This is a genomic window from Pseudomonas guariconensis (assembly GCF_024127895.1).
In the GTDB taxonomy this organism is placed as follows: Bacteria; Pseudomonadota; Gammaproteobacteria; order Pseudomonadales; family Pseudomonadaceae; genus Aquipseudomonas; species Aquipseudomonas guariconensis_B.
This window is the reverse complement of sequence record NZ_JAMYBK010000020.1, coordinates 1-55,686: the sequence shown is the minus strand read 5'-3', so window position 1 is coordinate 55,686 and position 55,686 is coordinate 1. Positions and strand designations below refer to the sequence as shown.

59 protein-coding genes, 5 tRNA genes and 1 pseudogene (1 of these 65 only partly in view) are annotated in these 55,686 nt (G+C 61.0%); 4 read left to right on the top strand and 61 right to left on the bottom strand.

Annotated elements, in window-relative coordinates; all coding sequences use genetic code 11:
* Positions 1–443, bottom strand: the 5' portion of a protein-coding gene (locus tag NJF35_RS18835; protein WP_225788795.1) for a helix-turn-helix domain-containing protein. 370 nt of this gene lie to the left of the window's left edge; 443 of the gene's 813 nt are visible here — the first part of the coding sequence; its start codon is at positions 441–443; its stop codon lies beyond the left edge, outside the window.
* A gap of 179 nt (positions 444–622) precedes the next feature.
* Here NJF35_RS18835 and NJF35_RS18830 point away from each other — a divergent pair, with 179 nt between their 5' ends.
* Together NJF35_RS18830 and NJF35_RS18825 are read left to right on the top strand one after the other, a co-directional pair.
* Positions 623–2,065, top strand: a complete 1,443-nt coding sequence (locus NJF35_RS18830) for an alanine/glycine:cation symporter family protein (RefSeq protein WP_253091371.1) — start codon at positions 623–625, stop codon at positions 2,063–2,065.
* Between the two features lie 72 nt (positions 2,066–2,137).
* Positions 2,138–3,127 (top strand): asparaginase, encoded by a 990-nt coding sequence (locus tag NJF35_RS18825; protein WP_253091370.1) that lies wholly within the window; start codon positions 2,138–2,140, stop codon positions 3,125–3,127.
* 74 nt (positions 3,128–3,201) lie between these two features.
* Here the strand turns inward: NJF35_RS18825 and NJF35_RS18820 are convergent.
* The 7 genes from NJF35_RS18820 to fdnG all read right to left on the bottom strand — a co-directional run bounded on the left by NJF35_RS18820 (position 3,202) and on the right by fdnG (position 12,345).
* Positions 3,202–3,297 (bottom strand) — tRNA-Sec (locus tag NJF35_RS18820).
* A 6-nt stretch (positions 3,298–3,303) separates the two neighbouring features.
* Positions 3,304–5,226 (bottom strand): selenocysteine-specific translation elongation factor, encoded by a 1,923-nt coding sequence (gene selB / locus NJF35_RS18815; RefSeq protein WP_253091382.1) that lies wholly within the window; start codon positions 5,224–5,226, stop codon positions 3,304–3,306.
* The gene (gene selA / locus NJF35_RS18810) at positions 5,223–6,650 is read right to left on the bottom strand and encodes an L-seryl-tRNA(Sec) selenium transferase (RefSeq protein ID WP_225788798.1); all 1,428 of its coding nucleotides are present in this window, start codon (positions 6,648–6,650) and stop codon (positions 5,223–5,225) included. The genes selB and selA overlap by 4 nt, the downstream gene beginning before the upstream one ends.
* 92 nt (positions 6,651–6,742) lie before the next feature.
* Positions 6,743–7,669, bottom strand: a complete 927-nt coding sequence (gene fdhE, locus NJF35_RS18805) for a formate dehydrogenase accessory protein FdhE (protein WP_253079907.1) — start codon at positions 7,667–7,669, stop codon at positions 6,743–6,745.
* Positions 7,670–7,673: 4 nt separating this feature from the next.
* Positions 7,674–8,330 (bottom strand): formate dehydrogenase subunit gamma, encoded by a 657-nt coding sequence (locus tag NJF35_RS18800; protein ID WP_253079908.1) that lies wholly within the window; start codon positions 8,328–8,330, stop codon positions 7,674–7,676.
* Positions 8,327–9,277 (bottom strand): formate dehydrogenase subunit beta, encoded by a 951-nt coding sequence (gene fdxH / locus NJF35_RS18795; RefSeq protein WP_225788801.1) that lies wholly within the window; start codon positions 9,275–9,277, stop codon positions 8,327–8,329. The genes NJF35_RS18800 and fdxH overlap by 4 nt, the downstream gene beginning before the upstream one ends.
* Positions 9,277–12,345, bottom strand: coding sequence for a formate dehydrogenase-N subunit alpha (gene fdnG / locus NJF35_RS18790; protein ID WP_253091369.1), 3,069 nt, complete (start codon positions 12,343–12,345; stop codon positions 9,277–9,279). The genes fdxH and fdnG overlap by 1 nt, the downstream gene beginning before the upstream one ends.
* Before the next feature lie 245 nt (positions 12,346–12,590).
* Here fdnG and NJF35_RS18785 point away from each other — a divergent pair, with 245 nt between their 5' ends.
* Positions 12,591–13,094, top strand: a complete 504-nt coding sequence (locus tag NJF35_RS18785) for a GlcG/HbpS family heme-binding protein (RefSeq protein WP_253091368.1) — start codon at positions 12,591–12,593, stop codon at positions 13,092–13,094.
* 245 nt (positions 13,095–13,339) lie between these two features.
* Here NJF35_RS18785 and NJF35_RS18780 read toward each other — a convergent pair.
* The 3 genes and pseudogenes from NJF35_RS18780 to NJF35_RS18770 all read right to left on the bottom strand — a co-directional run.
* Positions 13,340–13,489, bottom strand: a pseudogene (locus tag NJF35_RS18780) (IS5/IS1182 family transposase); the annotation flags it as partial.
* A gap of 426 nt (positions 13,490–13,915) precedes the next feature.
* Positions 13,916–14,458, bottom strand: coding sequence for a single-stranded DNA-binding protein (locus NJF35_RS18775; protein ID WP_225788804.1), 543 nt, complete (start codon positions 14,456–14,458; stop codon positions 13,916–13,918).
* Between the two features lie 9 nt (positions 14,459–14,467).
* Positions 14,468–15,862: an MFS transporter gene (locus tag NJF35_RS18770; RefSeq protein ID WP_225788805.1), complete on the bottom strand. Its 1,395-nt coding sequence runs from the start codon at positions 15,860–15,862 to the stop codon at positions 14,468–14,470.
* Between the two features lie 129 nt (positions 15,863–15,991).
* On the opposite strand from NJF35_RS18770, the gene uvrA reads away from it, so the two are divergent.
* On the top strand, positions 15,992–18,826 hold the full coding sequence (uvrA, locus tag NJF35_RS18765) for an excinuclease ABC subunit UvrA (protein WP_225788806.1): 2,835 nt from the start codon (positions 15,992–15,994) through the stop codon (positions 18,824–18,826).
* Positions 18,827–18,955: 129 nt separating this feature from the next.
* Here the strand turns inward: uvrA and bfr are convergent, their stop codons facing one another.
* The 50 genes from bfr to birA form a co-directional block, all read right to left on the bottom strand.
* Positions 18,956–19,420, bottom strand: a complete 465-nt coding sequence (gene bfr, locus NJF35_RS18760) for a bacterioferritin (protein ID WP_225788807.1) — start codon at positions 19,418–19,420, stop codon at positions 18,956–18,958.
* A gap of 162 nt (positions 19,421–19,582) precedes the next feature.
* Complete coding sequence (locus NJF35_RS18755; RefSeq protein WP_225788808.1) at positions 19,583–21,022, bottom strand: catalase; 1,440 nt, start codon at positions 21,020–21,022, stop codon at positions 19,583–19,585.
* 171 nt (positions 21,023–21,193) lie between these two features.
* Positions 21,194–21,580: a 50S ribosomal protein L17 gene (rplQ, locus tag NJF35_RS18750; RefSeq protein ID WP_043210290.1), complete on the bottom strand. Its 387-nt coding sequence runs from the start codon at positions 21,578–21,580 to the stop codon at positions 21,194–21,196.
* Between the two features lie 42 nt (positions 21,581–21,622).
* Positions 21,623–22,624, bottom strand: a complete 1,002-nt coding sequence (locus NJF35_RS18745) for a DNA-directed RNA polymerase subunit alpha (protein WP_003255452.1) — start codon at positions 22,622–22,624, stop codon at positions 21,623–21,625.
* A gap of 22 nt (positions 22,625–22,646) precedes the next feature.
* Positions 22,647–23,267 (bottom strand): 30S ribosomal protein S4, encoded by a 621-nt coding sequence (gene rpsD, locus NJF35_RS18740; RefSeq protein WP_084857327.1) that lies wholly within the window; start codon positions 23,265–23,267, stop codon positions 22,647–22,649.
* Between the two features lie 15 nt (positions 23,268–23,282).
* Positions 23,283–23,672 (bottom strand): 30S ribosomal protein S11, encoded by a 390-nt coding sequence (gene rpsK, locus NJF35_RS18735; RefSeq protein ID WP_003255454.1) that lies wholly within the window; start codon positions 23,670–23,672, stop codon positions 23,283–23,285.
* A gap of 18 nt (positions 23,673–23,690) precedes the next feature.
* Positions 23,691–24,047: a 30S ribosomal protein S13 gene (gene rpsM / locus NJF35_RS18730; RefSeq protein ID WP_003255457.1), complete on the bottom strand. Its 357-nt coding sequence runs from the start codon at positions 24,045–24,047 to the stop codon at positions 23,691–23,693.
* Positions 24,048–24,178: 131 nt separating this feature from the next.
* On the bottom strand, positions 24,179–24,295 hold the full coding sequence (gene rpmJ / locus NJF35_RS18725) for a 50S ribosomal protein L36 (protein WP_011531897.1): 117 nt from the start codon (positions 24,293–24,295) through the stop codon (positions 24,179–24,181).
* Positions 24,296–24,323: 28 nt separating this feature from the next.
* Complete coding sequence (secY, locus tag NJF35_RS18720) at positions 24,324–25,655, bottom strand: preprotein translocase subunit SecY (RefSeq protein WP_225788809.1); 1,332 nt, start codon at positions 25,653–25,655, stop codon at positions 24,324–24,326.
* Positions 25,656–26,090: a 50S ribosomal protein L15 gene (gene rplO, locus NJF35_RS18715; RefSeq protein WP_003257107.1), complete on the bottom strand. Its 435-nt coding sequence runs from the start codon at positions 26,088–26,090 to the stop codon at positions 25,656–25,658.
* Between the two features lie 3 nt (positions 26,091–26,093).
* Entirely contained in the window at positions 26,094–26,270 is a 177-nt protein-coding gene (gene rpmD, locus NJF35_RS18710) for a 50S ribosomal protein L30 (protein ID WP_009397493.1), read from the bottom strand.
* A 2-nt stretch (positions 26,271–26,272) separates the two neighbouring features.
* Entirely contained in the window at positions 26,273–26,773 is a 501-nt protein-coding gene (gene rpsE, locus NJF35_RS18705) for a 30S ribosomal protein S5 (protein ID WP_023382626.1), read from the bottom strand.
* A 3-nt stretch (positions 26,774–26,776) separates the two neighbouring features.
* Entirely contained in the window at positions 26,777–27,127 is a 351-nt protein-coding gene (gene rplR, locus NJF35_RS18700) for a 50S ribosomal protein L18 (RefSeq protein ID WP_225788810.1), read from the bottom strand.
* A 10-nt stretch (positions 27,128–27,137) separates the two neighbouring features.
* A complete protein-coding gene (gene rplF, locus NJF35_RS18695) occupies positions 27,138–27,671 on the bottom strand; it encodes a 50S ribosomal protein L6 (protein WP_225788811.1) in 534 nt (177 codons plus the stop codon).
* 12 nt (positions 27,672–27,683) lie between these two features.
* Positions 27,684–28,076 (bottom strand): 30S ribosomal protein S8, encoded by a 393-nt coding sequence (rpsH, locus tag NJF35_RS18690; RefSeq protein ID WP_225788812.1) that lies wholly within the window; start codon positions 28,074–28,076, stop codon positions 27,684–27,686.
* Between the two features lie 209 nt (positions 28,077–28,285).
* Positions 28,286–28,591: a 30S ribosomal protein S14 gene (gene rpsN, locus NJF35_RS18685; RefSeq protein ID WP_225788813.1), complete on the bottom strand. Its 306-nt coding sequence runs from the start codon at positions 28,589–28,591 to the stop codon at positions 28,286–28,288.
* A gap of 13 nt (positions 28,592–28,604) precedes the next feature.
* Complete coding sequence (gene rplE / locus NJF35_RS18680; RefSeq protein WP_225788814.1) at positions 28,605–29,144, bottom strand: 50S ribosomal protein L5; 540 nt, start codon at positions 29,142–29,144, stop codon at positions 28,605–28,607.
* Between the two features lie 20 nt (positions 29,145–29,164).
* Positions 29,165–29,479 carry a 50S ribosomal protein L24 gene (gene rplX, locus NJF35_RS18675; protein ID WP_023382629.1) on the bottom strand — a complete coding sequence of 105 codons (315 nt, stop codon included), beginning with the start codon at positions 29,477–29,479 and terminating at the stop codon, positions 29,165–29,167.
* An 11-nt stretch (positions 29,480–29,490) separates the two neighbouring features.
* A complete protein-coding gene (rplN, locus tag NJF35_RS18670; protein WP_225788815.1) occupies positions 29,491–29,859 on the bottom strand; it encodes a 50S ribosomal protein L14 in 369 nt (122 codons plus the stop codon).
* Positions 29,860–29,882: 23 nt separating this feature from the next.
* The gene (gene rpsQ, locus NJF35_RS18665; RefSeq protein WP_031303185.1) at positions 29,883–30,149 is read right to left on the bottom strand and encodes a 30S ribosomal protein S17; all 267 of its coding nucleotides are present in this window, start codon (positions 30,147–30,149) and stop codon (positions 29,883–29,885) included.
* Positions 30,150–30,151: 2 nt separating this feature from the next.
* The gene (gene rpmC, locus NJF35_RS18660) at positions 30,152–30,343 is read right to left on the bottom strand and encodes a 50S ribosomal protein L29 (RefSeq protein WP_002555481.1); all 192 of its coding nucleotides are present in this window, start codon (positions 30,341–30,343) and stop codon (positions 30,152–30,154) included.
* Positions 30,343–30,756 (bottom strand): 50S ribosomal protein L16, encoded by a 414-nt coding sequence (gene rplP, locus NJF35_RS18655; protein ID WP_225788816.1) that lies wholly within the window; start codon positions 30,754–30,756, stop codon positions 30,343–30,345. Before rplP ends, rpmC begins: the two co-directional genes overlap by 1 nt.
* A 12-nt stretch (positions 30,757–30,768) precedes the next feature.
* Positions 30,769–31,455 carry a 30S ribosomal protein S3 gene (gene rpsC, locus NJF35_RS18650; protein ID WP_060392311.1) on the bottom strand — a complete coding sequence of 229 codons (687 nt, stop codon included), beginning with the start codon at positions 31,453–31,455 and terminating at the stop codon, positions 30,769–30,771.
* 13 nt (positions 31,456–31,468) lie between these two features.
* Complete coding sequence (gene rplV / locus NJF35_RS18645) at positions 31,469–31,801, bottom strand: 50S ribosomal protein L22 (RefSeq protein WP_003304070.1); 333 nt, start codon at positions 31,799–31,801, stop codon at positions 31,469–31,471.
* Positions 31,802–31,812: 11 nt separating this feature from the next.
* On the bottom strand, positions 31,813–32,088 hold the full coding sequence (rpsS, locus tag NJF35_RS18640) for a 30S ribosomal protein S19 (RefSeq protein ID WP_010486981.1): 276 nt from the start codon (positions 32,086–32,088) through the stop codon (positions 31,813–31,815).
* A 16-nt stretch (positions 32,089–32,104) separates the two neighbouring features.
* Entirely contained in the window at positions 32,105–32,929 is an 825-nt protein-coding gene (gene rplB / locus NJF35_RS18635) for a 50S ribosomal protein L2 (RefSeq protein ID WP_225788817.1), read from the bottom strand.
* Positions 32,930–32,943: 14 nt separating this feature from the next.
* The gene (rplW, locus tag NJF35_RS18630; RefSeq protein WP_225788818.1) at positions 32,944–33,243 is read right to left on the bottom strand and encodes a 50S ribosomal protein L23; all 300 of its coding nucleotides are present in this window, start codon (positions 33,241–33,243) and stop codon (positions 32,944–32,946) included.
* On the bottom strand, positions 33,240–33,842 hold the full coding sequence (gene rplD, locus NJF35_RS18625; RefSeq protein WP_225788819.1) for a 50S ribosomal protein L4: 603 nt from the start codon (positions 33,840–33,842) through the stop codon (positions 33,240–33,242). Before rplD ends, rplW begins: the two co-directional genes overlap by 4 nt.
* A gap of 12 nt (positions 33,843–33,854) precedes the next feature.
* Complete coding sequence (rplC, locus tag NJF35_RS18620; RefSeq protein WP_225788820.1) at positions 33,855–34,490, bottom strand: 50S ribosomal protein L3; 636 nt, start codon at positions 34,488–34,490, stop codon at positions 33,855–33,857.
* 80 nt (positions 34,491–34,570) lie between these two features.
* Positions 34,571–34,882 carry a 30S ribosomal protein S10 gene (gene rpsJ / locus NJF35_RS18615; protein WP_003186070.1) on the bottom strand — a complete coding sequence of 104 codons (312 nt, stop codon included), beginning with the start codon at positions 34,880–34,882 and terminating at the stop codon, positions 34,571–34,573.
* Between the two features lie 141 nt (positions 34,883–35,023).
* The gene (tuf, locus tag NJF35_RS18610; protein WP_253079911.1) at positions 35,024–36,217 is read right to left on the bottom strand and encodes an elongation factor Tu; all 1,194 of its coding nucleotides are present in this window, start codon (positions 36,215–36,217) and stop codon (positions 35,024–35,026) included.
* Positions 36,218–36,247: 30 nt separating this feature from the next.
* Positions 36,248–38,380, bottom strand: coding sequence for an elongation factor G (fusA, locus tag NJF35_RS18605; protein ID WP_225790921.1), 2,133 nt, complete (start codon positions 38,378–38,380; stop codon positions 36,248–36,250).
* 30 nt (positions 38,381–38,410) lie between these two features.
* A complete protein-coding gene (rpsG, locus tag NJF35_RS18600) occupies positions 38,411–38,881 on the bottom strand; it encodes a 30S ribosomal protein S7 (RefSeq protein WP_003246741.1) in 471 nt (156 codons plus the stop codon).
* Between the two features lie 103 nt (positions 38,882–38,984).
* Positions 38,985–39,356, bottom strand: a complete 372-nt coding sequence (gene rpsL / locus NJF35_RS18595; protein WP_058070022.1) for a 30S ribosomal protein S12 — start codon at positions 39,354–39,356, stop codon at positions 38,985–38,987.
* Positions 39,357–39,567: 211 nt separating this feature from the next.
* On the bottom strand, positions 39,568–43,767 hold the full coding sequence (gene rpoC / locus NJF35_RS18590) for a DNA-directed RNA polymerase subunit beta' (protein WP_225790920.1): 4,200 nt from the start codon (positions 43,765–43,767) through the stop codon (positions 39,568–39,570).
* Positions 43,768–43,831: 64 nt separating this feature from the next.
* Complete coding sequence (rpoB, locus tag NJF35_RS18585; protein ID WP_225790919.1) at positions 43,832–47,905, bottom strand: DNA-directed RNA polymerase subunit beta; 4,074 nt, start codon at positions 47,903–47,905, stop codon at positions 43,832–43,834.
* Positions 47,906–48,124: 219 nt separating this feature from the next.
* Positions 48,125–48,496 carry a 50S ribosomal protein L7/L12 gene (rplL, locus tag NJF35_RS18580; RefSeq protein WP_225790918.1) on the bottom strand — a complete coding sequence of 124 codons (372 nt, stop codon included), beginning with the start codon at positions 48,494–48,496 and terminating at the stop codon, positions 48,125–48,127.
* Between the two features lie 80 nt (positions 48,497–48,576).
* Positions 48,577–49,077, bottom strand: a complete 501-nt coding sequence (gene rplJ / locus NJF35_RS18575) for a 50S ribosomal protein L10 (protein WP_225790917.1) — start codon at positions 49,075–49,077, stop codon at positions 48,577–48,579.
* Between the two features lie 199 nt (positions 49,078–49,276).
* Positions 49,277–49,972 carry a 50S ribosomal protein L1 gene (gene rplA, locus NJF35_RS18570; RefSeq protein WP_225790916.1) on the bottom strand — a complete coding sequence of 232 codons (696 nt, stop codon included), beginning with the start codon at positions 49,970–49,972 and terminating at the stop codon, positions 49,277–49,279.
* Positions 49,972–50,403 carry a 50S ribosomal protein L11 gene (rplK, locus tag NJF35_RS18565; protein ID WP_070094635.1) on the bottom strand — a complete coding sequence of 144 codons (432 nt, stop codon included), beginning with the start codon at positions 50,401–50,403 and terminating at the stop codon, positions 49,972–49,974. Before rplK ends, rplA begins: the two co-directional genes overlap by 1 nt.
* A 119-nt stretch (positions 50,404–50,522) precedes the next feature.
* The gene (nusG, locus tag NJF35_RS18560; protein ID WP_011531880.1) at positions 50,523–51,056 is read right to left on the bottom strand and encodes a transcription termination/antitermination protein NusG; all 534 of its coding nucleotides are present in this window, start codon (positions 51,054–51,056) and stop codon (positions 50,523–50,525) included.
* A gap of 9 nt (positions 51,057–51,065) precedes the next feature.
* On the bottom strand, positions 51,066–51,434 hold the full coding sequence (gene secE / locus NJF35_RS18555) for a preprotein translocase subunit SecE (RefSeq protein ID WP_253091367.1): 369 nt from the start codon (positions 51,432–51,434) through the stop codon (positions 51,066–51,068).
* A gap of 44 nt (positions 51,435–51,478) precedes the next feature.
* A tRNA-Trp gene (locus NJF35_RS18550) sits at positions 51,479–51,554 on the bottom strand.
* Positions 51,555–51,609: 55 nt separating this feature from the next.
* Positions 51,610–52,803 (bottom strand): elongation factor Tu, encoded by a 1,194-nt coding sequence (tuf, locus tag NJF35_RS18545; protein ID WP_253079911.1) that lies wholly within the window; start codon positions 52,801–52,803, stop codon positions 51,610–51,612.
* A gap of 85 nt (positions 52,804–52,888) precedes the next feature.
* Positions 52,889–52,964 (bottom strand) — tRNA-Thr (locus NJF35_RS18540).
* A gap of 25 nt (positions 52,965–52,989) precedes the next feature.
* A tRNA-Gly gene (locus NJF35_RS18535) sits at positions 52,990–53,063 on the bottom strand.
* Positions 53,064–53,086: 23 nt separating this feature from the next.
* Positions 53,087–53,171 (bottom strand) — tRNA-Tyr (locus NJF35_RS18530).
* Between the two features lie 145 nt (positions 53,172–53,316).
* Entirely contained in the window at positions 53,317–53,742 is a 426-nt protein-coding gene (locus tag NJF35_RS18525) for a hypothetical protein (protein WP_225790950.1), read from the bottom strand.
* A gap of 7 nt (positions 53,743–53,749) precedes the next feature.
* Positions 53,750–54,499 carry a pantothenate kinase gene (locus NJF35_RS18520; protein WP_225790951.1) on the bottom strand — a complete coding sequence of 250 codons (750 nt, stop codon included), beginning with the start codon at positions 54,497–54,499 and terminating at the stop codon, positions 53,750–53,752.
* The gene (gene birA, locus NJF35_RS18515) at positions 54,489–55,448 is read right to left on the bottom strand and encodes a bifunctional biotin--[acetyl-CoA-carboxylase] ligase/biotin operon repressor BirA (RefSeq protein WP_225790952.1); all 960 of its coding nucleotides are present in this window, start codon (positions 55,446–55,448) and stop codon (positions 54,489–54,491) included. The genes NJF35_RS18520 and birA overlap by 11 nt, the downstream gene beginning before the upstream one ends.
* Positions 55,449–55,686: the final 238 nt, after the last annotated feature.

The window sequence follows — 55,686 nt, the reverse complement described above, 5'->3', positions numbered from 1 at the left end:
GTGCGCTCCTGCCGCTCCTGGCGCTCGAACAGGAAACGGCCGCGTTCCTCCCATAGATGCACCAGCGACACCAGGACCGAACCGGGTACCGACATGCAGTTGGAATACTCGAAGTAATAGCCGCAATAGCGCGACAGGTTGCCGGCGTGCTCGTGCAACGGCCTGAACAGCTCGCTGATCGGGTCATCGTGCTGCCCCGCCTGCGTGGACAGGTTGCGCACACCGATCAGGCGGGCGAACTGCTCCGGCGGCAGGCCCAGCTCGTAACCCTCGACGCCGAAAAAGTCGCCGATGCGCTTGAGGTTGTAGGCCGTCGGACGGCTCTGACCGCTCAGGTACTTGTTGAACTGCGCGCGGTTGATCGACAGTTGCCGGCAAACCTCCGAGATAGAGCGGTAATGGCTGCAGGCCAATTTGAGGTTGGTAGCGAAGTGATCGCCCATGAAACGATGTCCAGCTGATGCGAGTGACGCCATTCTAGCATCAAGTCGCATCAACTCAGAGCAACCCGCGAAATTGTAACCATTGGTGTCATGACCAACCATGCGCGCCAACGAAAGCGGCGCGTCCTTGCGCCCGCTGTTCTTTCCACGCGAAGAATAAGAATCGAGGTCATTTCCCAATGCTCGAAGCACTCAACGATTTCCTTTCGGGGAAACTCCTCATCGTGCTGATCGTCGGACTCGGCGGTTACTTCACCCTCCGTTCGCGGTTCGTCCAGTTCCGCCACTTCGGCCACATGTTCGGCGTCTTCAAGGAGTCGCTGCGTGGCCAGGCCGGCCAGTTGAGCTCGTTCCAGGCCCTGATGCTGAGCCTCGCCGGGCGCGTTGGCGCAGGCAATATCGCCGGTGTCGGCATCGCCGTGACCCTGGGCGGCCCGGGGGCGGTGTTCTGGATGTGGGTCACCGCGCTGGTGGGCATGTCCAGCAGCTTTTTCGAATGCACCCTGGCCCAGGTCTACAAGCGCACCGACGGCGATGGCCTGTACCGTGGCGGCCCGGCCTACTACATCCTGCACGGCCTGAAGCTCAAGAGCATGGCGGTGGTGTTCTCCATCCTGCTGCTGGTGACCTACGGCTTCGCCTTCAACGGCCTGCAGTCGTACACCGTCACCCACTCGCTGCAGAACGCCTTCGGCTTCGCCCCGAACCACACCGGTATCGCCCTGGCCGTGCTGCTGGCGATCGTCTTCCTCGGTGGCATCAAGCGCATCGCCGCGGTCTCGGACCTGCTGGTGCCGGTCAAGACCTTGGCCTACATCGGCGTGACCCTGTACGTGATCGGTAGCCAGATCGAGCACGTCCCGGCCATGCTGGAAACCATCTTCAAGAGCGCCTTCGGCCTCGACCCGGCCTTCGGCGGCCTGCTCGGCAGCGCCATCGTCATGGGCGTCAAGCGTGGTGTGTTCGCCAACGAAGCGGGTCTGGGCAGCGCCCCGAACGTTGCCGCCGTGGCGGCCGTGAAACACCCCGGTGCCCAGGGCGTGGTGCAGGCGTTCAGCGTGTTCCTCGATACCTTCGTGATCTGCACCTGCACCGCGCTGCTGATCCTGCTGTCGGGTTTCTATACCCCAGGCTTCGAAGGCGACGGTATCGTCCTGACCCAGAACTCCCTGGCGGCAGTGGTCGGTGACTGGGGCCGCCTGTTCGTCAGCGTCGCCCTGTCGCTGTTCGTCTTCACCTGCATCCTCTACAACTACTACCTGGGCGAGAACAGCCTGCTGTTCCTCAGCCGCAACCGCGCGGTGCTGATGGGCTACCGTGGCCTGGTGCTGGTGCTGGTCATCTGGGGTTCGGTGCAGGACCTGTCCACGGTGTTCGCCTTCGCCGACATCACCATGACCTGCCTGGCGTTCGTCAACCTGATCGCCCTGGCCCTGCTGTTCAAGATCGGCCTGCGGGTGATGCGCGACTACGACGCCCAGCGCCGTGCCGGTATCGCCCAGCCGGTATTCGACTCGGCCAAGTTCACCGACCTGGACCTGGACCGCAACGCCTGGCCTGCCAATCCACAGGCTGAAACAGCCGCTGACAACGCCGTCGGCCAAGTCCAGCCGCAGCGCTGATATCCTCCCCTGCCCAGCCGCCCCGTCCGCGGGCGGCTGCCCTTTCTCCGCTCACCGCTACGGAAGGTTCCCATGCGTGCAGTCAAGAATCTCCTCGTTCTCTATACCGGTGGCACCATCGGTATGCTGCAGTCACCCGAAGGCCTGGCACCGGCCGGCGGTTTCGAAGCGCGAATGCGCGAATACCTGGCGCAACAGGCCGATGCGCCGCGCCTTGCATGGGCCTTGCGCGAGCTCGACCCGCTGATCGATAGCGCCAACATGCAGCAGGCCAACTGGCTGGCCATGCGCGACGCCATCGTCGAGGCGGTGGAACGCCAGGGCCATGACGGCGTGCTGGTGCTGCACGGCACCGACACCCTGGCCTACAGCGCCGCGGCCCTGTCCTTCCTGCTGCTTGGCCTGCCGGTACCGGTGCTGCTGACCGGCTCCATGCTGCCGGCAGGCGCTCCGGGCAGCGACGCCTGGAGCAACCTGTGCGGAGCCTTGCGCCTGTTCGAGAGTGGCCTGGAGGATGGCGTGCAGCTGTATTTCCACGGTCAGCTGTTGCACGGCTGCCGCACGTCGAAACTGCGTAGCGAAGCCTTCGATGCCTTTGCCGCCCTGCCCCGCCAGCGCGACGGTGAACGCGCCCCGGCGATTCCACCGGCGCTGGACTATCGCCAGCCGCGCCAGCCGGTGAACCTTGCGGTGCTGCCGGTCGTCCCCGGTTTGCGGGCGGATCTGCTGCAGGCCGTGTTCGACAGCGGCGTGCAGGGCCTGGTGCTGGAGTGCTATGGCAGCGGCACCGGCCCATCCGACGACCAGGCCCTGCTCGATGCCCTGCACGACGCGCGCCAGGGCGGGGTGATGATCGTGGCGATCAGCCAGTGTCCGGAGGGCTCGGTGGTGTTCGATACCTATGCCGCTGGCAGCCGCCTGCGCGATGCCGGGCTGGTCAGTGGCGGCGGCATGACCCGGGAAGCGGCGCTGGGCAAGTTGTTCGCCCTGCTGGGGGCTGGGTTGGATGTGCAGGCGGCCGAGCATTGGTTTGCCCTGGACCTTTGCGGCGAGCGGGCATGACGGCGGCGTCCGTACGGACGCACTCGCGGGGGGCTGCCGTCAACCGAGTCGTCTTAATGGGGCTGCTGGGAAAGTGGCGGAAGGCAGCGGGAGTCGAACCTGCCCGGGAACGGCTGCCGTCCCCAACCGGGTTTGAAGCCCGGCCGCGCCACCGGGCGCGATTGCCTTCCTTGTATTCAGTGCCTGGCCTGCTGCTGGGCCAGGGCGCTGTCGGCGCGGATATGACGCTGGTCGGCGACCCTCCGGGTCAGGCCGATACGGTCGAAGTATTCGAGGATCTGCACGGTGCGCTTGCGACCGATGCCCAACATATCGCGAAACGCGGCGACCTGCACTATCGGCGTACTGGCCGAATGCTGCAAGAGCATATCGGCCATGCGCCGCAGGGTCGCCTCGGGATAGAACAGGTCGCGCACCACCTGGTGCACCAGGCCAAGCCGGGCCAGCTTGCGCAGCAGAAGGCGCACTTGGGCCTCCTCTACGTTCTGCGCCCCGGCCAGCGTCCTGACCCAGGGCGGCTCGAACCCACCGGCCAGTAGCTGCGACTGCACACGCTCCCAGAGCGCGGCGTCAGCCTCGCTCAACTGCACCTTGTGGCCTGGCAGGTGCAACCATGGGCCGCTGCTGTCGATGGCCCCCTCGGCCAGCAATTCGTCCAGCAGGCTGACGAAAGCCGGCCGCTCCAGGGGCAGCGCGACGAAACGGCGCAAGCGGTCGCGGTCCGGGCCCAACTGGTCCGGCTCCTGTTCATGGAACTGCGCCAGCTGCTCCAGCACCTGATGCTTCAGCGCTTGCCAATGGCCAGTGGCGAACAGCAACTGGCCCTGGCGCGTGGCGACCACCAGCACGTCCTGCGGCAGATGCCAGGTGCCGCGCAGCCGGTTGAACTGACGCTCCAGGCGCTGCGGGTCGAGCCCGGCAGGTGCGGCATCGAGCAAGGCGGGCAATGCCTGCTCCAGGTCCCGCGCAGTACGCAATACCTGCAACTGGCGCAGGCGCGCCTCGCTGCGGCGCTGCCGGCTCGGGGCGAAGGGGTCGAGCACCTGGCCGCCGCCAAGGGTTCGTTGTGCGCGCTGGTCGCGCAGCACCAGCCTGTCGCCGTGCACCGCCTGCAAAGGCGCGTTGAGCAACAACTGGGCGAACATGCGCTGGCCGGGCAGCAGTTTCTCACCTTCCAGCAGTGCCACCCGCGCCGTGACATCCTGGGTACCGAGGTGCACATGCACGGCGCCGAAATGCTCGAACGCCCGTGTCTCGCCGGGCAACAACGCCAACTCGATGTCGACGCGGGTACTGGGCGCATGCAGCCACTCGGCCACCAACCAGTCACCGCGGTGGATCTGCTCCACGGCCAGGCGCTCGGCGCTGATGTTCAAGGCCACCCGCTGCCCGGCCTCGGCCACCAGCGCCGCCTGGTTCTGCGCATGCAGGCCTCGGACCCGCACCGGTTTGCCGGCCTTGCCCAGCAATAGCGTATCGCCCGCAGTCACGCGGCCGGCCAACGCGGTACCGGTGACCACGATACCTGCGCCCGACACGGCGAAGGCCCGGTCGATGGCCAGGCGAAAACCGCCGGCCACGCTGCGCCGGGCCACGTCACCCTGGGCCTCGCGCAGGGCCTGGCGCAGCTCTTCGACACCTTCACCGGTGACGCTCGACAACGGGAACTGCGGCGCTCCAGCGTAAGGCCCCGGCGCCAGCAAGTCGGCCACCTGCGCCTGTACCTCGGCCAGGCGCGCCGGCTCCACCCGGTCGCACTTGCTGATCGCCACCAAGGCCCGGGGAATCCCCAGCAACTCGATGATCGCCAGGTGCTCACGGGTCTGCGGCATGACGCCATCGTCGGCGGCCACCACCAGCAACACCAGGTCGATGGCATGGGCGCCGGCAAGCATGTTGTGGATAAAGCGCTCGTGGCCCGGCACATCGATGAAGCCCGTCAGAGGCGCATCCTCGGCCAGGGCGGCGTAGCGGTAGCCCAGGTCGATGGTCATGCCTCGGGCACGTTCCTCCTGGCGCTGGTCGCCGGCCTGGCCGGTCAGGGCCTGGAGCAGCGCGGTCTTGCCATGGTCGATATGCCCGGCGGTACCGACGATCACTGCGCCGGCCCCACCTGCAGCGCAGGCAACTGCGCCAGCCATTGGGCTTCGTCATCCAGCTGGCGCAGGTCGAGCCAGAGGGCGTCGTCGTCGATACGCCCGAGCACCGGCACCGGCAGGCTGCGCAGGGCTCGCTCGAGCACATGCAGGCTGCGCCCACGCAGCTTCTTCGACACCTGCGGGCGCAGGCACAAGGCAGCACTGGGCAGACGTGCCACGGGTTGGCTGCCGCTGCCGATCATGCCCAGGGCCGGCTCGGCGCTCACAGTCCATTGCGGCCCCAGGCAGGCAGCCAGTGCCGGCACCAGGCGCTGGGCCTGGGCCATGATCTCGGCCTGGGGACGGGTCAGCAGGCGCAGGCTGGGCAAGCGCTCGGCCAGGCGGTCGGGATTGCGGTAGAGCGCCAGCACTGCCTCCAGGGCGGCCAGGGTGATCTTGTCGACGCGCAGGGCGCGCTTGAGCGGGTTCTTCTTGATCCTGGCGATCAGCGCCTTGTGCCCGACGATGATGCCGGCCTGCGGGCCACCGAGCAGCTTGTCGCCACTGAAGGTGACGATATCGGCACCGTCGAGCAGGGCCTGGCGCACCGTCGGCTCTGCAGGCAGACCCCAGCGGGTCAGGTCGAGCAGGCTGCCGCTGCCCAGGTCCTCGAGCAAGGGCAGGCCATGCTCATGGGCGATCCTTGCCAGTTCGGCGGTAGCCACCTGGGTGGTGAAGCCCTGGATGCTGTAGTTGCTGCAGTGCACGCGCATCAGCAGGCCGGTGCGCGGGTTGATCGCGCCCTCGTAGTCGCGGGCATGGGTACGGTTGGTGGTGCCGACCTCGTGCAGGCGCACACCGGCGCGGGCCATGATGTCGGGGATGCGGAAGGCGCCGCCGATCTCGATCAGCTCGCCACGGGAAATGATGCCCTCCTTGCGCGCGCCCAGGCTGTTGAGCGCCAGCAGCACGGCGGCGGCGTTGTTATTGACCACGGTGACCGCCTCGGCGCCGGTGAGCTCGCGGATCAGGCCTTCGATCAGGTCGTCGCGGTCCCCGCGCTTGCCGCTGGCCAGGTCGAACTCCAGGTTCAGCGGATAACGGGCGGCGGCCTGCATGGCCTCGACGGCTTCCTCGGGCAGCAGTGCGCGGCCGAGGTTGGTGTGCAGGACGGTGCCGGTAAGGTTGAAGACCCTGCGCACCTGGCTGCGTTGCTGGATGGCCAGGCGCTCGCCGGCGCGGCCGAGCAAGACTTGCGGGGCCAGCTCCAATGCATCGAGCTGGCCAAGCCGGGCCGGTTCGCGCAGGTCGTCGAGCAACTGGCGCAGCGCGGCCAGCACGGCGTCACGGCCGTGGCGCTCGATCAGCGGGTGGCCGTTCGGGTGTCGCAGCAGGGTATCGATGGAGGGGAGGCGCGGGGTGTCGCTGGCGAGGCTCGAGGGCATGCGGTACTACCTTGCTCAAACGGGTCCGTTGTCTGTTCTGGCCCATACGCGGTTTGGCGCGTATGGGCCGTTCGCTGTTCCAGTGTAGTGCCTCAGCCACCTCCCGGTGCGAGCATCAGGTTCGGCGCCAGCCGATGGAAGCCCTCCTCGTCCAGGCGCATGTCCAGGGCCAGGCTGGCGAGGTCGTCGGCCAGCGGCTCCGCCGCGCTGTCGTTTTCCAGGTAGCACTGCTTGAGATAGCTGTCGCAGCCGGGGCAACACTCGGCCCTCAGCGGCGCCTTGCCGGCGGCGTGGCGATCGTCCTGCAGGTTGGTGTAGCGCAGGTCCTTGCTCGACTCGCAGTACACGCACTTGACCCGCACCACATGCCATTCGCAGGCACACAGCGAGCAAGCCAGGTAGCGCAGGCCGTTGTGCCGGCCGCGGTTGCGCACCACCCCGGCCATCGCCGGAGCGCCACAGGCCGGGCACTGGGCCAGGCTGCCCGTGGGCTTGAGCTCAGGCCCGGGCAAGCTCAGCAGCCAATGGCTCCAGGCCGCCTGCAGGGCTGCGCCGATGAACGGCACCAGGGCTGCCGGCACGGCATCGTACTGGCCGCCGAGCAAGGCGATACCCCAGCCTTTGCGCTGGCTTTCGTCGCTCTGACGCAGTTGCTCCAGTGCCTGGCCAAGCGGCCCGGTGGGTGCGTCGTCGAAACGTTCGAGCAGCGCCTGCAACCATGCCAGCCACGGCCCCTCACGCACCAGGCTGTCGGCAGCCAGGGGCGGCAGGCCGTGGCTCAGGCACAGGCGTTGACGCTCCTCGGCCACCGGCAGCTCACTCGGTGGCTGCGCCAGCAACTGCTGCTGGATCCGGCACAACCGGGCGACCAACCGTAGGTAATCGCCCAGGACATGCCCTTCGGCCAGTTGTTCCAGGCGCGCGGCGCGCACGTCGAAAAGCGTGGCAGGTGGCAGGTGGAGGAACGGCGGCGCGCTCGCCGCCGCTTCGATCTGCCCGGGTTCGAGTAATGTGCTCAAGCGGTCATCCTTCTTTGCTACCCGGGCCGTGGGGCGTCTTGTCGCCGGTCACGTCCCGGTACCACAGTTCATGGTGCTTGCGCGCCCAGGCTCGACTGACCCAGCCATGCAGCATGGCGCCGACCGAGCCCTTGATCCAGATGCCGGCGTAGATGTGCACGATGATGCTGAGGATCAGCACGAAGGCCGCCAGCGCATGCAGCAAGGTGGCCAGGCGAATGGCGCCGATATCGAAGTAGTGGCTGAAATAGGCACGCCAGATCACCACGCCACTGACCAGCAGCACCAGCATGCACAACAGCAGGGTCCAGAACAGCAGCTTCTGCCCGGCGTTGTACTTGCCGATCGGCGGCACGCCCTCCTCCTGGTTGCGCATCACCCGGTCGATGCGGCGCAGCCACTGACGGTCGTTGGCGGTGATGAAGTTGGCACGCCAGAAGCGCAGCACCAGGCCGAGGAAGAACACGAACATCGCCACGCCCAGGAATGGGTGCAGGATACGCGTCCAGGGCCCGCCGCCGAACAGGTGGCTGAGCCAGAACAAGGCCGGGTGGAACAGCGCCAGCCCCGACAGCCCGGCCAGGACGAACAGGATCGCGACGATCCAGTGGTTGGTCCGTTCGTTGGCGTTGTAGCGCAGGATCGGTTTGTTGTCGTTCATGGCCGCTGCTCCCCTTGCCCGCCGGGCTTGGTCGGATCATAGACATGGACCGACGGGTCCACCTGGTGCACGCTGTCGTCGGCGGGCAGCGGGTGTTCGTCCTCCTCGACCCGCTGCGGCCCGACCCGCACATAGTGGAAGAACCCGGCCAGCACCGCCGCGCCCATGGCCAGCAGCGCCAGTGGCTTGCTGATGCCTTTCCACAGCCCGACCAGCGGGCTGATCACCGGCTGGTCCGGCAGGCCGGCATAGATCCTGGGCGTATCGGCGTGGTGCAACACGTACATCACATGGGTGCCGCCGACGCCGTCCGGGTCGTACAGCCCGGCATTGTCGTAGCCACGGGACTTGAGATCAGTGATGCGCTCGGCGGCATGATCCTTCATGTCCTGCTTGCTGCCGAAGACGATCGCCCCGGTCGGGCAGGTCTTCACGCAGGCCGGCTCCAGGCCCACGGCCACGCGGTCGGAACACAGGCTGCACTTGTAGGCCTTGTGGTCCTTCTGCGAGATCCGCGGGATGTTGAACGGGCAGCCGGTGATGCAGTAGCCGCAACCGATGCAGTGGTCCTGGTTGAAGTCGACGATGCCGTTGACGTGCTTGATGATCGCGCCCGGGCTCGGGCAGGCCTTCAGGCAGCCAGGGTCGGCGCAGTGCATGCAGCCGTCCTTGCGGATCAGCCACTCCAGGTTGCCATCGTCGCGCTCGTGCTCGGTGAAGCGCATCAGGGTCCAGGTTTCGGCGGTGAGGTCCTGGGGGTTGTCGTAGGTGCCATGGTTGTGGCCGACCTCGTCACGCAGTTCGTTCCACTCCGAGCACGCCACCTGGCAGGCCTTGCAACCGATGCACTTGGTGGTGTCGATCAGCTTGGCCACTTCCTGCTGCTGGCGTACCGAGGGCGGTACGGTCGTGGTGGCCGAGCGGGCGATGATATCTTGCTGGGCCATCAGATTTTCTCCACGTTGACGAGGAACGACTTGGACTCCGGCGTCTGGGTGTTGCCATCACCGAGGAACGGCACCAAGGTGTTGGTCAAGTAGCCATGCCGGGTCGTCCCGGTGAAGCCCCAGTGCAGCGGGATGCCGATCTGGTGCACGGTCTGGTTGTTGACCTGCAGCGGACGGATCCGCTTGGTCACCACCGCCACCGCCTCGATATGCCCACGCTTGCAGGTGACACGCACGCGGTCGCCGGCCTTGATGCCTTTCTCGTTGGCCAGCACCTCGCCGATCTCGACGAACTGCTCGGGTTGCAAGACGGCATTGATCGGGCAGTGCTTGGTCCAGAAGTGGAAGTGCTCGGTCAGCCGGTAGGTGGTCGCCGCGTAGGGGAATTCCTGGTGATTGCCCAGGGTGTCCCACACCGAGTCGAAGATGCGGCCGGCCGGGTTGCTGGTCGCCTTCTTGTTCTGCGGGTGCAGCGGGTTGATGCCGATCGGCGTCTCGAACGGCTCGTAGTGTTCGGGGAACGGCCCCTCGGCCATCTTGTCGATGGCGAAGAAACGCGCGACGCCCTCGGGGTTCATGATGAACGGGTTCATCCCCGCTTCAGGTGGCGAGTCGACCTTGTAGTCCGGCACGTCGGTACCGGTCCAGGCCTTGCCGTTCCACCACACCAGGCGCTTCTTCTCCGGGTCCCAAGGCTTGCCTTGGGGGTCGCTGGAAGCGCGGTTGTAGAGGATCCGCCGGTTAGCCGGCCAGGCCCAGGCCCAGTTCTGCACCTGGTGCATGCCGTACGGGTCGCTGTTGTCGCGCCGGGCCATCTGGTTGCCCTGCTCGGTCCAGCAGCCGGTGAAGATCCAGCAGCCCGCCGCGGTGCTGCCGTCGTCCTTGAGCTGGGCGAAACTGGCCAACTGCTGGCCGCCCTTGATCACGGCGCCGGTGGCGTCGGCCTGGTCGGTCACCGCCCAGCCGTTCATCTCCTTGGCCAACTCCTCAGGCGAAGGCTCCTCGGGGACCTTGTACGGCCAGCTGATGTTGAGCAGCGGGTCGGGATAGGCGCCGCCCTCGGCCGTGTAGCGCGCGCGCAGGCGCAGGAACAGCTCGCTCATGATGTGCACGTCGGTACGGGCCTCGCCCGGGCCGTCGGCGCCTTTCCAGTGCCACTGCAGCCAGCGGCTGCTGTTGACCAGCGAGCCGTCCTCCTCGGCGAAGCAGGTGGTGGGCAGGCGGATCACCTCGGTCTGGATGTTGGCCGTGTCGACATCGTTGTACGGGCCTGCGTTGCGCCAGAACTCCGAGGTCTCGGTAGCCAGCGGGTCCATGATGACCAGCCACTTGAGCTTGCCCAGCGCCGCAGTGACGCGGTTCTTGTCCGGCAGCGCGGCGATCGGGTTGAAGCCTTGGCACATGTAGCCGTTGACCTTGCCCTGGCCCATCATCTCGAACATGCGCAGCACGTCGTAGGCCGGTACGTCGAGCTTGGGCAGCCAGTCGTAGCCCCAGTTGTTCTCGGCAGTGGCGTTGTCGCCATACCAGGCCTTCATCAGGCTGACGTGGAACTTGCCGTAGTTCTGCCAGTACGACAGCTGGCCCGGGCGCAACGGCTTCGATGCACGTTTGTCGATGAACGCGGCGTAGTCCTGCTCGGCATCGCCGGCCAGGGTCAGGTAGCCCGGCAGCGAGTTGGACAGCAGCCCCAGGTCGGTCAGGCCCTGGATGTTGGAGTGACCACGTAGGGCGTTGACCCCGCCACCCGGCATGCCGACGTTGCCCAACAGCAGCTGGACCATGGCCGCGCTGCGGATGATCTGCGCACCGATCGAATGCTGCGTCCAGCCCAGGGCATAGAGGATCGTCATGGTCTTGCCCGGTTGCGAGCAGGTGGCGATCTCTTCCCAGATCTTCATCATCTGGTCTTGGGGCATGCCGCAGGTCATGCTCGCCAGTTCCGGCGTATAGCGGCTGTAGTGCTGCTTCATCAGCTGGTACACGCAACGCGGGTGCTGCAAGGTCGGATCGACCTTGGCGTAGCCATCCTCACCGAGCTCGTAGCCCCAGCCGGACTTGTCGGCATAGATGCGCTTGTCCGCGTCATAGCCGCTGAACAGCCCATCCTCGAAGCCATAGTTCTCTTTGACGATGAACGACACGTCGGTGTAGTTGCGCACGTACTCGTGCTGGATCTTGTCGTTGCTCAGCAGGTAGTTGATCAACCCGCCCATGAAGGCGATGTCGGTACCGGTACGGATCGGCGCGTAGTAGTCCGCTACCGAAGCGGTACGGGTAAACCGCGGGTCGACCACGATCAGCCGCGCCTTGTTGTGCGCCTTGGCCTCGGTCACCCACTTGAAGCCGCAAGGGTGCGCTTCTGCTGCGTTGCCACCCATCACCAGGACCAGATTCGCGTTGGCGATATCGGACCAGTGGTTGGTCATGGCACCACGGCCATACGTCGGGGCAAGACTTGCCACCGTCGGGCCGTGTCAGACACGCGCTTGGTTATCGAACCCCAGCATGCCCAGCGAACGGATGACCTTGTGGGTCAGATAGCCGGCTTCGCTGGAGGCGGCGGATGCGGCGAGAAAACCGGTGGAGAGCCAGCGGTTGACCGTTTGGCCCTGGTCGTTCTTCTCGATGAAATTGGCGTCGCGGTCCTGTTTCATCAGCTCGGCGACGCGGTCGAGCGCCTCGTCCCAGCTGACCCGGGTCCACTCCTTGCTGCCCGCCTTGCGTACCTGGGGGTACTGCAGGCGGTTGGGGCTGTGGATGAAGTCCAGCAGGCCGGCGCCCTTCGGGCACAGGGTGCCGCGGTTGACCGGGTGGTCCGCGTCGCCCTCGATGTGGATGATGTTCTGCTTGACGTTCTTGCCCGCGTCCCCCTGGCTGTACAGGATCAGGCCGCAGCCGACCGAGCAGTAGGGGCAGGTATTGCGGGTTTCTTTGGTGTGGGCCAGCTTGAAGTGACGCACCTGCTCGGCGAACGCGGGTGTCGGGGCCATGCCCAACGCCGCGAGGCTCGAGCCTCCAAGGCCGACGGCGGCGACCTTGAAGAACTGCCGACGGTTGAGGTCCATCGTGCACTCCTGATCAGGTTCTGGGCCCCGGGACGTTGCCGGTGCCTCTAGGACAATCACGGTGGCGGCAAACTGATGGCCGCCAATCGTTAAGATTAGTCAAGAATCAGGAAAGTGCGCTGACCTGGATCACGAATGCGCCTTGCCGCATTCACCGATAAGCCCTACATCCATCAAGGAAAGAGACTACATCCTTACGCATAAATCTCCTGAAAGGTTGTCCCAAACCTCCATGGACGATAAATATGAACAAAATATGCACACTGGCTGGGCTCATGATAGGCGCTTCACTGCTGGCGATGCCCGCCGTGGCCGATCCACAACCAGTCGATCGAACCAGCGCAGGACAACCTTCCCCCATTACCGCAGAACGCGCCCGCAGCATGGCCAAGGCCGCTGAGCGCGCTGCCCGCGCCGAAGGCTTCGCCATCGTCATCAGCATCGTCGACAACCATGGCAACCTCAAGCACTTCCACCGCATGGACGGTACCAGCAGTGGCAGCATCAAGGTCGCCCAGCTCAAGGCATCGACGTCTGCCCGCTTCCCTTTATCTTCCAGGTCACTCGCAGAACGCAGCGCCGCGCTGCCGGCGAGCCCATATGCATCACTGCCGGGATTCACCTTACTGGAGGGCGGGTTGCCGATCATGGACGCAAACGGCAAGCATGTTGGTGGCATCGGTATCAGCGGCGCAACACCAGAACTGGATACGCAGTTTGCCCAGGCCGCGCTCGATAGCGAGGGCTGAGACGGAGTATGGAGCCCTGTACCAGCAAGCCTTCCCTCATGAAGTCCATGCGGGGCAGCGCTGCTGGGAGGTTGTCATCATGGGAGCCGGCTTGCCGGTAATAGGGAAACTCCGAACAAGCCACTCAGCAACCGGCAATGACTGGCGTTATGGGCGCGTCAATGATCGCGGCATCGACAATCGTGCCCTAGCGCAACGACAGGTCCTTGTCTCGCTGGTAGTCGTTGATGGTCTCCAGAATTCCCGCCGCCACCTGCCTTTGGGTAATACGGCTCGATCAACGCAACCAATCTGCTCCACCGCACGACTTGCTCCATCTCGGCCAGGAAACGCTTGCGGCGGTTTTGCTTGCGCTTACCGGCGTACTCGAAATCGGAAAAGCTCATCTGACTCATGGAATGGAGGGCTTGCTGGAGGCAGTTGAACGGAGGGCTCTTTCAGTACAGGCCGGACAGTCTGTACTGACTTGATCGAAAAATCCCTAAAGACGGGGTATCGGTAACTCTTATACCGATATCGATGTTTCAGCAATGAAGTACAGCCCTCTTCATTCGCAATGAGTTGAGAACTAACACCAGGATAACGTTCGAGAAGCTCGGAAACCAGTTGATGACATGAGCGGGGTACCACGATGCGAATAAGCCCTTGCGGGCTTTCAAGAAAGCGTTCTTTGAGTCGAAATACATTTGCCGAAGACTCAAGCAACTCTTTGCAATGCGAATAGATCTGAGCACGTTATTTTTTACATACCCAAAACGAAGAAAACCCCGCAAGTGCGGGGCTCTCCAAGGAAAACTTTACAGTTTTCGCTAAGGTGCTCTCTAGAACGGAATATCGTCATCGAAGCTGTCGAAGTCAGCGGCAGGCTGCGGAGCCGGCTGCTGCGGCGCAGGACGTTGTGGCGCCTGCTGCGGGCGCGGGGCCTGCTGGCGTGGCGCTTGGTTGTACTGCTGCTGGCCGCCCTGATTGTAGTTGCCACCACCCTGGTTGTACGGATCGCCACCCTGCTGCTGGTTCTGCGGGCGGCCGCCGAGCAGCTGCATGGTGCCCTGCATGTCGACGATGATCTCGGTGGTGTAACGCTTGATGCCGTCCTTTTCCCACTCGCGGGTCTGCAGCTTGCCCTCGATGTACACCTGCGAGCCTTTGCGCAGGTACTCACCGGCAATTTCCGCGACCTTGCCAAACATGGCCACGCGGTGCCACTCGGTGCGCTCGACCTTCTGGCCGGTCTGCTTGTCGGTCCACTGCTCGCTGGTGGCCAGGCTCAGGTTGGTCACGGCGTTACCGTTGGGCAGGTAGCGGACTTCGGGATCCTGGCCACAGGTGCCGACCAGAATGACTTTGTTAACCCCACGGGCCATAACGTTCTCCTAGGCTTCGCACGCCGAAGAGGCCGGATTCACCAGACGCTCCAGGGTCGCACGGTCCAAAATTTTCGTATCCAGTTTGATGTAGATGGCGGCTTCTTCCGCCACCACCACGGCGTCGGTCACACCCGGCACGGCCATCAGGCGTTCGGTCAGCCCGGCTTCCCGGACCGCCTCTGGCGTCAGCGACATGCGCAGGCTGGTCACGTAGGGCGGCTCGTTCATGCGCAACGCAGTGACCAGCCACACGGCACACAGGCCTGCACAACCGAGGAACACCATGCCCAGGCCACCGTGCTGGAACAACCAGCCACCGATGATTCCTCCCAGGGCAGCACCAAGGAACTGGCTGGTGGAATAGACCCCCATGGCCGTCCCCTTGCCGCCGGCGGGCGACACCTTGCTGACCAGCGAAGGCAAGGATGCCTCCAGCAGGTTGAAGGCAGTAAAGAATACCACGGTGCCAATCACCAGTCCGCGCAAGTTGTCAGCCCATTGCCAGAAGAACAGCTCGACCACCAGCAATACACTGACCGCGCCAAGCAACACGCGTTTCATCTTGCGCTTTTTTTCGCCGTAGATAATGAACGGGACCATTGCAAAAAATGAGACGAGCAAAGCGGTCAGGTAGACCCACCAGTGCTGCTCCTTGGGCAGGCCTCCGCGCTCGACGAACGCCAGGGGCAGCGCGACAAAGCTGGCCATGAGGATGGCATGGAGGACAAAAATGCCCACGTTCAGGCGCAACAGGTCCGGATGACGCAGTGTCGGGCCCAGTGCCTGGCGCGCTACCCCCGACTCCCGGTGCTGCAAGGCACCATGGGCATGGGGTACGACGAAGGCGATCAGGCCGATGCCGACCAGAGCGAGCCCGGCGGTGACGAGGAACAATCCTGACAGGCCGAAGGCACGTGTCAGCAATGGGCCGGCGACCATGGCCACGGCGAACGACAGGCCGATGCTCATGCCGATCATGGCCATGGCCTTGGTCCGGTGCTGCTCGCGGGTGAGGTCGGAAAGCAGTGCCATCACCGCCGCGGAAATGGCCCCGGCACCTTGCATAATACGCCCGGCGATCACACCCCAGATCGAGTCGGCCTGGGCTGCCAGCACACTGCCCAGGGCGAAGATCACCAGCCCCAGGTAGATCACCGGGCGGCGCCCGATGCGGTCGGAAATCACCCCGAACGGTATCTGCAGCACGGCCTGGGTCAGCCCGTAGGCACCGATGGCCAGGCCGATCAGCGCGGGCGTCGCGCCAGCCAGGTCCATGCCGTAGGTCGCCAGCACCGGCAAGACCATGAACATGCCCAGCATACGAAAGGCAAAGACCAGGGCCAGGCCGCCTGCGGCGCGGGTTTCGCTGCCACTCATGCGTTCGTTGTGAGTGTCGTGCATGGATTAACCTCGTGTGAACCGGCGGCGATTCTATCAGTCCGACGGCTTGACGGCATCTGCGCGACGCTTTGCCGCGTACTGGCCGCGCGCCTTATACTTCCTTGTTTATGCCCGCCGAGCGAGGCCTTAGTGGACAAGATCCTGATCCGTGGGGCACGTACCCACAACCTGAAGAACATCGACCTGACCCTGCCGCGTGACAAGCTGATCGTGATCACCGGCCTGTCCGGATCCGGCAAGTCGTCCCTGGCCTTCGACACCCTGTACGCCGAAGGCCAGCGCCGTTACGTCGAGTCGCTGTCGGCCTACGCCCGGCAGTTCCTGTCGATGATGGAAAAGCCCGATGTCGACACCATCGAAGGATTGTCGCCGGCCATCTCCATCGAGCAGAAGTCGACTTCGCACAACCCGCGCTCGACGGTCGGCACCATCACCGAGATCTACGACTACCTGCGCCTGCTCTATGCACGGGTCGGCACGCCGCGCTGCCCGGACCACGACATTCCGTTGGAGGCGCAAACGATCAGCCAGATGGTCGACCTGGTGCTGGAAAAGCCCGAGGGCAGCAAGTTGATGCTGCTGGCACCGGTGGTGCGCGAGCGCAAGGGCGAGCACCTGGCGGTGTTCGACGAGCTGCGTGCGCAGGGGTTCGTCCGCGCCCGGGTCAATGGCAAGCTCTACGAGCTCGACGAGTTGCCCAAGCTGGACAAGCAGAAAAAGCACAGCATCGATGTGGTGGTGGACCGTTTCAAGGTCCGCGAAGACTTGCAGCAGCGCCTGGCCGAGTCGTTCGAGACGGCGCTCAAGCTGGCGGACGGCATCGCCTTGGTAGCGCCGATGGACGACGAAGCAGGCGAAGAGATGATCTTCTCCGCGCGCTTCGCCTGCCCCGTGTGCGGCCATGCGATCAGCGAACTGGAGCCGAAGCTGTTCTCCTTCAATAACCCGGCCGGCGCCTGCCCGACCTGCGACGGCCTGGGGGTCAAGCAGTTCTTCGACACCAAGCGCCTGGTCAACAATGAACTGACCCTGGCCGAGGGTGCCATCCGCGGATGGGACCGGCGCAACGTCTATTACTTCCAGATGCTCGGCTCCTTGGCCGCGCACTATGGCTTCAGCCTCGAAGAGCCCTTCGGCGAGCTGTCGGCCGAGCACCAGAAGGTCATCCTGCACGGCAGCGGCAAGCAGAGCGTCGACTTCAAGTACCTCAACGACCGTGGCGACATCGTCAAGCGCTCGCACCCGTTCGAAGGCATCGTGCCGAACCTGGAGCGACGCTATCGGGAAACCGAGTCGGCCACCGTGCGCGAGGAGCTGGCCAAGTACCTCGGCACACAGCCCTGCCCGGACTGCCGCGGCACCCGCCTGCGTCGTGAAGCGCGTCATGTGTGGGTGGGCGAGAAGACCCTGCCGGCGGTCACCAACCTGCCGATCGGCGAGGCCAGCGACTATTTCGACAGCTTGAGCCTGACCGGCCGGCGCGGCGAGATCGCGGCGAAGATCCTCAAGGAAATCTGCGAGCGCCTGCAGTTCCTGGTCAACGTCGGCCTCGACTACCTGACCCTGGACCGCAGCGCCGAGACCCTGTCCGGCGGCGAGGCCCAGCGCATCCGCCTGGCCAGCCAGATCGGCGCGGGCCTGGTGGGCGTGATGTACATCCTCGACGAACCGTCCATCGGCCTGCACCAGCGCGACAACGACCGCTTGCTGGCAACCCTCAACCACCTGCGCGACCTGGGCAACACGGTGATCGTGGTGGAGCATGACGAGGACGCCATCCGCCTGGCCGACTACGTGGTGGACATCGGCCCGGGCGCGGGTGTGCATGGTGGGCGGATCGTTGCCGAAGGCTCGCCCGAGGAAGTCATGGCGCACCCCGACTCCCTCACCGGCAAGTACCTGTCCGGGCGCAAGAAGATCATCGTCCCGGCCAAGCGCACACCACGCAACAAGAAGCTGTCGCTGAAACTCAAGGGCGCGCGTGGCAACAACCTGCAGAACGTCGACCTGGAAATCCCGATCGGCCTGCTGACCTGCGTCACCGGGGTTTCCGGCTCGGGCAAGTCGACGCTGATCAACAATACCCTGTTCCCCTTGGCAGCCACCGCGCTCAATGGCGCCACCAGCCTGGAGGCGGCACCGCACAACAGCCTGGACGGGCTGCAGCACCTCGACAAGGTGGTCGACATCGACCAGAGCCCGATCGGCCGCACGCCACGTTCCAACCCGGCGACCTACACCGGCATCTTCACCCCGATCCGCGAGCTGTTCGCCGGCGTGCCGGAGTCCCGTGCCCGCGGCTACGGCCCGGGGCGTTTCTCGTTCAACGTCAAGGGTGGCCGCTGCGAGGCCTGCCAGGGCGATGGCCTGATCAAGGTGGAGATGCACTTCCTGCCGGACATCTACGTACCGTGCGATGTGTGCAAGAGCAAGCGCTACAACCGCGAGACCCTGGAGATCAAGTACAAGGGCAAGAATATCCACGAGGTCCTGGAAATGACCATCGAGGACGCCCGCGCCTTCTTCGATGCGGTGCCGGCCCTGGCGCGCAAGCTGCAAACGCTGATGGACGTGGGGCTTTCCTACATCAAGCTGGGGCAGTCGGCCACGACGCTCTCAGGCGGCGAGGCGCAGCGGGTCAAGTTGTCGCGCGAGTTGTCCAAGCGTGACACGGGCAAGACTCTGTACATTCTCGACGAGCCGACCACCGGCCTGCACTTCGCCGATATCCAGCAGTTGCTGGACGTGCTGCACCGCCTGCGCGACCACGGCAACACCGTGGTAGTGATCGAACACAACCTGGACGTGATCAAGACCGCCGACTGGCTGGTGGACCTGGGGCCAGAAGGCGGTTCGAAAGGCGGCCAGATCATCGCCTGCGGTACGCCCGAAGAGCTGGCCAAGATGAAACAGTCCCATACAGGGCACTATCTGAAACCGCTGCTGGAGCGGGATCGGGCCTGATCCCTAGGGGCGCCTTCGCGCTCCTCTCGCGACAAGGCCGCTCCCACGAGTAACGCGCACCCCATCATGAGGGCGCGATACTCGTGGGAGCGGCCTTGGTCGGAAGGCTGCTCGGAATCCCAGCCGGGCTTACATCTGCGACTGCAGGTAGTTCTCCAGGCCGATGGACTTGATCAGGCCCTGCTGCTTTTCCAGCCAGTAGGTGTGGTCTTCCTCGGTATCGGCCAGTTGCGCGCGCAGGATGTCGCGGCTGATGTAGTCCTTGTGCAGCTCGCACAACTCGATGCCCTTGCACAGCGCAGCACGCACCTTGTACTCCAGGCGCAGGTCGGCAGCGATCATGTCCGGCACGGTGGTGCCCACGTCCAGGTCGTCCGGGCGCATGCGTGGCGTGCCCTCGAGCATCAGGATGCGGCGCATCAAGGCGTCGGCGTGTTGCGTCTCTTCTTCCATCTCGTGGTTGATGCGCTCATAGAGCTTGGTCAGGCCCCAGTCTTCGTACATCCGCGAGTGAATGAAATACTGGTCGCGTGCTGCCAGTTCGCCCGTCAGCAACGTGTTGAGGTAGTCGATTACGTCCGGGTGACCTTGCATCGCCCTGCTTCTCCTAGTGGAACCTTATTAGCACATAGTGTGAACCAGGATTGGCCGAAGGTCACTGAAAAGCGCGCAATAACATGCAAAAAAACCGGCAAACAGTAGTGATATTCATTGAAAAACCGCCCAAATGAGGGCGGTTCTTCTTATCACTTCGAGTTAGGCGAGATTCACGCCCAACGCTTTGGCGACACCCTCGCCGTAGGCCGGGTCGGCCTTGAAGAAATGCTGCAGTTGACGCTGCACCACATCCTCGCTGACGCCTGCCATCGCACCGGCGATGTTGTTGATGAGCAATGCCTTCTGTTCGGCATCCATCAGGCGGAACAACGCCCCGGCATGGCTGTAGTAGTCGTCGTCCTCGCGGTGATCGTAGCGGTCGGCCACACCTTGCAGGGCCAATGCAGGCTCCGCGTGACGAGGCGACTGCTTCGGCGCATCGCCATAGCTGTTAGGCTCGTAGTTCGGCGCGCTGCCGTAGCTGCCCAGGGCCATCGAACCGTCACGCTGGTAGCTGTGCACCGGGCAACGCGGGGCATTGACCGGCAGCTGCTGATGGTTGGTACCGATACGGTAGCGGTGGGCGTCGGCATAGGCGAACACCCGGCCTTGCAGCATGCGGTCCGGCGAGAGGCCGACCCCCGGCACCATGTTGCTTGGACCGAAGGCGGCCTGCTCGACCTCGGCGAAGTAGTTGAGCGGGTTACGATTCAGCTCCAGCACGCCAACCTCGATCAGCGGGTAGTCCTTCTGCGACCAGGTCTTGGTCACGTCGAAGGGGTTTTCCTGGCGATTGGCGGCTTCCTCTTCGCTCATTACCTGGATGCAGACGGTCCAGCGCGGGTAGTCACCACGCTCGATGGCCTCGAACAGGTCACGCTGGGCGTAGTCCGGGTCGCTGCCCGCCAGGCGCGCTGCCTCGGCCGGTGCCAGGTTCTTGATGCCCTGCTGGGTTTTGAAGTGCCACTTGACCCAGGTGCGCTCGCCGGTGGCGCTGATCAGGCTATAGGTGTGGCTACCGAAGCCGTGCATGTGGCGGTAGCCATCCGGGATGCCCCGGTCGGAGAAGAGGATGGTGACCTGGTGCAGCGCTTCGGGCGAATGCGACCAGAAGTCCCACATCATCTGGGCATTCTTCAGGTTGGTCTGCGGATGGCGCTTCTGCGTGTGGATGAAGTCCGGGAACTTCAGCGGGTCACGGATGAAGAACACTGGCGTATTGTTGCCGACGATGTCCCAGTTGCCTTCCTCGGTATAGAACTTGACCGCGAAACCGCGTGGATCCCGCTCGGTGTCGGCCGAGCCACGCTCGCCACCGACGGTAGAGAAACGCAGGAAGGTTTCGGTCTGCTTGCCGACCTGCTCGAACAGCTTGGCGCTGGTGTAGCGGGTGATGTCACGTGTGACGGTGAAGGTGCCGTAGGCGCCCGACCCTTTGGCGTGCACACGGCGCTCGGGGATGTTCTCACGGTTGAAGTGGGCGAGCTTCTCGATCAGATGAATGTCATCGAGCAGCAGCGGGCCGCGTCGGCCTGCCGAACGGGAATTCTGGTTGTCGGCTACAGGTGCACCGCTGGCGGTGGTGAGAATCTTGCTCATGGGCTCTCCTTATCGGTCTTGAACTGCCGGCTAATCGGCTTGGTGATAAGTATCCGCGAGCTGTATTACAAGAACTAATTCATTGATCCATTCGCTTCGATAGAAAATAACAATTCATACGCGCACAAAAAACCGGGCACGAGGCCCGGCTTCTTGCAGCAGACAGACGTCTTACTCGGCAGCTTCTACAGCACCACCGACCGGACGATCAACCAGCTCGACGTACGCCATAGGCGCGTTGTCGCCAGCGCGGAAACCGCACTTCAGGATGCGCAGGTAGCCGCCCTGACGAGTGGCGTAACGCTTGCCCAGGTCGTTGAACAGCTTGCCAACGGCAGCTTTCGAACGGGTACGGTCGAAAGCCAGACGACGGTTGGCGACGCTGTCTTCCTTGGCCAGGGTGATCAGCGGCTCGGCAACGCGGCGCAGTTCCTTGGCTTTCGGCAGGGTGGTTTTGATCAGCTCGTGCTCGATCAGCGACACTGCCATGTTCTGGAACATGGCCTTGCGGTGAGAGCTGGTACGGCTCAGGTGACGTCCACTTTTACGATGACGCATGATTCATTCCTTACCAAACACTACGTTCGGTGATTACGACGATCAGGCAGTCGCCTTGTCGTCTTTCTTAAGACTTGCAGGCGGCCAGTTGTCGAGGCGCATGCCGAGAGACAGACCACGAGAGGCCAGGACGTCCTTGATTTCGGTCAGGGACTTCTTGCCCAGGTTCGGAGTTTTCAACAGTTCTACTTCGGTACGCTGAATCAGGTCGCCGATGTAGTAGATGTTCTCCGCCTTCAGGCAGTTGGCCGAACGTACGGTCAGTTCCAGATCGTCAACCGGACGCAGCAGGATCGGATCGATCTCGTCTTCCTGCTCGACTACGACAGGCTCGCTGTCACCCTTGAGGTCGACGAACGCGGCCAGCTGCTGCTGCAGGATGGTCGCGGCGCGGCGGATAGCCTCTTCAGGGTCCAGGGTGCCGTTGGTTTCCAGATCGATGACCAGCTTGTCCAGGTTGGTACGCTGTTCAACACGGGCGTTCTCGACCACGTAGGCGATACGACGCACCGGGCTGAACGAGGCGTCCAGCTGCAAGCGGCCAATGCTGCGGCTTTCGTCTTCGTCGGTCTGACGCGAGTCGGCCGGCTCGTAACCACGACCACGAGCTACGGTGAGCTTCATGTTCAGGGCGCCGTTGGACGCCAGGTTCGCGATTACGTGATCGGGGTTGACGATCTCGACATCGTGATCCAGCTGAATATCGGCAGCGGTAACCACCCCCGAACCCTTTTTCGACAAGGTCAGCGTAACTTCGTCACGACCGTGCAGCTTGATAGCCAGGCCTTTGAGGTTCAACAGGATTTCAATGACGTCTTCCTGTACACCTTCGATCGCGGAGTACTCGTGGAGTACGCCGTCGATCTCGGCCTCGACTACTGCACAGCCAGGCATGGAGGACAACAGGATGCGGCGCAGCGCGTTGCCCAGGGTATGGCCGAAACCACGCTCGAGAGGCTCGAGCGTGATCTTGGCGCGGGTTGGACTGACGACCTGCACATCGATGTGGCGGGGCGTCAGGAACTCATTTACCGAAATCTGCATGGATGCACCTATTTTCTAGCCCTTACTTGGAGTAGAGCTCGACAATCAGGTTTTCGTTGATGTCGGCGGACAGGTCGCTGCGAGCAGGAACGTTCTTGAAAACGCCCGACTTCTTGGCAGCATCCACGTCAACCCACTCAACGCGGCCACGCTGGGCGCACAGTTCAAGGGCTTGAACAATGCGCAGCTGGTTCTGCGACTTCTCGCGAACCGCGACCACGTCACCCGGACGAACTTGGTAGGATGGAATGTTTACGGTCTTGCCGTTAACGCTGATTGCCTTGTGCGAAACCAGCTGACGGGATTCGGAACGAGTCGAACCGAAGCCCATGCGGTAAACGACGTTGTCCAGACGGCATTCGAGCAGTTGCAGCAGGTTCTCACCGGTAGCGCCTTTCTTCGAGGCTGCCAGCTGGTAGTAACCGCGGAACTGACGTTCCAGAACACCGTAGATACGACGGACTTTCTGCTTCTCGCGCAGCTGGGTGCCGTAGTCGGACTGACGGCCACGGCGCTGACCGTGGATACCCGGGGCTGCTTCGATGTTGCACTTCGATTCCAGAGCGCGAACGCCGCTCTTCAGGAACAGATCGGTGCCTTCACGACGAGACAGTTTGCATTTTGGACCAATGTAACGTGCCATTTATCTGTCTCCTGATTACACGCGACGCTTCTTCGGCGGACGGCACCCGTTGTGCGGGATTGGCGTCACGTCGGTGATGCTGGCGATCTTGTAGCCGCAGCTGTTCAGAGCACGAACAGCGGACTCACGACCTGGACCTGGGCCCTTGACGTTGACGTCGAGGTTCTTCAGGCCGTATTCCAGCGCAGCTTGACCAGCGCGCTCGGCAGCGATCTGGGCTGCGAACGGGGTGGATTTGCGCGAACCACGGAAACCCGAACCACCGGAGGTCGCCCAGGACAGTGCGTTGCCCTGACGGTCGGTGATGGTCACGATGGTGTTGTTGAAAGACGCATGGATGTGGGCGATGCCATCAACCACTGTCTTTTTGACTTTCTTACGAGGACGAGCAGCAGGTTTTGCCATGTCTATATTCCTGGGCGATTACTTGCGGATCGGCTTACGCGGGCCCTTACGGGTGCGTGCGTTGGTCTTGGTGCGCTGACCGCGAACCGGCAGACCTTTACGATGACGCAGGCCGCGGTAGCAACCCAGGTCCATCAAGCGCTTGATCTTCATGTTGATGTCACGACGCAGGTCACCTTCGGTGGTGAACTTCGCGACTTCGCCACGCAGGGTTTCGATTTGCTCGTCGCTCAGATCCTTGATCTTAGCGGCTGGGTTGACCCCAGCGTCTGCACAGATCTTCTGCGCAGTGGTGCGACCGACACCATAGATGTAGGTCAGCGAGATAACAGTGTGCTTGTTATCTGGAATGTTGACGCCTGCAATACGGGCCATTCAGTGGGACTCCAATTGACAGCTACCTACGCCCCGGAAGCCAAGAAATAGGGCGCGAGATAATATCGCTGTAGAAACGAATAATCAACCCAGCAGCGCACTAGCTGCTGGGTTTGAAGCGCGAATCACACTCAGCCTTGGCGCTGCTTGTGACGCGGTTCCGCGCTGCAAATCACTCGCACGATACCTTCGCGGCGAATAATCTTGCAGTTACGGCACAGCTTTTTCACCGATGCACGAACTTTCATTACCGACTCCTCGAACCTTAGGGGCCTATCAGCGCAGCAGACCGCTGCCGCCGTAGCCTTTCAGGTTGGCTTTCTTCATCAGGGATTCGTACTGGTGCGAAACGAGGTGCGATTGTACTTGGGACATGAAGTCCATCACAACCACTACCACAATCAGCAACGAGGTCCCGCCAAGGTAGAACGGAACGTTTGCCGCCACCACCAGGAACTGGGGCAGGAGGCACACGGCCGTCATGTAAAGAGCACCGAACATGGTCAGACGGGTCAGAACGCCATCAATGTAGCGCGCCGACTGCTCACCAGGACGGATACCCGGAATAAAGGCACCGGACTTCTTCAGGTTTTCCGCTACGTCTTTCGGATTGAACATCAGCGCCGTGTAGAAGAAGCAGAAGAAAATGATCCCTGCACTAAACAGCAGAATGTTCAACGGCTGACCAGGAGCGATCGACTGCGAGATGTCCTGCAGCCAGCCCATACCTTCGGACTGACCGAACCAGGCACCCAGCGAAGCCGGAAACAGCAGAATGCTGCTGGCGAAAATGGCCGGGATGACCCCTGCCATGTTCACCTTGAGCGGCAAGTGGCTGGTCTGCGCAGCGAAGACCTTGCGGCCCTGCTGACGCTTGGCGTAATGAACGGCGATACGACGCTGACCACGCTCGATGAACACCACGAAGCCGATAATCGCTACTGCCAGCAAACCGATAGCGACCAGGGCGAAAATGTTGATATCGCCTGTGCGTGCAGACTCGAAAGACTGCCCGATTGCTCTCGGAAGACCGGCAACGATACCCGCGAAGATCAACATCGAGATACCGTTGCCCACACCGCGCTCGGTGATCTGCTCGCCCAGCCACATCATGAACATCGCGCCCGCCACGAACGTGGAGACGGCGACCACATGGAAGCCCAGGCCCGCAGAAAACGCCACGCCCTGGTTGGCCAGGCCAATGGACATGCCAATGGCCTGGACCAGCGCCAGGATAACGGTGCCGTAGCGGGTGTACTGGCTGATCTTGCGACGGCCAGCTTCACCTTCCTTCTTCAACTGCTCCAGTTGCGGGCTGACCGCGGTCATGAGCTGCATGATGATCGACGCCGAGATGTACGGCATGATCCCCAGTGCGAAAATGCTCATGCGCTCCAGCGCGCCACCGGAAAACATGTTGAACAAGCTAAGAATGGTCCCCTCATTCTGTCGAAACAGATCCGCCAGACGGTCCGGGTTGATGCCGGGCACCGGGATATGCGCACCTATCCGATAGACGATGATCGCCATGAACAGGAAGCGCAGACGAGCCCAGAGTTCCGACATCCCGCCCTTACCGAGCGAAGAGAGAGCACCTTGCTTAGCCATTTATTCCTCGAACTTGCCGCCAGCTGCTTCGATAGCCGCACGCGCACCCTTGGTGGCTGCGATACCCTTGATGGTGACTGCACGAGTGACTTCGCCCGACAGCATGATTTTCACACGCTGTACGTTCTGGCCGATCACGTTGGCATCCTTCAGGGATTGCACGGAAATCACGTCGCCTTCCACCTTGGCCAGCTCGGACAGACGCACTTCGGCGCGGTCCATGGCTTTCAGGGAAACGAAGCCGAACTTCGGCAGGCGACGGTGCAGCGGCTGTTGACCGCCTTCGAAGCCCGGAGCGATCGAACCACCGGAACGGGAGGTCTGACCCTTGTGGCCGCGGCCACCGGTCTTGCCCAAACCGCTACCGATACCACGACCCGGACGATGCTTCTCGCGACGGGAACCCGGCGCTGGACTCAGATCATTGAGTTTCATCGATTAACCCTCGACGCGCAGCATGTAGTAAGCCTTGTTGATCATCCCGCGGTTCTCGGGAGTATCCTGGACTTCTACAGTGTGACCGATGCGGCGCAGACCCAGGCCCTTAACGCACAGCTTGTGGTTGGGCAGGCGGCCGGCGGTGCTTTTGATCAGCGTTACTTTTACGGTTGCCATGATCAGATGATCTCCTCAACGCTCTTGCCGCGCTTGGCAGCAATGGACTCAGGAGATTGCATGGCTTTCAGACCCTTGAAGGTGGCATAGACCACGTTCACTGGGTTGGTCGAACCGTAGCACTTGGCCAGGACGTTCTGGACGCCAGCAACTTCCAGGACAGCACGCATTGCGCCGCCGGCGATGATACCGGTACCTTCGGAGGCAGGCTGCATGTAGACCTTCGAGGCGCCATGGGCGGCCTTGGTGGCGTACTGCAGGGTGGTGCCCTTCAGGTCGACCTGGATCATGTTGCGACGGGCAGCTTCCATGGCTTTCTGGATCGCGGCAGGTACTTCGCGCGACTTGCCACGGCCGAAGCCGACACGGCCCTTGCCATCACCTACCACGGTCAACGCGGTGAAGGTGAAGATACGGCCGCCTTTGACGGTTTTTGCAACGCGGTTAACTTGAACCAGCTTCTCGATGTAGCCTTCGTCGCGCTTTTGGTCGTTATTTGCCATAACTTAGAACTCCAGCCCGCCTTCACGAGCAGCATCGGCCAGCGCCTTGACGCGGCCGTGGTACTTGAAGCCAGAACGGTCGAAAGCAACTTGAGAGATGCCGGCGGCTTTCGCGCGCTCAGCTACCAGCTTGCCAACCTTAGTGGCCGCGTCGATGTTGCCGGTGGCGCCATCACGCAGTTCTTTGTCCAAGGTAGAGGCGCTTGCCAGAACCTTGCTGCCGTCGGCCGAAATGACCTGGGCGTAGATGTGCTGCGAGGAGCGGAACACGCACAGACGCACGACTTCGAGTTCGTGCATCTTCAGGCGTGCTTTGCGAGCGCGACGCAGTCGAGTAACTTTTTTGTCGGTCATTTGCTAGGCCCTACTTCTTCTTGGCTTCTTTACGACGGACTACTTCGTCCGCGTAACGCACACCCTTGCCTTTGTAAGGCTCTGGCGGACGGAAGTCGCGGATTTCAGCGGCCACCTGACCAACCAGCTGCTTGTCGATACCCTTGATCAGGATGTCGGTCTGGCTGGGGGTTTCAGCGGTGATGCCGGCTGGCAGTTCGTAGTCCACGGGGTGCGAGAAGCCCAGAGCCAGGTTCAGGACATTGCCCTTGGCCTGCGCCTTGTAACCAACACCGACCAGCTGGAGCTTGCGCTCGAAGCCTTGGCTTACGCCCTGGACCATGTTGTTGACCAGGGCACGGGTGGTACCGGCCATGGCGCGAGCTTGCTGGTCACCATTGCGAGCAGCGAAACGCAGCTCGCCAGACTCTTCGATAACTTCAACAGACGAGTGAACGTTCAGTTCGAGAGTGCCCTTGGCACCCTTCACCGAAAGCTGCTGGCCGGCGAATTTGATTTCGACGCCTGCTGGCAGCTTAACGGGGTTCTTAGCGACGCGAGACATGCTTATCCCCCCTTAGAACACTGTGCAGAGAACTTCGCCGCCAACACCGGCAGCACGCGCAGCACGATCAGTCATCACACCCTTGTTGGTGGAGACGATGGACACGCCCAGGCCGCCACGAACTTTCGGCAGGTCTGCAACGGACTTGTACTGGCGCAGGCCTGGACGGCTGGCGCGCTTCAGTTCCTCGATGACCGGACGGCCTTCGAAGTACTTCAGCTCGATCGACAGGGAGGGTTTGACTTCGCTGCTGACCTGGTAGCCAGCGATGTAACCTTCGTCTTTCAGAACTTTGGCTACCGCTACCTTCAGGTTCGAGGAAGGCATGCTTACGACGGACTTTTCAGCCATCTGGGCATTACGGATGCGAGTTAGCATGTCCGCTAACGGGTCCTGCATACTCATGGGCTAGATGCTCCTGATACAAGAAATATTAGCCTTGCGGCTATCACAACCACCCGAGCAGGCAGGGCAAAAAACCCGGGCTCAGGTGAGCCGGTCATTCTAGACACAAGACAGAAACGAAACAAGCCCCATATAGGGGCTTGTTTCGTTGCGAGGTCACCGGCGGTCGGAAGATTGCTCCCCTTGCGCCGGGATCACACCAACCGCGATTACCAGCTGGCCTTGACCAGACCTGGAACATCACCGCGCATTGCAGCCTGGCGCAGCATGTTACGGCCCAGGCCGAACTTACGGTAGACACCGTGCGGACGACCGGTCAGGCGGCAGCGGTTGCGCAGGCGCGAGGCGCTGGCGTCACGCGGCTGCTTCTGCAGGGCGACTACGGCGGCGAAACGCTCCTCGGGGGAGACGTCCTGGTTGACGATGATCGCTTTCAGCTCGGCACGCTTCTTGGCGTACTTGGCTACCGTGAGCTGACGCTTCAGCTCGCGGTTTTTCATGCTCTTCTTGGCCATTTTCCTACTCCAATCAGTTGCGGAACGGGAATTTGAAAGCACGCAGCAGGGCGCGGCCTTCTTCATCCGTACGAGCAGTGGTGGTCAGGGTGATGTCCAGACCGCGCAGAGCATCGATCTTGTCGTAGTCGATTTCCGGGAAGATGATCTGCTCTTTCACACCCATGCTGTAGTTGCCACGACCATCGAAGGACTTGGCATTCAGGCCGCGGAAGTCGCGGACCCGAGGCAGGGAGATCGACAGCAGACGATCCAGGAATTCGTACATACGGTCGCGGCGCAGGGTTACCTTGACGCCGATCGGCCAACCTTCACGAACCTTGAAACCCGCAATGGACTTGCGAGCGAAAGTCACGACCGGCTTCTGACCGGTGATCTTTTCCAGGTCGGCAACAGCGTTCTCGATGACTTTCTTGTCACCGATCGCTTCGCCCAGACCCATGTTCAGGGTGATCTTGGTAACGCGCGGAACTTCCATCACGTTCGCGAGCTTAAGTTCTTCCTTAAGCTTGGGAGCGATTTCGTTCCGGTAAATCTCTTTCAGTCGTGCCATTGTCTTCTACCTAGCAGTGTTCAAGCATCAACCGCTTTCTGGGTCGACTTGAAGACACGAATTTTCTTGCCGTCTTCGACTTTGAAGCCAACGCGGTCAGCCTTGTTGGTTTCACTGTTGAAGATGGCAACGTTGGAAGCGTGCAGAGGCGCTTCTTTCTCGACGATACCGCCCTGGACGCCTGCCATCGGGTTAGGCTTGGTATGACGCTTGACCAGGTTGACACCGCCAACGACCAGACGGTCGTCAGCGAGGACCTTCAGCACCTTACCGCGCTTGCCCTTGTCTTTGCCGGCGATCACGATGATCTCGTCGTCACGACGAATCTTTTGCATGTCGGATCTCCTTACAGCACTTCAGGGGCGAGCGAGACGATCTTCATGAACTTCTCGGAACGAAGCTCACGGGTCACTGGCCCGAAGATGCGAGTGCCGATCGGCTCTTGCTTGTTGTTCAGCAGAACAGCAGCGTTGCCGTCGAAACGAATGATGGAACCGTCAGCGCGGCGAACACCGTGCTTGGTGCGGACGACGACAGCGGTCATCACCTGGCCTTTCTTGACCTTGCCGCGCGGAATCGCTTCCTTCACGGTCACCTTGATGATGTCACCGATGCCGGCGTAACGGCGGTGGGAACCGCCGAGCACCTTGATGCACATGACGCGACGAGCGCCGCTGTTATCGGCCACATCGAGCATGGATTGAGTCTGAATCATAAAATATCTCCGACCCTTCGCCCTTAGACTTCAACAGCGCGTTCGAGAACTTCAACCAGGGCCCAGGACTTGGTCTTGGCCAGCGGACGGGTTTCACGGATGGAAACCTTGTCGCCGATGTGGCACTGGTTGTTTTCGTCGTGCGCGTGCAGCTTAGTCGAACGCTTAACGTATTTACCGTAGATCGGGTGCTTGACGCGACGCTCGATCAGAACGGTGATGGTCTTGTCCATTTTGTCGCTGACGACACGGCCAGTCAGCGTACGGACGGTTTTTTCAGCTTCAGCCATGATCACTTACCTGCCTGCTGGTTGAGCACAGTTTTCACGCGAGCGATGTCACGCTTAACTTGCGAGAGCAGGTGCGACTGCCCCAACTGGCCAGTTGCCTTCTGCATGCGCAGATTGAACTGGTCGCGCAGCAAGCCGAGCAGTTGCTCATTCAGTTGCTGTGCCGATTTTTCACGAAGTTCATTCGCTTTCATCACATCACCGTCCGCTTAACAAAGGAGGTGGCGAGAGGCAGCTTTGCAGCAGCCAGGGCGAAAGCCTCGCGCGCCAGCTCTTCAGAAACACCCTCGATCTCGTACAGGACCTTGCCTGGCTGGATCTGGGCAACCCAGTACTCCACGGAACCTTTACCTTTACCCATACGCACTTCGAGAGGCTTCTTGGTAACCGGCTTGTCCGGGAATACACGGATCCAGATCTTGCCGCCACGTTTTACGTGACGGGTCAGGGCACGACGTGCCGACTCGATCTGGCGGGCGGTGAGACGACCGCGGGATACAGCTTTCAGGGCGAATTCGCCGAAGCTGACCTTGCTACCGCGCAGGGCCAGACCACGGTTGTGGCCGGTCATCTGCTTGCGGAATTTTGTACGCTTTGGTTGCAACATTTGGCGTACCCCTTACTTAGCAGCTTTTTTACGAGGCGCTGGTGCTTGAGGCTTCAGCTCTTCCTGGCGACCACCAATAACTTCGCCTTTGAAGATCCAAACCTTGACACCGATCACACCGTAGGTGGTGTGGGCTTCGTAGGTGGCATAGTCGATATCGGCACGCAGGGTGTGCAGTGGCACACGACCTTCGCGATACCATTCAGTACGTGCAATCTCGGCACCGCCGAGACGACCGCTCACCTGGATCTTGATGCCCTTGGCACCAATACGCATGGCGTTCTGCACGGCGCGCTTCATGGCGCGACGGAACATTACGCGGCGCTCCAGCTGCTGGGCTACGCTCTGGGCAACCAGCATGGCGTCGAGTTCCGGCTTGCGGATCTCTTCGATGTTGATGTGCACAGGCACACCCATCTGCTTGGTCAGGTCCTGACGCAGCTTCTCAACGTCCTCACCTTTCTTGCCGATAACGATACCGGGACGAGCGGTGTGGATGGTGATGCGTGCAGTTTGAGCCGGACGATGAATATCGATACGGCTTACGGACGCGCTTTTTAGTTTGTCCTGGAGGTACTCACGCGTTTTCAGATCCTTGAGCAGGTAATCTGCGTAAGTAGCGCCGTCTGCATACCAGACGGAGGTGTGCTCCTTGACGATTCCCAGGCGAATGCCAGTGGGATGTACTTTCTGACCCATCTGATCGACTCCGTTACTTGTCCGCAACCTTGACAGTGATATGGCAAGACCGCTTGACGATGCGATCAGCGCGGCCTTTGGCACGCGGCATGATGCGCTTCAGCGAACGCCCTTCGTTGACGAAAACGGTGCTGACCTTCAGGTCATCAACGTCTGCGCCTTCGTTATGCTCGGCGTTGGCAACGGCCGACTCGAGGACTTTCTTCATGATTTCAGCGGCTTTTTTGCTGCTGAAGGCCAACAGGTTGAGCGCGTCGCCCACCTTCTTCCCGCGGATCTGGTCGGCGACCAAGCGGGCTTTCTGGGCGGAGATTCGAGCGCCCGACAACTTAGCGGCTACTTCCATTTCCTTACCCCTTAACGCTTGGCTTTCTTGTCAGCCACGTGCCCGCGATAGGTGCGGGTACCGGCGAACTCGCCCAGTTTGTGGCCGACCATGTCTTCGTTCACGAGAACGGGGACATGCTGACGACCGTTGTGTACCGCGATGGTCAGACCGACCATTTGTGGCAGGATCATGGAACGGCGCGACCAGGTTTTGACTGGCTTGCGATCGTTCTTCTCCACCGCCACTTCGATCTTCTTCAGAAGGTGAAGATCGATAAAAGGACCTTTTTTCAGAGAACGTGGCACTGTCGTATCCCTCTAGTTACTTGCGACGACGGACGATCATGTTGTCGGTACGCTTATTACCACGGGTCTTCGCACCCTTGGTTGGGAAGCCCCATGGCGATACCGGATGACGACCACCGGAGGTACGACCTTCACCACCACCGTGCGGGTGGTCAACCGGGTTCATGGCAACGCCACGAACGGTTGGGCGAACGCCGCGCCAGCGTTTGGCACCAGCTTTACCCAGCGAGCGCAGGCTGTGCTCGGAGTTCGAGACTTCGCCCAGGGTCGCACGGCACTCGGCCAGCACTTTACGCATCTCACCAGAGCGCAGACGCAGAGTCACGTAGACGCCTTCGCGAGCGATCAGCTGAGCCGAAGCACCAGCGGAACGAGCGATTTGAGCACCTTTACCCGGCTTCAGTTCGATGCCGTGAACGGTGCTACCTACTGGGATGTTGCGCAGCTGCAGGGAGTTGCCCGGCTTGATTGGAGCCAGGGCGCCTGCGATCAGCTGGTCGCCAGCGCTCACGCCCTTCGGCGCGATGATGTAGCGACGCTCGCCGTCTGCGTAGCACAGCAGGGCGATGTGAGCAGTACGGTTCGGGTCGTATTCGATACGCTCGACGGTGGCTGGGATGCCATCCTTGTCGTTGCGACGGAAGTCGACCAGACGGTAGTGCTGCTTATGACCACCACCAACGTGACGAGTGGTGATGCGGCCATTGTTGTTACGACCACCAGACTTCGATTTCTTCTCGATCAGCGGTGCGTGAGGAGCGCCTTTGTGCAGCTCCTGGTTGACCACCTTGACCACGAAACGGCGGCCAGGGGAAGTCGGTTTGCATTTAACGATTGCCATGATGCACCCCTTCCTTACTCAGCACTGCTGCTGAAATCGAGATCTTGGCCTGGCTGAAGGGAGACGATCGCCTTCTTCCAGTCATTACGCTTGCCCAGACCACGTACAGTGCGCTTGGTCTTGCCCAGAACGTTGACGGTGGTCACGTTCTCGACCTTGACGCCGAACAGGCCTTCGACAGCTTTCTTGATTTCCAGCTTGGTTGCGTCGGTAGCAACCTTGAATACGAACTGGCCTTTTTTCTCAGCCAGAACGGTAGCCTTCTCGGAAACGTGCGGGCCAAGGAGGACTTTAAATACGCGTTCCTGGTTCATCCCAGCAGCTCCTCGAATTTCTTCACGGCCGAGACAGTGATCAACACTTTCTCGTATGCGATCAGACTGACCGGGTCGGAACCCTGGACGTCACGTACGTCGACGTGCGGCAGGTTACGAGCAGCCAGGTACAGGTTCTGATCAACGGCGTCGGAAACGATCAGTACGTCGTTCAGACCCATGCCGTTCAGCTTGTTCAGCAGGTCCTTGGTCTTCGGCGCTTCGACAGCGAAGTCCTGGACAACGACCAGACGCTCGCTACGTACCAGCTCGGAGAGGATGGAGCGCAGGGCTGCGCGGTACATCTTCTTGTTGAGCTTCTGCGAGTGGTCCTGAGGACGAGCTGCGAAGGTGACACCACCGCCGCGCCAGATCGGGCCACGGGTGGTACCGGCACGAGCGCGGCCGGTGCCTTTCTGACGCCACGGGCGCTTGCCGCCACCGGTCACGTCGGAACGGGTCTTCTGCTGCTTGGTGCCCTGACGGCCGCCGGCCATGTAGGCCACGACTGCTTGGTGTACCAGCGTCTCGTTGAATTCGCCACCGAAAGTCAGTTCGGAAACTTCGATCGCCTGAGCGTCATTTACATTAAGTTGCATGTCAGTTTCCCCTTAACCGCGAGCCTTGACAGCCGGACGCACGACCACGTCGCCGCCAGTAGCGCCTGGAACGGCACCCTTGATCAGCAGCAGGTTGCGCTCAGCGTCTACGCGTACCACTTCCAGGGACTGAACAGTCACGCGCTCGGCGCCCATGTGACCGGACATTTTCTTGCCCTTGAATACACGACCAGGAGTCTGGCACTGGCCGATGGAGCCTGGGACGCGGTGCGATACGGAGTTACCGTGGGTGTTGTCCTGGCCGCGGAAGTTCCAGCGCTTGATGGTACCGGCGAAGCCTTTACCCTTGGACTGACCCGTAACGTCTACCAGCTGGCCTGCAGTGAAGAGTTCAGCTTTGATCAAGTCGCCAGCCTGGAACTCGCCTTCTTCAAGACGGAACTCCCAGACACCGCGACCAGCGGCAACGTTCGCTTTGGCGAAGTGACCAGCCTGAGCGGCAGTCACGCGCGAAGCACGACGCTCGCCGACAGTGACTTGCACTGCACGGTAGCCATCGGTTTCTTCAGTTTTGAACTGGGTGACGCGATTCGGCTCGATCTCGATGACCGTGACCGGAATGGAGACACCTTCTTCGGTGAAAATGCGGGTCATGCCGCACTTACGACCGACTACACCAATAGTCATGTTGTAAACCTCATGAGTGTACGGGGCTTTCACCCGCTATGGCCGCCCATTTCAGAGCGTTACACGACCAGACCGAAGTCTTAGCCGAGGCTGATCTGTACTTCCACGCCGGCCGCTAGATCGAGCTTCATCAGCGCGTCAACGGTTTTATCCGTCGGCTGGACAATGTCCAGAACACGCTTGTGAGTACGGATCTCGTACTGGTCACGCGCGTCTTTGTTGACGTGCGGGGAGACCAGAACGGTGAACCGCTCTTTGCGGGTAGGCAGTGGAATAGGACCACGCACTTGTGCACCAGTACGTTTCGCGGTTTCCACGATTTCCTGGGTGGATTGGTCGATCAGGCGATGGTCGAATGCCTTCAACCTGATGCGGATTTGCTGATTTTGCATTGGATTTCAGACTCCAGGCTGTTCCCACCGGGCGCACTACGCCCGTTAAAAGGAGGCGTGATTCTATAGACGCCCCTATATAGTGTCAACCCAATAAAAAAAGCCCCCGCTGAGCGGGGGCTTTTTCAACCGATCGAGTGATTACTCGATGATTTTGGCTACGACGCCGGCGCCGACGGTACGACCGCCTTCACGGATGGCGAAACGCAGACCTTCTTCCATCGCGATGGTCTTGATCAGGGTGACTTCCATCTGGATGTTGTCACCTGGCATTACCATCTCGACGCCTTCCGGCAGTTCGCAGGAACCGGTCACGTCAGTGGTACGGAAGTAGAACTGAGGACGGTAGCCTTTGAAGAACGGAGTGTGACGACCGCCTTCTTCCTTCGACAGGACGTAGACTTCTGCGGTGAACTTGGTGTGCGGCTTGACCGAACCCGGCTTGGCCAGAACCTGACCACGCTCGACTTCGTCACGCTTGGTGCCACGCAGCAGAACGCCGCAGTTCTCGCCAGCACGGCCTTCGTCCAGCAGCTTGCGGAACATTTCAACGCCGGTGCAGGTAGTCTTGGTGGTCGGACGCAGGCCGACGATCTCGACTTCTTCCTGGATGCGGACGATGCCACGCTCAACACGGCCAGTTACAACGGTACCGCGACCCGAGATCGAGAACACGTCTTCGATCGGCATCAGGAACGGCAGGTCGATGGCACGAACCGGCTCAGGAATGTAGCTGTCCAGGGTTTCGACCAGCTTCTTGACGGCGGTGGTACCCATTTCGTTGGTATCTTCGCCGTTCAGCGCCATCAGGGCCGAACCGATGATGATCGGGGTGTCGTCGCCCGGGAAGTCGTAGGTGGACAGCAGGTCGCGAACTTCCATCTCGACCAGTTCCAGCAGCTCGGCGTCGTCAACCATGTCAGCCTTGTTCAGGAAGACAACGATGTACGGAACGCCAACCTGACGGGACAGCAGGATGTGCTCACGAGTCTGAGGCATCGGACCATCGGCAGCCGAGCAGACCAGGATAGCGCCGTCCATCTGGGCAGCACCGGTGATCATGTTCTTGACGTAGTCGGCGTGGCCCGGGCAGTCAACGTGCGCGTAGTGACGAATGTTGGAGTCGTACTCTACGTGAGCGGTGTTGATGGTGATACCACGTGCTTTCTCTTCCGGAGCGGAGTCGATCTTGTCGAAGTCGACCTTGGCCGAACCGAAGACTTCGGAGCAGACGCGAGTCAGAGCTGCGGTCAGAGTGGTTTTACCGTGGTCAACGTGACCGATGGTGCCAACGTTGACGTGCGGTTTGTTACGTTCAAATTTTTCTTTAGCCACGACAGTGAACCTCTTGCCTAAAGGGCTGGATTAGCCTTGTTTTTTAACGAGCGCTTCGACGATGTTCGACGGAGCTTCGGCGTATTTGGAGAATTCCATGGAGTAGCTCGCGCGACCCTGAGACATGGAACGAACGTCGGTTGCATAACCGAACATCTCTCCGAGCGGAACTTCAGCACGGATAACCTTGCCGGAGACCGAGTCTTCCATACCCTGGATCAGACCACGACGACGGTTCAGGTCACCCATCACGTCACCCATGTAGTCTTCAGGGGTCACCACTTCCACCTTCATGATCGGCTCAAGCACCTTACCACCGCCCTTCTGGGCCAGTTGCTTGGTCGCCATGGAGGCAGCGATCTTGAACGCCATCTCGTTGGAGTCGACGTCGTGGTAGGAACCGTCAAACACGGTAGCCTTCAGACCGATCAGCGGATAGCCGGCGACAACGCCGTTCTTCATCTGCTCTTCGATACCCTTCTGGATCGCTGGGATGTATTCCTTCGGAACCACACCACCCACGACTTCGTTGGTGAAGACCAGACCTTCGGTGATGTTGCCCTTTTCGTCGGCATCAGGCTGCGAGAAGCGAACCCAGCAGTGACCGAACTGACCGCGACCACCGGACTGACGAACGAACTTGCCTTCGATCTCGACGTTGTCCTTGGTGATGGTTTCACGGTAGGAAACCTGCGGCTTGCCGATGTTGGCCTCAACGTTGAACTCGCGCTTCATGCGGTCGACGATGATGTCCAGGTGCAGCTCACCCATACCGGAGATGATGGTCTGACCGGTTTCCTCGTCAGTCTTGACGCGGAACGACGGGTCTTCCTGAGCCAGCTTGCTCAGGGCGATACCCATCTTCTCCTGGTCAGCCTTGGTCTTCGGCTCAACGGCTACCGAGATGACCGGCTCCGGGAAGTCCATGCGCTCGAGGATGATTGGCTTGTCGGCGTCGCACAGGGTTTCACCGGTGGTGACGTCCTTCATGCCGATCAGGGCCGCGATGTCGCCAGCGCGCACTTCCTTGATCTCTTCACGCTGGTTGGCGTGCATCTGCACCATACGACCAACGCGCTCTTTCTTGCCCTTGACCGAGTTGATGACGGAGTCACCGGAGTTCAGGACGCCCGAGTAGACGCGAACGAAGGTCAGGGTACCGACGAACGGGTCGGTAGCAATCTTGAACGCCAGAGCCGAGAACGGCTCGTTGTCGTCGGCACGACGCTCGTCTTTCGGAGCGTTCTCGTCTTCGATGTGGTCCGGGTGGATACCCTGGATTGCAGGGATCTCGGTCGGAGCAGGCAGGAAGTCGATGACGGCGTCGAGAACCAGGGGAACACCCTTGTTCTTGAACGAGGAGCCGCAGACGGCAGGAACGATCTCGCTTGCCAGGGTACGGGCGCGCAGACCAGCCTTGATGTCTTCGACGGACAGGTCACCTTCTTCAAGGTACTTGTTCATCAGCTCTTCGTTGGCCTCGGCAGCGGACTCGACCATGTTGGCACGCCACTCTTCAGCCAGCTCCAGCATATCGGCAGGAATTTCTTCCTCGCGATAGGTGGTGCCCTTGTCGTCATCGTTCCAGTAGATGGCTTTCATCTTGATCAGGTCGACCTGACCCTGGAAGTTGTCCTCGGCACCGATAGCCAGCTGGATCGGGACCGGGGTGTGACCCAGGCGGTTCTTGATCTGACCGACAACGCGCAGGAAGTTGGCGCCGGCGCGGTCCATCTTGTTCACGTAGACAACACGTGGAACGCCGTACTTGTTGGCCTGACGCCATACGGTTTCGGACTGCGGCTCAACGCCGGAGGTACCGCAGAACACGACGACCGCGCCGTCGAGTACGCGCAGCGAACGCTCTACTTCGATGGTGAAGTCAACGTGGCCGGGGGTATCGATGACGTTTACGCGGTAGTTGTCGTACTGACCACGAGAACCTTTCCAGAAGGTGGTGACAGCAGCGGAGGTAATGGTGATACCGCGCTCCTGCTCCTGAACCATCCAGTCAGTGGTCGCGGCGCCGTCATGCACCTCGCCCATCTTGTGGCTCAGGCCTGTGTAGAACAGGATCCGCTCGGTAGTGGTAGTCTTGCCCGCGTCAACGTGGGCACAGATACCGATGTTACGGTAGCGGTTAATTGCTGTAGTACGAGCCATAAAGCCCTCGCAAAAAGATTGATGCCTGAATTAGAAGCGGTAGTGCGAGAAAGCCTTGTTGGCTTCGGCCATACGGTGTACGTCTTCACGCTTCTTGACTGCAGCACCTTTGCCTTCAGCGGCATCCAGCAGCTCGCCAGCCAGGCGCAGCGCCATGGACTTCTCGCCGCGCTTGCGGGCGTAATCTACCAGCCAGCGCATTGCCAGCGCGTTACGACGGGATGGGCGAACTTCGACCGGAACCTGGTAAGTGGCACCGCCGACACGGCGGGACTTTACTTCGACCAGCGGAGCGATGGCGTCGAGAGCTTTCTCGAAGATTTCCAGGGGATCGCTGTTCTTGCGTGCTTTGACGGTATCCAGGGCACCGTAAACGATGCGCTCGGCTACGGCCTTCTTGCCGCTTTCCATCACGTGGTTCATGAACTTGGCGAGGATCTGGCTTCCGTATTTCGGATCGTCCAGGATCTCACGCTTGGCTGCTACACGACGTCTTGGCATTGATAAGCCCTCAAACGGTCTTCAGGTTAGCTCGGGACTGACGGCGATGCCGCACCCGACCTTACTCTTATCGACTCAAATAGATAAAAAGGTGCAAGCGGCCTTACTTCGGACGCTTGGTACCGTACTTCGAACGGCCCTGCTTACGGTCTTTGACGCCGGAGGTATCCAGCGAACCGCGCACGGTGTGGTAACGAACACCTGGCAAGTCCTTTACACGACCGCCACGGATCAGAACAACGCTGTGCTCTTGCAGGTTGTGGCCTTCACCGCCGATGTACGAGGAAACCTCGAAACCGTTGGTCAGACGCACACGGCATACTTTACGCAGTGCCGAGTTAGGTTTTTTCGGCGTAGTGGTGTACACGCGAGTGCACACACCACGACGTTGCGGGCAGTTCTGCAGCGCAGGAACGTCGGATTTATCGACGATACGCTTACGCGGCTGACGTACCAGCTGGTTGATAGTTGCCATCTACTAGCTCCACTGATTGTCTTGCGACGCTATTGTCTTGCAAGAAAAGCCAAAAATTGGCGAGACAGAGCCTCACCAAATTTAAGGGTACAAAAGTCTAAAGAGGATCTTGCACCCAGTCAAGACGAGGCCCCGGCCCTCCCCGCCCGGTCATCGGCAACAATTCATGTCACCGATGACCACGAGGATGTGCCGGGGCCCTGCCCTGTACTCAGTTGCCGCTGGAGTTCAGCGCTTCGGTCAGTGCGGCTTCCACCTCACTGGCACTCACGCGCAGCGGCTTGTCGGCATCACGGCGACGCTTGCGCTCGCTGTGATAGGCCAGGCCGGTACCGGCCGGGATCAGACGACCCACGACCACGTTCTCCTTCAGGCCGCGCAGGTAGTCGCGCTTGCCGGTTACCGCCGCTTCGGTCAGCACGCGGGTGGTTTCCTGGAAGGACGCCGCGGAGATGAACGACTCGGTCGACAACGAGGCCTTGGTGATACCCAGCAGGACGCGACCGAACTTGGCCGGGAACTTGTCCTCGGTAGCCAGGCGCTCGTTCTCCACCAGCACCTGGGTCAGCTCGACCTGGTCGCCCTTGATGAAGCTCGAGTCGCCGGCCTCGGTGACTTCGACCTTACGCAGCATCTGACGCAGGATGGTCTCGATGTGCTTGTCGTTGATCTTCACGCCTTGCAGGCGGTAGACGTCCTGGATCTCGTTGACGATGTACTTGGCCAGCGCGCTCACACCCAGCAGGCGCAGGATGTCGTGCGGATCGCTCGGACCGTCGGAGATGACTTCGCCGCGGTTGACCTGTTCGCCTTCGAAGACGTTCAGGTGGCGCCACTTCGGAATCAGCTCCTCGTACGGATCGCTGCCATCGTTCGGGGTGATGACCAGACGACGCTTGCCCTTGGTCTCCTTGCCGAACGCGATGGTGCCGCTGACCTCCGCCAGGATCGAAGCCTCCTTCGGACGGCGCGCTTCGAACAGGTCGGCAACGCGTGGCAGACCACCGGTGATGTCGCGGGTCTTCGAGGTTTCCTGCGGGATACGCGCGATGACGTCGCCGACACCGATCTGCGCACCGTCAGCCACGCCCACCAGCGCGTTGGCCGGCAGGAAGTACTGGGCAGGCACGTCGGTGCCTGGCAGGTACAGGTCCTTGCCATTGGCGTCGACCATCTTGATCGCAGGACGGATTTCCTTGCCTGCGGCCGGACGATCCTTGACGTCCATCACCTCGATGTTGGTCAGGCCGGTCAGTTCGTCGGTCTGACGCTTGATGGTGATGCCTTCCTCCATGCCCACGAAGGTCACGGTACCTTTCAGCTCGGTGACGATCGGGTGGGTGTGCGGGTCCCACTTGGCGACGATGGCGCCAGCTTCGACCTTCTCGCCTTCCTTGACCGAAATCACCGCACCGTATGGCAGCTTGTAGCGCTCGCGCTCGCGGCCGAATTCGTCGGCAATGGCCAGCTCGCCGGAACGCGATACGGCAACCAGGTTGCCATCGGCGCGCTCGACCTGCTTGAGGTTGTGCAGACGGACCATACCGCCGTTCTTCACCTGGACGCTGTCAGCGGCCGAGGTACGGCTCGCGGCACCACCGATGTGGAAGGTACGCATGGTCAGCTGGGTACCCGGCTCACCGATCGACTGGGCGGCGATGACGCCGACAGCCTCACCGATGTTCACCTGGTGACCGCGAGCCAGGTCGCGACCGTAGCACTTGGCGCAGATGCCGTAGCGGGTTTCGCAGCTGATCGGCGAACGCACGACCACTTCGTCGATGCTGTTCAGCTCGATGAACTCGACCCACTTCTCGTCGACCAGGGTACCGGCCGGAACGATGACATCGTCGGTGCCAGGCTTGAACACGTCGCGGGCAACCACACGGCCCAGTACGCGCTCGCCCAGCGGCTCGACCACGTCGCCGCCTTCGATGTGCGGGGTCATGACCAGGCCTTGGTCGGTGCCGCAGTCGATCTCGGTCACCACCAGGTCCTGGGCCACGTCGACCAGACGACGGGTCAGGTAACCGGAGTTCGCGGTCTTCAGCGCGGTATCCGCCAGCCCCTTACGAGCACCGTGGGTCGAGATGAAGTACTGCAGAACGCTCAGGCCTTCACGGAAGTTCGCGGTGATCGGGGTCTCGATGATCGAGCCGTCCGGCTTGGCCATCAGGCCACGCATACCGGCCAGCTGACGGATCTGGGCCGCGGAACCCCGCGCACCGGAGTCCGCCATCATGTACATGGAGTTGAAGGACTCCTGCTCGACTTCCTTGCCCTCGCGGTCGATGACCTTCTCTTTCGAGAGGTTGGCCATCATCGCCTTGGACACTTCGTCGTTGGCCTTGGACCACAGGTCGATCACCTTGTTGTACTTCTCGCCCTGGGTTACCAGGCCGGAAGCGTACTGGCTCTCGATCTCCTTCACTTCCTCGGTGGCGGTACCGATGATGCGCGCCTTCTCATCCGGGATGACGAAGTCGTTCACACCGATGGACACGCCGGAAATGGTCGAGTAGGCAAAACCGGTGTACATCAGTTGGTCAGCGAAGATGACGGTTTCCTTCAGACCCACCACGCGATAGCACTGGTTGATCAGCTTGGAGATCGCCTTCTTCTTCATCGGCTGGTTGACCACGTCGAACGGCAGGCCCGCCGGGACAACCTGGAACAGCAGCGCACGGCCGACAGTGGTGTCGACGATGCGGGTGTTATGGACAACACTGCCATCACGCTCTTTCACGGTCTCGTTGATACGGACCTTGATCTTGGCGTGCAGGGCGGCCTCGCCGGCGCGGAATACGCGGTCGACTTCCTGCAGGTCGGCGAACACACGGCCTTCGCCTTTTGCATTCACGGCTTCACGGGTCATGTAGTACAGACCCAGGACCACGTCCTGGGACGGCACGATGATCGGCTCACCGTTGGCAGGCGACAGGATGTTGTTGGTCGACATCATCAGCGCACGCGCTTCGAGCTGGGCTTCCAGGGTCAGCGGCACGTGAACGGCCATCTGGTCACCGTCGAAGTCGGCGTTGTACGCGGCACAGACCAGCGGGTGCAGCTGGATCGCCTTGCCTTCGATGAGCACCGGCTCGAACGCCTGGATACCCAGACGGTGCAGGGTCGGTGCACGGTTGAGCAGGACGGGGTGTTCGCGGATCACCTCGGCGAGAACGTCCCAGACCTCCGGCAGCTCGCGCTCGACCATCTTCTTGGCGGCCTTGATGGTGGTCGCCAGGCCACGCATTTCCAGCTTGCCGAAAATGAACGGCTTGAACAGCTCCAGAGCCATCTTCTTCGGCAGGCCGCACTGATGCAGGCGCAGGGTCGGGCCTACGGTAATTACCGAACGGCCGGAGTAGTCCACACGCTTACCGAGCAGGTTCTGACGGAAACGACCCTGCTTACCTTTGATCATGTCGGCCAGGGACTTCAGCGGACGCTTGTTCGAGCCGGTGATGGCGCGACCGCGACGGCCGTTGTCCAGCAGGGCGTCGACCGCTTCCTGCAGCATGCGCTTTTCGTTGCGCACGATGATGTCCGGCGCCGACAGGTCGAGCAGGCGCTTCAGACGGTTGTTACGGTTGATCACCCGACGATACAGGTCGTTCAGGTCGGAGGTCGCGAAACGACCGCCATCCAGCGGCACCAGCGGGCGCAGGTCCGGCGGCAGCACCGGCAGGACGGTCAGGACCATCCACTCGGGCAGGTTGCCCGAACCCTGGAACGCTTCCATCAGCTTCAGGCGCTTGGACAGCTTCTTGATCTTGGTTTCCGAGTTGGTCTGCGGAATCTCTTCGCGCAGGCGGCCGATCTCGTGCTCCAGGTCGATGGCGTGCAGCAGCTCGCGGACAGCCTCGGCACCCATGCGGGCGTCGAAGTCGTCACCGAACTCTTCCAGCGCTTCGAAGTACTGCTCGTCGTTCAGCAGCTGGCCCTTCTCCAGGGTGGTCATGCCCGGATCGATCACGACGTAGCTCTCGAAGTAGAGCACGCGTTCGATGTCACGCAGGGTCATGTCCATCAGCAGGCCGATACGGGACGGCAGCGACTTCAGGAACCAGATGTGGGCAACCGGCGAGGCCAGCTCGATGTGCGCCATGCGCTCACGACGAACCTTGGCCAGGGCGACTTCGACGCCGCACTTCTCGCAGATCACGCCGCGGTGCTTGAGGCGCTTGTACTTGCCGCACAGGCACTCGTAGTCCTTGACTGGGCCAAAGATCTTGGCGCAGAACAGGCCGTCGCGCTCAGGTTTGAACGTACGGTAGTTGATGGTTTCCGGCTTCTTAACTTCACCGAACGACCACGAACGGATCATCTCAGGCGACGCCAGACCGATGCGGATAGCGTCGAACTCTTCGACTTGACCCTGGTTTTTCAGCAAATTCAGTAGGTCTTTCAAGGCCTTTCCTCCTGGCGGAGCAGGGAGCGGGCTCTAGCAGCCCCGCCCCCCTTCGCGTCACGTGTTATTCGGTTTCCAGATCGATATCGATACCGAGCGAACGGATCTCTTTGATCAACACGTTGAAGGACTCGGGCATGCCCGGCTCCATACGGTGATCGCCATCCACGATGTTCTTGTACATCTTGGTACGGCCGTTCACGTCGTCCGACTTCACTGTGAGCATTTCTTGCAGGGTGTATGCCGCGCCATATGCTTCCAGCGCCCACACTTCCATCTCCCCGAAACGCTGACCACCGAACTGCGCCTTACCACCCAGCGGTTGCTGGGTAACCAGGCTGTAGGAACCAGTGGAACGCGCGTGCATCTTGTCGTCCACCAAGTGGTTCAGCTTGAGCATGTACATGTAACCCACGGTCACAGGACGCTCGAACTTGTTGCCGGTGCGACCGTCGAACAGCTCCATCTGGCCGCTCTCAGGCATGTCGGCCAGCTTCAGCATGGCCTTGATCTCGCGCTCCTTGGCACCATCGAAGACCGGGGTAGCCATCGGCACGCCCTTCTTCAGGTTGTTCGCCAGTTCCAGGATCTCCTGGTCGCTGAACTCGTCCAGGTTTTCCTGGCGGCCACCGATCTCGTTGTAGATCTCGGTCAGGAAGCCACGCAGCTCCGCGGCCTTGCGCTGCTCTTCGAGCATGCGGTTGATCTTCTCGCCCAGGCCCTTGGCCGCGAGGCCCAGGTGGGTTTCGAGGATCTGACCGACGTTCATACGCGAAGGTACGCCCAGCGGGTTGAGGACCACGTCGACCGGAGTGCCATTGGCATCATGCGGCATGTCCTCGACCGGCATGATCACCGAGACCACACCCTTGTTACCGTGACGACCAGCCATCTTGTCACCCGGCTGGATGCGACGGCGGATAGCCAGGTAGACCTTGACGATCTTCAGGACGCCCGGTGCCAGGTCATCGCCCTGCTGCAGCTTGCGCTTCTTGTCCTCGAACTTGTCGTCCAGCAGACGACGACGGTCGACGATGTAGGCCTGGGCCTTCTCCAGCTGCTCGTTCAGGGCGTCTTCGGCCATGCGCAGCTTGAACCACTGGCCGTGCTCCAGGCCGTCCAGCACTTCGTCAGTGATCACGGTGCCCTTCTTCAGGCCCGCGCCACCGTCGACCACCTGGCCGTTCAGGGCTGCACGCAGACGCTCGAAGGTTGCGCCTTCGACGATGCGGAACTCTTCGTTGAGGTCCTTGCGGATCTCGTCCAACTGCATCTTCTCGATGGCCAGGGCGCGACTGTCACGCTCGACGCCATCGCGAGTGAAGACCTGGACGTCGATGACGGTACCCTTGGTGCCGGTCGGCACACGCAGGGAGGTGTCCTTCACGTCGCTGGCCTTCTCACCGAAGATCGCGCGCAGCAGTTTCTCTTCCGGCGTCAGCTGGGTCTCGCCTTTTGGCGTGACCTTGCCGACCAGGATGTCGCCAGCGCCGACTTCGGCACCCACGTAGACGATACCGGCTTCGTCCAGCTTGTTCAGCGCCGCTTCACCGACATTCGGGATATCCGCAGTGATTTCCTCTGGGCCGAGCTTGGTGTCGCGGGCCACACAGGTCAGTTCCTGGATGTGGATGGTGGTGAAGCGATCTTCCTGGACCACACGTTCCGACAGGCAGATGGAGTCCTCGAAGTTGAAGCCGTTCCACGCCATGAACGCGATGCGCATGTTCTGGCCCAGGGCCAGCTCACCCATGTCGGTGGACGGACCGTCGGCCATGATGTCGCCGCGCTGGACCACATCACCCTTGCTGACCAGCGGACGCTGGTTGATGCAGGTGTTCTGGTTCGAACGGGTGTACTTGGTCAGGTTGTAGATGTCGACACCCGCTTCGCCGGTCTCGACCTCGTCATCGGCAACGCGCACGACGATACGGCTGGCGTCGACCGAGTCGATCACGCCACCACGGCGGGCCACGACGCAGACACCGGAGTCACGGGCGACGTTGCGCTCCATGCCGGTACCGACCAGCGGCTTGTCAGCACGCAGAGTCGGCACGGCCTGACGCTGCATGTTCGAACCCATCAGTGCACGGTTGGCGTCGTCGTGCTCGAGGAACGGGATCAGCGAGGCAGCGACGGAAACGACCTGCTTCGGCGAAACGTCCATCAGGGTGACGTCTTCCGGCGCCTTGACGGTGAATTCGTTCAGGTGACGGACGGCAACCAGTTCGTCGATCAGTTGCTTCTGCTCGTTCATCGCGGCCGAAGCCTGGGCAATGACGTGGTCAGCCTCTTCGATCGCCGACAGGAACACGATCTCGTCGGTGACGACGCCTTCCTTCACCACGCGGTACGGGCTTTCCAGGAAGCCGTACTGGTTGGTGCGGGCATAGGCCGCCAGGGAGTTGATCAGACCGATGTTCGGACCTTCAGGCGTTTCGATCGGGCACACGCGGCCGTAGTGGGTCGGGTGTACGTCACGGACTTCGAAGCCAGCGCGCTCACGGGTCAGACCACCTGGGCCGAGCGCGGAGACGCGGCGCTTGTGGGTGATCTCGGAAAGCGGGTTGTTCTGGTCCATGAACTGGGACAGCTGGCTGGAACCGAAGAACTCTTTCACCGCCGCCGCAACCGGCTTGGCGTTGATCAGGTCCTGTGGCATCAGGCCTTCGCTTTCGGCCATCGACAGGCGTTCCTTGACCGCGCGCTCGACGCGCACCAGGCCAACACGGAACTGGTTCTCGGCCATTTCGCCGACGCAACGGACGCGACGGTTGCCCAGGTGGTCGATGTCATCGACGATACCCTTGCCGTTACGGATGTCGACCAGGGTCTTGAGCACGTCGACGATGTCTTCCCGGCTCAGCACGCCAGAACCTTCGATCTCGGTGCGACCGATACGACGGTTGAACTTCATGCGGCCAACGGCGGACAGGTCGTAACGCTCGGCGCTGAAGAACAGGTTGTTGAACAGGGTCTCGGCGGCATCCTTGGTTGGCGGCTCGCCCGGACGCATCATGCGGTAGATCTCGACCAGGGCTTCCAGTTGGTTGCTGGTGGTGTCGATCTTCAGGGTATCCGAAATGAACGGACCGCAATCGATGTCGTTGGTGTACAGGGTTTCGATGCGGACGACCTGAGCCTTGGCGATCTTGATCATCAGCTCGGTGGTCATCTCGGTGTTGCACTCGGCCAGGATCTCGCCGGTGGCCGGATGCACGATGGCCTTGGCGGTGGTGCGGCCCAGTACGTATTCCAGCGGGACGTCCAGCTCCTTGACGCCAGCTTTCTCCAACTGGTTGATGTGGCGCGCGGTGATACGGCGGCCTTGCTCGACGATGATCTTGCCGTTGCCGTCATGGATGTCCATGACCGCGACTTCGCCACGCAGACGCTGCGGCACCAGCTCCAGGCTCAACTTCTCACCGGAAACGTGGAACACGTTGGTGGTGTAGAAGGTGTTCAGGATTTCTTCGGTGCTGTAGCCCAGGGCGCGCAGCAGTACCGAGGCCGGCAGCTTGCGGCGACGGTCGATACGCACGAACACGCAGTCCTTCGGATCGAACTCGAAGTCCAGCCAGGAACCGCGGTAAGGAATGATGCGAGCGGAGTACAGCAGCTTGCCGGAGCTGTGGGTCTTGCCACGGTCGTGGTCGAAGAACACACCAGGCGAACGGTGCAGCTGGGAAACGATCACACGCTCGGTACCGTTGATAACGAAGGTACCGTTCTCAGTCATCAGGGGGATTTCACCCATGTAGACTTCTTGCTCTTTGATGTCCTTGATCGCTTTGTTCGACGACTCCTTGTCGAAGATGATCAGGCGCACCTTCACCCGCAGCGGGACGGCGAACGTCACGCCACGAAGGACACATTCCTTCACATCGAAGGCCGGCTCGCCCAGGCGATAGCCGACGTACTCCAGGGCAGCATTGCCGGAGTAGCTGATGATCGGGAATACCGATTTGAAGGCCGCGTGCAGGCCGACGTCGCGGAACTGATCCTTGGATGCTCCCGCCTGCAGGAATTCGCGGTACGAATCCAGCTGGATGGCCAGGAGGTAAGGCACATCCATGACGTCCGGCAACTTGCTAAAGTCCTTGCGGATACGTTTTTTCTCAGTGTATGAGTAAGCCATCAGCGTTCCCCAGCTTGGTCACCTGCTTGTTTGGCTTCTCCCGGCGGGAGCAGCCAGAAAATCGTGCAAACCCCATGGTTTGCGCCACCCTCTTGGGTGTTTGCAGCTCGTTATCGGGGCCGATCTGATCGGCCACCAATAACGGAAAAAGGCCGGTGGCATAAGCCACCAGCCATCAGCCGTTTGCTCAACGCTCGGGCTGGGATCGCAAAGTCGCGATTACTTCAGCTCGACGCCAGCGCCAGCTTCTTCCAGCTTCTTCTTCGCGTCTTCAGCGGCTTCTTTCGAAACGCCTTCCAGCAGAACCTGCGGAGCGCCGTCGACTTTCTCTTTGGCTTCCTTCAGGCCCAGGCCGGTGATTTCACGAACGACCTTGATCACGTTGACTTTCTTCTCGCCAGCGGAAGCCAGGACAACGTTGAACTCGGTTTGCTCTTCAGCAGCAGCAGCGCCGCCAGCGGCAGGAGCAGCAGCAACGGCAGCAGCAGCGGTAACACCGAAGGTTTCTTCCATCGCCTTGATCAGCTCGACGATTTCCATAACGGATTTCTGGCCGATCGCTTCGATGATTTGCTCGTTAGTCAGAGACATGACTATGAATTCCTGTATTGGGGTGACAGCCTACGCAGCCATCAAATTAAACATGTGATTTCGAAAGTACTCACGCCGCCTTAGGCAGCAGCAGCTTCTTTCTGGTCGCGAATAGCTGCCAGGGTACGAGCCAGCTTGCTGGTAGCGCCTTGAATAACGCTCATCAGCTGCGCGATGGCCTCGTCGCGGGTCGGCAGGGTTGCCAGTACGTCGATCTCGTTTGCTGCGAGGAACTTGCCCTCGAACGCAGCTGCCTTGATCTCGAACTTGTCCTGACCCTTGGCGAACTCCTTGAACAGACGAGCGGCAGCGCCCGGGTGTTCGTTGGAGAAAGCGATCAGGGTCGGGCCTTTGAACGCGTCGTTCAGGACCGAGTAGTCGGTGCCTTCAACAGCGCGCTTGAGCAGGGTGTTACGTACGACACGTACGTAAACGCCAGCTTCGCGGGCCTCTTTACGGAGTCCGGTCATTGCGCCTACAGTCACACCACGGGCATCGGCCACGACAGCGGACAGAGCGACTTTGGCAGCCTCGTTGACTTCAGCGACGATGGCCTTCTTGTCTTCGAGTTTAATTGCCACGGGTTTACTCCTGGTTTTTACCGTTTCATCCGACCGAGGCCGGATGTCGTTTTGGTGTCTGATTCGGTAACGAATCGGGAGCACCATCTGCGTAGGCTTGAGGTTTAAGGCTTGCGCCGCCTACGGTCTTGGACAGCCCCCGCCAGGCAGGGACCCCAATCTCTTGCTGCCGGCGCGAACCTGTCGCGCCGGCATGGTGTTACACGTTCAGCGAGCTCTGATCGATGACCAGACCTGGGCCCATGGTGGTGCTCAGGGTGACGCGCTTGACGTAGATACCTTTCGCGGAAGCCGGCTTGATACGCTTCAGGTCGGCGATCAGGGCTTCAACGTTTTCCTTCAGCTTGACAGGTTCGAAGCCGACCTTGCCGACGGAGGTGTGGATGATACCGTTCTTGTCGGTACGGTAGCGAACCTGACCGGCCTTGGCGTTTTTGACGGCGCCGGCCACGTCTGGGGTCACGGTACCGACTTTCGGGTTCGGCATCAGGCCACGAGGACCCAGAACCTGGCCCAGTTGGCCGACAACGCGCATGGCATCCGGGGAAGCGATGACGACGTCGTAGTTCAGGTCGCCGCCTTTCATTTCGGCAGCCAGGTCGTCCATACCTACACGGTCAGCACCGGCAGCCAGAGCGGCTTCGGCAGCTGGACCCTGGGTGAAGACAGCAACGCGGACAGTCTTGCCAGTGCCATGCGGCAGCACGGTGGCGCTGCGAACGACCTGGTCGGACTTACGCGGGTCAACGCCGAGGTTGACAGCGACGTCGAAGGACTCGGTGAACTTCACGGCGGACAGTTCAGCCAGCAGGGCAGCGGCCTCTTCGATGTTGTAGCTCTTGCCAGCTTCGACTTTCGAAGCAATGGCCTTTTGGCGCTTGGTCAGCTTAGCCATTACACACCCTCCACGTTCAGGCCCATGCTGCGGGCGGAGCCGGCGATGGTGCGCACGGCAGCGTCCAGGTCAGCTGCAGTCAGATCAGCCTGCTTGGTCTTGGCGATCTCTTCGAGCTGGGCACGGGTCACGGTACCGACCTTGACAGTGTTCGGGCGAGCCGAACCGCTGGTCAGGCCAGCTGCTTTCTTCAGCAGAACCGAGGCAGGGGTGCTCTTGGTTTCGAAAGTGAAGCTACGGTCACTGTATACAGTGATGATCACCGGAGTCGGCAGGCCTGGCTCTTGACCCTGGGTACGGGCGTTGAAGGCCTTGCAGAATTCCATGATGTTCACACCGTGTTGACCCAGTGCAGGGCCAACGGGTGGGCTTGGGTTGGCCTGGCCGGCCTTAACTTGCAGCTTGATGTAAGCCTGAATCTTCTTAGCCATGAGCTACTCCAAAATCGGGTACGAACGCCAGATGGCTCCCCGGATGACTTGCGTTTTATCCCAGTGACGACAAAACCCCGCAGCACATGGAGCTGCGGGGTATGGGATGCGTCGTTCGCCTAGACCTTCTCGACCTGGCTGAACTCGAGCTCCACCGGAGTAGAGCGACCGAAAATGAGCACTGCCACCTGGAGCCGGCTCTTTTCGTAGTTAACTTCTTCGACACTGCCGTTGAAGTCAGCGAAGGGACCGTCAATGACGCGAACCACTTCACCCGGCTCGAACAGCGTCTTCGGCTTCGGCTTGTCGCTGCCGTCGGCTACGCGACGCAGGATGGCCTCGGCCTCTTTATCGGTGATCGGCGCAGGCTTGTCTGCGGTACCACCAATGAAACCCATGACACGAGGGGTATCCTTGACAAGGTGCCAAGTCCCTTCGTTCATTTCCATCTGGACCAATACATAGCCAGGGAAGAACTTACGCTCGCTCTTGCGCTTCTGGCCGTTACGCATTTCTACGACTTCTTCGGTCGGAACCAGAATCTCGCCGAATTCATCTTCCATGCCAGCCAGCTTGACGCGCTCGATCAGGGAGCGCATGACATGCTTCTCGTAACCCGAGTAAGCATGCACAACGTACCAACGCTTAGCCACGGGACACCCTTAGCCAACAATCAAGGAGACCAACCAGCCGAGCAGGGAGTCGAGCCCCCACAGCAGCAGCGCCATGACCAACACGACAACCACGACGATCAGCGTGGTTTGAGTGGTTTCCTGGCGGGTCGGCCACACGACTTTACGGATCTCGGTACGAGCTTCCTTCGCCAGCGCAAAGAACGACTTACCCTTTGCAGTCTGCAGGGCAACGAAGCCTGCGACAGCAGCTAGAGCGAGCAGTGCGAGAACGCGGTACAGAATCGGAGAAGCGGAGTAATATTGATTACCCACTACACCAACAACTACCAATGCAACAACAGCCAGCCACTTGAACAGATCAGAACGCGATTCTTGGGCTTCAGTCTTGGGAGTCATCGGGGAGGATCCTGTGAGAAGAAAGCCAATCACACCGAGGTGAATGGCAGGTCAGGAGGGAATCGAACCCCCAACCTACGGTTTTGGAGACCGTCGCTCTGCCAATTGAGCTACTGACCTTTAACGCTGTATCAGGCCGGCCATTATGCCGGCCTGATCGAGAGAAATCAACTACTTATTCAATAATTTTCGCTACGACGCCGGCGCCGACGGTACGACCGCCTTCACGGATGGCGAAACGCAGACCTTCTTCCATCGCGATGGTCTTGATCAGGGTGACTTCCATCTGGATGTTGTCACCTGGCATTACCATCTCGACGCCTTCCGGCAGTTCGCAGGAACCGGTCACGTCAGTGGTACGGAAGTAGAACTGAGGACGGTAGCCTTTGAAGAACGGAGTGTGACGACCGCCTTCTTCCTTCGACAGGACGTAGACTTCTGCGGTGAACTTGGTGTGCGGCTTGACCGAACCCGGCTTGGCCAGAACCTGACCACGCTCGACTTCGTCACGCTTGGTGCCACGCAGCAGAACGCCGCAGTTCTCGCCAGCACGGCCTTCGTCCAGCAGCTTGCGGAACATTTCAACGCCGGTGCAGGTAGTCTTGGTGGTCGGACGCAGGCCGACGATCTCGACTTCTTCCTGGATGCGGACGATGCCACGCTCAACACGGCCAGTTACAACGGTACCGCGACCCGAGATCGAGAACACGTCTTCGATCGGCATCAGGAACGGCAGGTCGATGGCACGAACCGGCTCAGGAATGTAGCTGTCCAGGGTTTCGACCAGCTTCTTGACGGCGGTGGTACCCATTTCGTTGGTATCTTCGCCGTTCAGCGCCATCAGGGCCGAACCGATGATGATCGGGGTGTCGTCGCCCGGGAAGTCGTAGGTGGACAGCAGGTCGCGAACTTCCATCTCGACCAGTTCCAGCAGCTCGGCGTCGTCAACCATGTCAGCCTTGTTCAGGAAGACAACGATGTACGGAACGCCAACCTGACGGGACAGCAGGATGTGCTCACGAGTCTGAGGCATCGGACCATCGGCAGCCGAGCAGACCAGGATAGCGCCGTCCATCTGGGCAGCACCGGTGATCATATTCTTGACGTAGTCGGCGTGGCCCGGGCAGTCAACGTGCGCGTAGTGACGAATGTTGGAGTCGTACTCTACGTGAGCGGTGTTGATGGTGATACCGCGAGCTTTCTCTTCCGGAGCGGAGTCGATCTTGTCGAAGTCGACCTTGGCCGAACCGAAGACTTCGGAGCAGACGCGGGTCAGAGCTGCAGTCAGGGTCGTCTTGCCATGGTCAACGTGACCGATGGTGCCGACGTTGACGTGCGGCTTGTTACGTTCGAACTTTTCCTTGGCCATCGAGGCAATCCTCCGCGGAAGAAATAAGCAAGTCACTATCGCCATTAAAACAAAGGCAGATATTTTCATATCTGCCTTGTCTATATGGAGCTCTTGAGCGGACTTGAACCGCTGACCTCACCCTTACCAAGGGTGTGCTCTACCAACTGAGCTACAAGAGCGAAACTCTTTCGAAAACAGCAAGCCTGGAGCGGGTAGCGGGAATCGAACCCGCATCATCAGCTTGGAAGGCTGAGGTTCTACCACTAAACTATACCCGCGGAGCTTACGGCTCTCGCTAAACTGGTGGAGGGGGAAGGATTCGAACCTTCGAAGTCGTAGACGTCAGATTTACAGTCTGATCCCTTTGGCCACTCGGGAACCCCTCCTAAGTGTGGGCGGCATTTTCAACTCTTGCCGTCCTGCTGTCAAGCTTTTTCTCATTTAAAATCTTGAGGTTAGCTACGTTGACAGCAGCTTCTGGTTCCATCACCTCAGTGGTGTTCCCTGCGAAGCGGGCGCCATTCTATCAAGCTATTCGCCAGTTGCAATACCCTCGCACAAAATAATTTTATGTTTTAAGTCTTTGAAATCCTTGGAAAGACTATCGAGCACGGCTTGGTCCAGCAAACGCTCGCTTTGCGCCGCGACCTTCAACCAGCGACCGTCCGCCCCTGGCAGTTGGCCAGACACAGGAACAGTCGCAATGTCCAGACTCAACAAGCGCTGACGCAACGCATCGATCTGCTCCTGGGCCGCCAGACCACCAATCACCAGGCATTCGTCGCGACGCCTGGCCGGCGACGCCACACCGGTTTCGCGAAGCAGGCGAATTTCCTGCTGGTTACCTTTGTACAACGACAACGGAGCGACTTCCTTGACCTTCAAGGGGGCTTCCTGCTGGTGCCAGATGTAATAGACAACGTTGAGCACCACCAACAGCAGAAACAACCAGCGCATAGACACCTCAATCCAAGGGGCAGGCCATTGCCAGACCGACGAAGACCAAGTCAGGAACCACGCGCGCCTGCGGAGCCGACTCACGCACCAGTGGCGCATCCCCCCCGGTCAGGAACACCGCGAAATCATCACCCCATAACGCATGCGCCTGCTCGATCTGCGTACGCGCAAAGCCCTGGAGCATGAGCACACAGCCGCGCTCGACCGCCTCGACGGTGGAGCGTCCAGGGGCAAGGCTGGCCAGCGCACGCTCCGCCGATGCGTCGTCATAGCGGATCCGTCGGGTGTGAGTGCGTAGCTGGCTGCGCATCAGCGGCATGCCCGGACAGATGTAGCCACCCAGGTGCAAGCCGTCGGCAGCCACGAAGTCAGCCTTTGCAGCCGTTCCCAGGTCGATGACCAGGCAGGCGCCCTTCGCGAGGTGATAGGCCCCCAGGGCGGCCAGCCAGCGGTCCATCCCCAGGCGCTCGTAGTCTTCGTACCCATTGCGCACGCCGGCCATCTCCCTCGCTGGTTGAGCGACCTGCGACTGGACGGCGAAGTTTCGCCCGAGCAGCGCACAGAGTGCGTCGGTTTCTTCCTCGCTGCGCACACTCACCATCCGGCATCCCACCAAGCGCAGGGAAGGCAGCGCCGACACCGCGACCAGGAGAGCCTGGTCGGAATCAACGATCCCTCCACCTACGATCGTCGCATCGCAAGCATGGATCACGCGCCACTTGATGAAGCTGTTACCGCAATCGAGCTCAAGAATCATCCCGCAACCTCAAACTGAGCTCACCACCGCTGAAGCTCTTTTCCACACCCTCGACATCAAGGCGCAAGCCGCCTTGCCCATCTACACCCAGCACGACGCCGTCGACCCGGTTATTCCCGGCGATCAGAGACACCTTACGACCTTGCCACAGGTTGGCCTGCTCCCATTCTTCCTGGAAGGCTGCAAAGCCATAGCGCCGATGACGCGCCAACTCATGCTGCAACTGCTGGTTGAGCAACGCGACAAGACGATTGCGATCGACCGCCATGCCAGTCTCACGCTTCATCGACGTCCATACCTGGTCGACCTGGTCGTTGGCCTGCATATTCACATTGATACCGATGCCCAGTACCACATGGCAGACGTCTGCCGGGTCTCCCACAAGTTCCAGGAGGATGCCGGCGATCTTGCACTCTCCGACCAACAGGTCGTTTGGCCACTTCAGGCCGACACCACCCACCCCGAACGCCTGCAGGGTGCGCATTACAGCAAGGCCCACCACCAGGCTCAGGCCCTCGAGCTGGCGCATGCCGCCTTCGACTCGCAACACCAGGCTGTAGTAGAGATTCTCGGCGAAAGGGCTCACCCACTGTCGACCACGTCGTCCACGACCGGCACTTTGCCGCTCGGCCAACACCACGAAGGGGGCTGGCTGGCCCTGCGCAATGCAACGCAGCGCCTCGGCGTTGGTCGAATCGATCGTCTCATGGATGAACAGCGGCCAATGCTCGCCCTCGGAATAGTTGGCGATCAGCTGCGACTCGAGCAGGGTCAAGGGCACGGCCAATTGATAGCCGCGCCCACGCACCTTATGAATGACAAGGTTCAATTCGCTTTCCAGGTGCTGCAGCTGCTTCCAGACAGCGCTGCGACTCACCCCCAAGGCTTCCCCCAAGGCCTGCCCGGAATGAAACCGGCCATCCTTGAGGAGATTCAACAACTTCAGCATGCCAGTCTCGACCAGGAATAAGGCTGGCATGATAGCCACGGCCTGAAGGCTTGCATAGGTAAAGGGTGTTAGCGGACGACCGCCTGGGGTTGTTGGCACCGGCCCCGTCGCCAATCCCCAGCCAGGTGCCAGAAAGACAAAACCCCTACCTGCTCGCGCAGATAGGGGTTTTGCGAAATGAATCTTGACGATGACCTACTCTCACATGGGGAAACCCCACACTACCATCGGCGATGCA

What these genes read in the sequence shown, in the direction of transcription:
- NJF35_RS18830 (WP_253091371.1), top strand. Translation starts at nt 623, where the DNA reads ATGCTCGAAGCACTCAACGATTTCCTTTCGGGGAAACTCCTCATCGTG.
- NJF35_RS18825 (WP_253091370.1), top strand. Translation starts at nt 2,138, where the DNA reads ATGCGTGCAGTCAAGAATCTCCTCGTTCTCTATACCGGTGGCACCATC.
- selA (WP_225788798.1), bottom strand. Translation starts at nt 6,650, where the DNA reads ATGCCCTCGAGCCTCGCCAGCGACACCCCGCGCCTCCCCTCCATCGAT.
- NJF35_RS18800 (WP_253079908.1), bottom strand. Translation starts at nt 8,330, where the DNA reads ATGAACGACAACAAACCGATCCTGCGCTACAACGCCAACGAACGGACC.
- fdxH (WP_225788801.1), bottom strand. Translation starts at nt 9,277, where the DNA reads ATGGCCCAGCAAGATATCATCGCCCGCTCGGCCACCACGACCGTACCG.
- NJF35_RS18785 (WP_253091368.1), top strand. Translation starts at nt 12,591, where the DNA reads ATGAACAAAATATGCACACTGGCTGGGCTCATGATAGGCGCTTCACTG.
- NJF35_RS18775 (WP_225788804.1), bottom strand. Translation starts at nt 14,458, where the DNA reads ATGGCCCGTGGGGTTAACAAAGTCATTCTGGTCGGCACCTGTGGCCAG.
- NJF35_RS18770 (WP_225788805.1), bottom strand. Translation starts at nt 15,862, where the DNA reads ATGCACGACACTCACAACGAACGCATGAGTGGCAGCGAAACCCGCGCC.
- bfr (WP_225788807.1), bottom strand. Translation starts at nt 19,420, where the DNA reads ATGCAAGGTCACCCGGACGTAATCGACTACCTCAACACGTTGCTGACG.
- NJF35_RS18755 (WP_225788808.1), bottom strand. Translation starts at nt 21,022, where the DNA reads ATGAGCAAGATTCTCACCACCGCCAGCGGTGCACCTGTAGCCGACAAC.
- rplQ (WP_043210290.1), bottom strand. Translation starts at nt 21,580, where the DNA reads ATGCGTCATCGTAAAAGTGGACGTCACCTGAGCCGTACCAGCTCTCAC.
- NJF35_RS18745 (WP_003255452.1), bottom strand. Translation starts at nt 22,624, where the DNA reads ATGCAGATTTCGGTAAATGAGTTCCTGACGCCCCGCCACATCGATGTG.
- rpsD (WP_084857327.1), bottom strand. Translation starts at nt 23,267, where the DNA reads ATGGCACGTTACATTGGTCCAAAATGCAAACTGTCTCGTCGTGAAGGC.
- rpsK (WP_003255454.1), bottom strand. Translation starts at nt 23,672, where the DNA reads ATGGCAAAACCTGCTGCTCGTCCTCGTAAGAAAGTCAAAAAGACAGTG.
- rpsM (WP_003255457.1), bottom strand. Translation starts at nt 24,047, where the DNA reads ATGGCCCGTATTGCAGGCGTCAACATTCCAGATAACAAGCACACTGTT.
- rpmJ (WP_011531897.1), bottom strand. Translation starts at nt 24,295, where the DNA reads ATGAAAGTTCGTGCATCGGTGAAAAAGCTGTGCCGTAACTGCAAGATT.
- secY (WP_225788809.1), bottom strand. Translation starts at nt 25,655, where the DNA reads ATGGCTAAGCAAGGTGCTCTCTCTTCGCTCGGTAAGGGCGGGATGTCG.
- rplO (WP_003257107.1), bottom strand. Translation starts at nt 26,090, where the DNA reads ATGAAACTCAATGATCTGAGTCCAGCGCCGGGTTCCCGTCGCGAGAAG.
- rpmD (WP_009397493.1), bottom strand. Translation starts at nt 26,270, where the DNA reads ATGGCAACCGTAAAAGTAACGCTGATCAAAAGCACCGCCGGCCGCCTG.
- rpsE (WP_023382626.1), bottom strand. Translation starts at nt 26,773, where the DNA reads ATGGCAAATAACGACCAAAAGCGCGACGAAGGCTACATCGAGAAGCTG.
- rplR (WP_225788810.1), bottom strand. Translation starts at nt 27,127, where the DNA reads ATGACCGACAAAAAAGTTACTCGACTGCGTCGCGCTCGCAAAGCACGC.
- rplF (WP_225788811.1), bottom strand. Translation starts at nt 27,671, where the DNA reads ATGTCTCGCGTCGCTAAGAACCCCGTTAAGCTGCCAGCAGGCGTCGAA.
- rpsH (WP_225788812.1), bottom strand. Translation starts at nt 28,076, where the DNA reads ATGAGTATGCAGGACCCGTTAGCGGACATGCTAACTCGCATCCGTAAT.
- rpsN (WP_225788813.1), bottom strand. Translation starts at nt 28,591, where the DNA reads ATGGCCAAGAAGAGCATGAAAAACCGCGAGCTGAAGCGTCAGCTCACG.
- rplE (WP_225788814.1), bottom strand. Translation starts at nt 29,144, where the DNA reads ATGGCACGACTGAAAGAGATTTACCGGAACGAAATCGCTCCCAAGCTT.
- rplX (WP_023382629.1), bottom strand. Translation starts at nt 29,479, where the DNA reads ATGCAAAAGATTCGTCGTGACGACGAGATCATCGTGATCGCCGGCAAA.
- rplN (WP_225788815.1), bottom strand. Translation starts at nt 29,859, where the DNA reads ATGATTCAGACTCAATCCATGCTCGATGTGGCCGATAACAGCGGCGCT.
- rpsQ (WP_031303185.1), bottom strand. Translation starts at nt 30,149, where the DNA reads ATGGCTGAAGCTGAAAAAACCGTCCGTACGCTGACTGGCCGTGTCGTC.
- rpmC (WP_002555481.1), bottom strand. Translation starts at nt 30,343, where the DNA reads ATGAAAGCGAATGAACTTCGTGAAAAATCGGCACAGCAACTGAATGAG.
- rplP (WP_225788816.1), bottom strand. Translation starts at nt 30,756, where the DNA reads ATGTTGCAACCAAAGCGTACAAAATTCCGCAAGCAGATGACCGGCCAC.
- rpsC (WP_060392311.1), bottom strand. Translation starts at nt 31,455, where the DNA reads ATGGGTCAGAAAGTACATCCCACTGGCATTCGCCTGGGAATCGTCAAG.
- rplV (WP_003304070.1), bottom strand. Translation starts at nt 31,801, where the DNA reads ATGGAAGTAGCCGCTAAGTTGTCGGGCGCTCGAATCTCCGCCCAGAAA.
- rplB (WP_225788817.1), bottom strand. Translation starts at nt 32,929, where the DNA reads ATGGCAATCGTTAAATGCAAACCGACTTCCCCTGGCCGCCGTTTCGTG.
- rplW (WP_225788818.1), bottom strand. Translation starts at nt 33,243, where the DNA reads ATGAACCAGGAACGCGTATTTAAAGTCCTCCTTGGCCCGCACGTTTCC.
- rplD (WP_225788819.1), bottom strand. Translation starts at nt 33,842, where the DNA reads ATGCAACTTAATGTAAATGACGCTCAGGCGATCGAAGTTTCCGAACTG.
- rplC (WP_225788820.1), bottom strand. Translation starts at nt 34,490, where the DNA reads ATGACTATTGGTGTAGTCGGTCGTAAGTGCGGCATGACCCGCATTTTC.
- rpsJ (WP_003186070.1), bottom strand. Translation starts at nt 34,882, where the DNA reads ATGCAAAATCAGCAAATCCGCATCAGGTTGAAGGCATTCGACCATCGC.
- fusA (WP_225790921.1), bottom strand. Translation starts at nt 38,380, where the DNA reads ATGGCTCGTACTACAGCAATTAACCGCTACCGTAACATCGGTATCTGT.
- rpsG (WP_003246741.1), bottom strand. Translation starts at nt 38,881, where the DNA reads ATGCCAAGACGTCGTGTAGCAGCCAAGCGTGAGATCCTGGACGATCCG.
- rpsL (WP_058070022.1), bottom strand. Translation starts at nt 39,356, where the DNA reads ATGGCAACTATCAACCAGCTGGTACGTCAGCCGCGTAAGCGTATCGTC.
- rpoB (WP_225790919.1), bottom strand. Translation starts at nt 47,905, where the DNA reads ATGGCTTACTCATACACTGAGAAAAAACGTATCCGCAAGGACTTTAGC.
- rplL (WP_225790918.1), bottom strand. Translation starts at nt 48,496, where the DNA reads ATGTCTCTGACTAACGAGCAAATCATCGAAGCGATCGGCCAGAAATCC.
- rplA (WP_225790916.1), bottom strand. Translation starts at nt 49,972, where the DNA reads ATGGCTAAGCTGACCAAGCGCCAAAAGGCCATTGCTTCGAAAGTCGAA.
- rplK (WP_070094635.1), bottom strand. Translation starts at nt 50,403, where the DNA reads ATGGCTAAGAAGATTCAGGCTTACATCAAGCTGCAAGTTAAGGCCGGC.
- secE (WP_253091367.1), bottom strand. Translation starts at nt 51,434, where the DNA reads ATGACTCCCAAGACTGAAGCCCAAGAATCGCGTTCTGATCTGTTCAAG.
- tuf (WP_253079911.1), bottom strand. Translation starts at nt 52,803, where the DNA reads ATGGCCAAGGAAAAGTTCGAACGTAACAAGCCGCACGTCAACGTCGGC.
- NJF35_RS18525 (WP_225790950.1), bottom strand. Translation starts at nt 53,742, where the DNA reads ATGCGCTGGTTGTTTCTGCTGTTGGTGGTGCTCAACGTTGTCTATTAC.
- NJF35_RS18520 (WP_225790951.1), bottom strand. Translation starts at nt 54,499, where the DNA reads ATGATTCTTGAGCTCGATTGCGGTAACAGCTTCATCAAGTGGCGCGTG.
- birA (WP_225790952.1), bottom strand. Translation starts at nt 55,448, where the DNA reads ATGCTGAAGTTGTTGAATCTCCTCAAGGATGGCCGGTTTCATTCCGGG.